This is a genomic window from Nonomuraea sp. NPDC050394 (genome assembly GCF_044459065.1).
Lineage (GTDB): Bacteria > Actinomycetota > Actinomycetes > Streptosporangiales > Streptosporangiaceae > Nonomuraea.
In genome coordinates, this window is record NZ_JBITIO010000006.1 from 563,386 (window position 1) to 621,056 (window position 57,671).

Below are 57,671 nucleotides of genomic sequence, written 5' to 3' on the forward strand. Positions count from 1 at the left end.
CCCGAGACGCTGTCGTTCCTGTCGGCCGAGCGCTACCCGACGGCTTCGGCCCGTGCCTTCGCCACGGGCGCGGGCCTGCGGACGCCGCCGGTCGACGACGTGCTGCGGGCGTGGGCCGACGACCTGGTGGGCACGCGCTTCGGCGCCGCGACGCCCGCGCTGCGCCCGTACGGGTTCCACGACGTCGCGGGCGGCCGCACCTGGATCACCGGGGAACGGCACCGGCCCGCGTACGTCCTGCTGCACGGGCTGCCGATGAACGCCGACCTTTGGGCGCCGGTGGCCGCGCACCTCGACGGCCCGGTCCTGGCGCCCGACCTGCCCGGTCTGGGCCGTTCGGCGCCCGCCCCGTCGGCGGACGCCTGGCTGGAGGCTCTGATGGGTCCGGTGGGCACCCGTCCCGTGCTGGTCGCGCACTCGCTGGCCTGCGGGCCCGCGCTGCGCTTCGCCGCCGGGCATCCGGAGCGCGTCGGCGCTGTCGTCCTCATCGCCCCGGCCTTCCTGCAGGCTCCCGCCGCCCGGATCACCCGTTCGGGGCTGGCCGTACCGACGCTGCGTCGCATGTCGGCCGCCCGGCTGGCCGGGATCCTCGGGGTTGCCGAGAGTCCTGAGGTGGCGAGCGCCGCGGCCGACCTGCGCCGTCCCGGGGTGGCGCGCCGCATGGTCGCGGCCATGCGCACCGCCTTCGCCGAGCGCGAGCAAATCCGGGCCCTGCTGGAGCGCGTGGACGTCCCGGTCCACATCGTGGCCGGCTCGGCCGACCCGCTCACCCTGACGGCCGGGCATCCGGTGACCGAGATCCCCGGCGCCGGTCACTACCCGCAGCTCACCCATCCGATCGAGGTGGCGCGGGCCGCGCGACGGCCGTCACGGCGCTGAAGCGGGAGGTCAGCGTCGCAGGTCACGCCCGGCGAAGACCAGCCACACGTACGGCAGCGGCAGCATCGCCAGCCAGAACAGGTGCGCCTGGTCCCAGTACCCGAAGCCGCAGGTCGGCGGCCAGAGCCGGACCTGCTCGGGCAGCAGGATGGTGCCCAGCACCAGCGCCATCTGCACCACCACCGCCGCCATGGCCGCCTGCCGCCCCGGCGCGAACCGCACCGCGCTCGCCGCCGCCGCCAGCGCGATGCCGAGGCAGACGCCCATCTCGATGAGCAGGTCGCCGACGGGGAACAGCGCGTCGTGCGGCAGGCGGGTCAGGACATAGGCGAAGGCGGCCAGCCAGATCGCGATGGCCGCGCCGCCCGGCAGCAGGCAGCGCAACGCCTGAGTCACCCAGCGCGGGACCGCGGTGGCCCCGAGCTCGGCGGACATGGCGTCGACCAGCCCGAACGCCGCCGCCGCGCCGAGCAGCGTGCCACAGACGCGCATGAGCACGAGCGCGTCCCCGCCGGGCAGCACCTGACCGAAGCCCACCAGGCTCACCAGCGCGGCGGTGAAGACGGCGACCACGGCCGGCGGCGCCCAGTCGATGGCGCGGGCGAGGGGACGCACCAGCAGGAGCGCCACCCGGCGGCGCGACGGTGGCGAGGCGCCCGCAGGCGGGACGGTCCCGGGCGAGACGGTCCCGGCCGGGACGGTCCCGGGCGGAGCGGCCTTCGGCGTGGTGGCCTTGGGGTGGGCGGGCGTGGTCACAAGCACGGTGTCGCTCCCATCGGCGCGGCGAATCTGCGTTCCAGCCCGAGCAGTGGCAGGGCCTGGTCGATCGTGGTGGTGGGCTTCATCAGCGTGTCCCAATGGGCCACGACCTTCTCGCGGGCACCGGGGGCGGCGAGCAGGAGCGTGGCGTAGCCGGTCTCGGCAGGCCCCCAGTCCAGGCCGGACTGCCGTCCCAGATGGCGGTCGACGTACAGCTCCCTGCGGGCCTCCGGCGGGGCGACCTGGCCGATGAGCCAGTGCGCCACCACCGTGCGGGCCTGGCCCCGCACGTCGCACAACCTCCCCAGGCGGGGGTCGTGGTGCCGGCGGGCCGAGTCGTTCAGCCCGGTGGCCCAGAACGTGGCGTCCTCGGCCAGCAGCCGGAGCTGGTCGGGGTGGCCCCAGCTCATCGGCGCCCCGATCGCGGCGGGCGGCGTGGCGAACTGCCAGGTGGGGCTCACCTGCCGGACCGCGGGCGCCTGGGCGCGGCGCGCGGCCGGCAGCGCCGCCATCACCGGGCCGATCGCCTGCTCCCACAGCGGGATCCAGGACTCGTAGCCGGGGAAGGCGCAGTAGGTCAGGCCCCTTCGGGGCACGCAGCGGTGGGCGGCGGGGCCGAAGTAGCGCTCGCGGACGCGGGAGTCGACGTGCTCCACGGTCAGGTCCACGTTCGTGGGCAACCGCGCCGGTTCCGGAGTGGACGCCGCGACGGCCCCCGCAGGCACCGCGACGGCCAGGGCCAGCACCGCGGCCGCGGCGGGCGCCGGCCGTACCCGGTGCCTGAGCAGCGCGAGCGCGGCGAACAGGGCCGCGACGGCGAGCACGTACACCAGGTGGACCAGCGACGGGCGGTCGGGCCAGTCCGGGCGGTGGACCTGCATCACCGGCAGCAGCCAGCCCGCCGGGCCGTTGGAGGGGTTGGTGAAGACGAGGAAGCCGAGCACCGCCACCACGATCGGCCCGGCGATCAACCAGCGTGCCCAGCGGCCGACCGCCACCCCCAGCGTGGCGGCCAGGACCGCGGCGGCCACCGCCGTCAGCGGCTCGGCCACGTCCAGCCGGCCCCCGGCCGGGCCGCTCAGCAGCCGGATGGCCAGGTAGGCGCCCATCGCCAGCGCGGCCGCGAGCCCGGCGACCAGCGGGACGGCCAGCAGCAGGGCGCGCGTGCGATGATCGGCCCGGCCGGGCAGCCCGGCCAGGCTCTCGGGCATGCCGTGCCGGCCCTCGCGCGAGGCGGCCAGGCTCGCCACGACCAGCACCGCCGCGCCCAGGCAGGTGAACAGCCCCGTGGCGTTGACCGGATCCATCGACAGGTCGGGCTGGCCGTCGCGGCTCAGGAACGTCTGCAGCGCCACCACCAGCACCCACGCCCCCCACACCAGCGGATGCCTGATCAGCCTGCGCGCCTCGAACAGCAGCAGCCGCCGTGTCACGCCGCCTCCCCGAGCAGCATGAGGTAGCCGTCCTCGACGCCGGGCGGCGCCGCGGCCGCGGCCGGCGGGGGCGCGCCGAGCGTGCGGTAGCGGCCATCGGCCGTCTTCCAGAACAGCCGGGCGCCGTCGGGCGGCGCCGGCGACAGCCACACCCGGCCCTCGGCGACCGCGGCGAGCTTGCCGGGCGTGCCGTCGAAGACCGCCCGGCCCTCGCGCATGACGACCACCCGCTCGCACAAGGCGGCGACGTCCTCGGTCTGGTGCGTGGACAGCACCACGGTACGGCTCTCGCCCAGCCGCGAGACCAGCGCGCGGAACGCCATCCGCTGCTCCGGGTCCAGGCCCACGGTCGGCTCGTCCAGGATGAGCAGGTCCGGCTCGCCCAGCAGTGCCTGGGCCAGCGCGAGCCGCTGCCGCATGCCGCCCGACAGCTTGCGGACCTTCGTCCTGGCCTGATCGGTGAGGTCCACCTCGGCCAGCACCCGGCGTACCTCGGCGTGGCGGTGCGCGCGGTCGGTCAGCTCCTTGAGGATCGCCACGTAGTCCACGAGGTCGAAGGCGGTGAAGTGCGGGTAGGCGCCGGGGCTTTGCGGCAGGTAGCCGAGCCTGCGCCGAAGCGCGGTGCGCTGGGCGCGCCGGGCGGGGTCCAGGCCGAAGGCGTCGACGGTGCCGGCGTCGGGGGCCAGGGTGGTGGCCAGGCAGCGCAGCAGGGTGGTCTTGCCGGCGCCGTTGGGGCCGAGCAGGCCGGTCACGCCGGTGCCGAGCGTCAGGTGCAGGTCGTCCAGCGCCCGTCGGGCGCCGTAGCTCTTGGTCAGGCCGTTGATCTGGATCATCGGGTGCTCACTCGGTAGAAGCGGTAGGTCAGCAGGAGGACGGCGGCGCCGTACCCGATCTGCGGGGCGGGACCGAAGACGGCGATCCAGCCGCCGAGCAGGCCGCCCGCGCCGACGATGGCCAGCCACACCCCGCCGACGGCGAGGGCGGCGATCGGCACGGGCAGCCGGTTGGACAGGGCCAGGCAGCCCGAGGCGGCGGCCAGCGCCGGCAGCAGCCACGCGGCGCTCAACCCGGGCGGCGCCGGCAGCAGCGGCGAGGCCAGCCCCGCCAGCACCACCGACACCGCCAGCACCGCCGTGGCCCGGGCCAGCAGCAACCGCGGCCCCCACATCGGCGTCGCCGCCACCAGCTCGTGGGCGGGATCGACGCGCGGCCCGTAGGCGAGCGCGATGCCCGCCAGCGGCAGCACCGGCGCGACGATCAGGAACACCGGCAGCAGCTCGGCCTGCTCGCGCGCCGCCAGCACCGCGAACGCCAGCACCGCCACCACCGCGACCAGCCACGCCCGGCTCATCGTCGGCGTCGCCGACAGCAGCCTGGCCAGATGGTCCGGCACCCCGCCGTGCCGCAGCGCCCTCTCCGCCGGCCGCGGCCGCGCCGTGACCAGCTTCGCCTCCAGCCGGGCCCAGGACCCCTCAAGCCAGTCCCGGTCGTACGGCACCGCCGCCCGGCAGGCAGCGCACCGCCCCAGATGCGCGTCCACGGACATGGCCAGGGCCGGATCCAGCGCCCCGCCGAGATAGCGTTCGCGCAGGTCATCGGGGATGTGCCAGCTCATGACAGCTCCTCGCGCAACCGGGCCCTGGCCCGCATCGCGCGGGTCTTGACCGTGCCTTCCGCAATGCCCAGGAGACCGGAGGCCTCCCTGGTGGTCAGTCCGTCCAGGACGGTGGCCTCGATGACGGCCCGCAGCTCGGGCGAGAGCCTGGTCAGGGCGCTGCCGAGGTCGCCGTGCTCCACGTTGAGCAGCACCACGTCCTCGGCCGAGGCGACCGGCGAGGTGTCGTCCGGCTCGATGCCCGTGCCGATCCAGCGCCCGCCGCTGCCGCGCAGCGCCGAGATGAGCCGCCGGATCGCGATCGTCCACAGCCAGCCGGCCGCGTTGTCGCCGCGGAAACGGGCCGCCGAGCGCCACACACCCAGGAACGTCTCCTGCAGCGCGTCGTCCACGGCGTCCGGGTCGGCGCAGCGGCGGGCCAGCCGGGCGCGCAGCCAGGGGGCGTGCCGCTGGTGCAACAGGCGCAGGGCGGCGGTGGCGCCCGCGGCGACGGCGGCGATGAGCTCGGCGTCGGTGCTGTCGGCGTTGACGTCGGGTGCCGCACGCCGCCGGAAGGGGAACGGTCTCACGCTGTATCTATCGCATCATGTGTGCCCGCCGGTTCCGAGGGGGGTGCGCGGCGTTCACCCGCGCCGCGCGTCCGTGGGCTGCCCACCGGAGCCCGCAGGTTAGCGGCCGGAACCGGGTGCGCTTCTGCTGAGGCGGTAGATCAGCGTGTCCGGGCCGTCCTGTGCCTGCACCCACAGGCGGCCCGTGCCGGGCTCGGGGGCGATCCGGGCGATCCCGGTCCCGCGCGGCAGAACCATCCTGCGCCACCTGCCCTTCTCCCAGCGCAGCACGTACGGCCGGCCGTACGGATTGGCCGCCAGCCACAATCCGCCGCTGGCGTCCACGGCCAGCCCCGCCACCCCGGTCCTGTCCAGGGACAGCTCGACCTGCCGCCAGGCGGCGCCGTCCCAGCGCAGCAGCACCCGCAGGTCGGCGTGGCGACCCAGGCACCAGGACGCCTCCGGCTTGGCCACCCGGGCCACCGCCCACGCCCCTCCGGGACCGGAGGTCAGGCGCTCGATCGCATAGCCCTCCCACGACCGGCATCCGAACGAGGTGACCGGCGGCGCGACCTGCCGCCGCCGCCCGTTCTCCCACCGCAGCATCTCCTCGTGGTTGACCAGCCAGGGCGGCGCCACCTTCGTGAACTGGGTGTCGAAGGCATGGTCGCCGCCGGTGGCGACGTCGTGCCACTGCGTGCCGTCCCAGGAGCGGATGCCGACGCAGACGCAGTCCTCGGGCCCGCCCTGCTCGCCCACCCAGACGCGGTCGCGGGCGAGCACCGCCTGCGGCCCGACGGCGAACTCCCCGCGCGGGAAGGGCCTGCTCACCCAACGGCCCTGCCACTGCAGCGGATGCTCCCCGCCGAACAGCCACAGGTCGTCACCGGCGGGCGAGGTGACCAGGCTCCCGTGTTCGCTCCAGAAGCGCGGTGGTTTGCCAGCCGGCGCCCAGGCCCGGCCGTCCCAGCGCTGGAGCGCGCCGTCCTTGCCGATCAGCCACGCCTGGCCGGACGCGGTCGCGGCCATCGACTGGACGGCGGCCCGCCGGGTGAGCGTCAGCTCCCACACCGGCCGCGACGGCCCGCCGCCCGGCAGGCAGGCGATCAGCAGGACGATGACGGCCGCCACCCGCATACGGCTCCCTCTCCGCTCGGGGCGGTCAGCCTATCGGGCGGCGCTGAAAGCGTGCTGTGCGCGGTCTGTGAGTGGGGGGCTGGAGGGTGGGGTCGTTCGTTCACCTATCACCCGGAGGAACCGGTCCATGTCGCAACGTGTCCTTTCTGTCGTGGCGTCCGCGCTGGTCGTGAGTCTGGCGGCGACGGTCCCGGCCGCCGCGGCCACGCCGTACACCAGTGCCGAGGCGCCGCGCGCTCAGCTGCAGCGGCTGGCGCGCGACCTGGTGGAGGCCGGGGCGCCCGGTGTGATCGTGCGCGTCGACGACGGGCGCGGCCGGCCCGTCGAGATCGCCGAGCAGGCCGCCTGGACCAGGCGGGATCACCTGCTCAAGGCGGACGACGAGTTCCGGGTGGGGTCCAACACCAAGGCCATGACGGCTACCCTCGCGCTGCAACTGGTCGCCGAGGGCAAGCTCGCCCTGACCGACCCGGTGGACAAGTGGCTGCCCGGCAAGGTGCCCAACGGCAGGGCGATCACGCTGCGCATGCTGCTGAACCACACCAGCGGCCTGTTCGACTACACCCAGGACGCCGCCCTGCGCCCGGCGATGCTCGGCAAGGACCGGCGGCGGTGGACCTCGGACAAGCTGCTCGCGGTGGGGGTGAAGCACCCTCCGCTGTTCGCGCCGGGCACGAAGTGGTCCTACAGCAACACCGGGTACGCGGCCGTCGGCGCCGTCCTGGAACGGGCCACCGGCAAGAGCCTGGCCGCCCTCATCCGCGACCGGATCGCCCGCCCGCTCGGACTCAAGCACACCTACTACCCGGCCGACGGCACCTGGCGCGGCTCCCATGCCCGCGGCTACGAGCGCGACGCCGCCCACATGCCGCCGAGCGTCCCGGCCGGGTTCAGGAACCTCGCCGGGCCCCGCCGCCACGGTCACGTGGACGTATCCGGCCACAACCCCGGGTGGGGCGCGGCGGCCGGCGCGGTGGTCTCCACCAGCCAGGACTGGGCCCGGTTCTACACGGCGCTGATGACCGGCACGCTGCTGCCCGCCGCCCAGCTGGCCCAGATGCGGGCCACGGTGCCGGTGGACCCCGCCCGGCCGGACGGGCCCGGCTACGGCCTGGGCGTCCAGACCGGCACGACGCCCTGCGGCACGTTCTGGGGTCACGACGGCGGCATCCCCGGCTACCTGACCACCACCCTCACCGACCGCACCGGTGGCCGCACGGCCAGCGTCGTCATCGCGACGGAGTTCTGGGCCGAGTTCGACGCCGACCCGAAGATCGCCAAGGCCGCCCAGGCGCTGCAGAGCGCCGTGACCTGCGCGATGTTCGGCAAGCCGCAGGCTAGCTGACCGCCGCGGGCGCGGTGATGATCGCGGACACGAGGCCCTCGGCCTCGGCCCGCGACATCGCCGCCCCCGCGGCATGGGCGGCCGCGAACCCGGCGGCCCCCAGGACCTCCGTCACCCGCCGCGTGACCGTCCGCACGTCGGCGTCGCCGGGCTCGTCCCAGCCGCGCAGCACGACGGCGGCCCCGAGCAGCCGCCCGGCCCGCTGCGGGCCTTCGCGGCGATCGGGCTGTTTCGCGAACGGCGGGGGGGACACCTCGATCGCGGCGAGCACGAGCGCGATGGCGGCGGCGACCGGGGTGTTCCACGTCAGCGTCACGTGCACCGCCGGGTGGTCGAGCCGGCGGACCGCCCGCTCGGGGTGACCCTCCGCCACGTCCACGTGCGCGAGCACGGCCAGCAGCAGCGCCGCCAGGTGCGGCGTCGAGCGGCCGGGCGTCGCCTCCGCCAGCCCCGCGCCGGCATGCTCACGGGCCGCGCCGAGCCGCCCGGCCCGCCACTCCAGCCGGGCCAGCCCCAGCCGGACCTGCGCCCGCGACTCCGCCGACCCGCTCGGCCCGACCCTCCCCAGCAGGTACGCGAGCCGCCGCCGCCCGCCCTCCACGTCACCGGCCTCGGCCAGGTGCGTCGCGGCGGCCACCTCGCTCTCCATCGTGTGCTCGGCCATGCCGAGTTCCCGGAAGTAGCGCCCCGCCCGCTCGGCCATCCCCCGCGCGGCGGCCGGGTCGCCGCCGCGGCGCAGCGCCGTGTTCAGGGTGCTCAGCGTGGTTGCCAGGCCCCACCGCTCGCCGGCCTCCTCGAACCCGGCCAGCGCCGCCGACAGCGGCCGCGCCGCCTCGGCGGGGTGCCCGCCGTTCATGGTCAGCACGCCACGGACCAGCAAGGTCAGCGACCGGCTCCAGACATCCGTCGGTTCGCCCGAGGGGTTCGGCAGGCCGGTTCGCGAGCCTATGGCCAGCACCAGCGCGGCCATCTCCAGAACGGGGTGGGTGCCGGGCGCCGCCTGCTCCAGCGCCGTCGCGATCCGGGCGAAGGCCGCCGCTCCCTCGTCCGGACCGCTGATGGTCTCGGTGGTGGCCAGGGCGTGCGCGGCGACCACCAGCGCGCGGGCCCGCGGATCGCTCGCGCCGCGGGTATCGAGCACCCGGCCGAGCAGGTCCAGCGACTCCGGCGGGTGATCGCGCAGGAACCAGAACCAGCTCAGCGCGACGCCGAGCCGTACCGCGAGATCGGCGTCGCCGGACTCGGCCGCCCACCGGATCGCGGCTGCCAGGTTGTCGCGCTCGGCGTCCAGGCGGGCCAGCCAGCGCAGCTGGCCGGCGGTGCGCAGGTGCGGGTCGGCGGTCTCGGCCAGGCGGAGGAAGAACCTGGCATGCCTGTCACGTACGGCACCGGCCCGCGCCTGCCGCCGGAGCCCGTACTCCCGGATGGTCTCCAGCATGCGGTAGCGCGGCTCCAGCGGGTCGGCGGTCTCGGCCGGGTGCAGCAGCGACTTGTCGGCCAGCGCCGTCAGCAGCTCGCCGGCCTCGTCCACCGCGCCGATCGCCGCCGCCGCGTCCTCGGTGAAGGTGCCGGGCACGACAGCCAGCCGTTCCAGCAGGTCCCGCTCGTCGTCCTCCAGCAGGTCCCAGCTCCACGCCACCGCCGCGCCCAGGGTCTGATGGCGCGGCAACGCCGTACGGCTGCCGCCGCTCAGCAGCCGGAAGCGGTCGTCGAGCCGGGCCGCGACCGCCTCGACCGGCAGGGTGCGCAGCCGGGCCGCGGCCAGCTCGATCGCCAGCGGCAGGCCGTCCAGGCGGCGGCAGATCTCGACCGCGGCCGTCAGCGCGCCGCCTTCCAGGGCGAAGCCGGGCGAGACCGCGGCGGCCCGGTCGTGAAACAGCCGGACAGCCGCGCAGGCGCGCGCCCGCGCGGCCGTCGAGCCCGGCTCCGGCAGCTCCAGCGGGAGCACCGGGTGCAGGCTCTCGCCGTCGATCCGCAGGGGTTCGCGGCTGGTGGCCACCACCCGCAGTCCCGGGCACCGGGCGAGCAGCGTCGCGGCGAGTGCGGCGGCGGCCTCGATCACGTGCTCGCAGTTGTCCAGCACCAGCACCAGGTCGTCGCCGGCGAGGTTGCCGACCAGGCGGTCCAGGATCCGCTCCGGGGCGACGGGCCGCGCCGGCCCGGCCTGTTCGCGGGCCCGCAGCCGGTCGAGCACCGCCCGGGGCACGTCGTCGGCGCCGATCGGGGCCAGGGGGACGAACCACACCCCGCCGGCCGGCGTGAGCCGCCCGCCGACGGTCGTGGCCAGCCGCGTCTTGCCCGACCCTCCCGGACCGGTCAGCGTGACCAGCCGGAACCGCTCCAGCAGTGCGCTCACGCGGCGCACGTCGGCGTCGCGGCCGACGAAGCTGGTCAGCGGGAGGTCCAGGTTGCCGGGCGGCGGGCGGCGTTCGCCACGCAACACCGCCAGGTGGGCCTCGCGCAGGTGCGGGCCGGGATCGCTGCCGAAACTCTCGGCGAGCAGGCCGCGGATGTGCTCGTAGGCGGTCAGCGCCTCGCCGCCGCGGCCGGTCAGTGCCAGGGCCCGGATCAGCTGGGCGTGCAGGCGTTCGCGCACCGGGTGCGCGGCGCTCAGCGCTTCGAGCTCGGCGATCAGGTCGGGGCCGGCGCCGAGCGTCAGGTCGGCTTCGATCCGGTCTTCCAGGACGGCCAGCCTGGCGCGCTCCAGCCGTGCGGCCTCGGCGGCGGCGAACGGCGCCGCGCGCACGTCGGCCAGGGCGGGGCCGCGCCACAGGCTCAGGGCTTCGCGCAAGGTGGTGGCTGCCTCGGCGGGTGAACGCCGTCCTTCGCGGGCCAGCCGTTCGAACCGGAGCGCGTCGACCGCGTCCGGTTCGACGGCCAGCCGGTAGCCGTCCGGGCCCGAGGTCAGCAGCCCCGGGTCGCCCAGCAGGCGCCGCAGCCGCGACACCAGCGTTTGCAGCGCGTGCAGGGGAGCCTCCGGCGCCGCCTCGTCCCACAGCTCCTCCACCAGCGCGGCCGGCCGTACGGCATGCCCGGCCTCCAGCGCCAGCCGGGCCAGCAGCACCCGCAGCCGGGGGCCCCCGACCGGCGTCGGTCCCGAAGCGGTCTCCAGCACCAGCGGACCGAGCACGCCGACCCGCACCCGCCCCACGGCGCCGTCCGCCTCAGTCCCCTTGGCCATGGCCAGAAGTCTGTCAGAGGCCGCGCGGCCCCCCTACCAGGCGGTGGGCCGCCAGCGGGAGGCCGGCCGGCCCGGCGGCGGCCGCCGTACGGGATCGCCTTCTGGCCGAAGGCCGGAACCGGCCGGTGTGAGGGTCAGTAGGAGCGGCCGAACAGCACGCGTTTGCCGTAGGCGGCGGGCTGCCGGCAGCGGACGCAGGCGCCGCTCTCGGGCGGCGCGTCGAGCGGCACGCACCGCGGCGTGGCGGCGCTCTCGGCCTTGATGTCGTCCTCGCACACGGCGCGGCCGCAGTGCAGGGCCGAGGCCCAGCCCGTGGTGACGGCGTCGGCGAACGCCTCCCAGGTGCCGACGGCGCGGGTGCGGTCCTCGCGGAAGCCGGTGGCCCGGCGCAGCAGGAAGGCCTGGAAGTCCGCGAGCACGCCGGGCATGATCGCGGCGACGGAGTCGAGCGGGATCGTCCGCTTGCCCTCCTCGCCCAGCCGCTTGGCCATGACCACGGTGCCGGACTCCAGCTCACGCGCACCGAGTTCGAGCCGGACCGGGGCGCCGCGAAGCTCCCAGTCGTTGAACCGGTAGCCGGGTGAGAGATGGTCGCGGTCGTCGACGTGCGCGCGGACACCGGCCGCCTTGAGCCTGCCCGCGAGCTCGCGGGCGGCGGCGGGGACCTCCTCGCCGCGGCCGATCGGGACGATCACGACCTGGTACGGCGCGAGCCGGGGCGGCAGGACCAGGCCCTTGTCGTCGCCGTGGGTCATGACGACGGCGCCGATCATCCGCGTGGTCATGCCCCAGGACGTGGTGTGGCACCATTCGAGCCGCCCGGCCTGCGAGGTGTACCGGATCTCGAAGGCTTTGGCGAAGTTCGTCCCCATGTAGTGGGAGGTGCCGGCCTGAAGCGCCTTGCCGTCGCGCATCATGCCCTCGACGGTGAACGTGCGTTCCGCGCCCGCGAACCGCTCCCCGGCGGTCTTCTCACCGGGCACCACCGGCAGCGCCGCGATGTCGCGGCAGACCTCGGTGTACAGGCCGAGGGCGAGCATCGTCTCGCGCATCGCGCCGGCCTCGTCGGCGTGCGCGGTGTGGCCCTCCTGCCAGAGGAACTCGGTCGTGCGCAGGAACATCCGGGTCCGCAGCTCCCAGCGCACGACGTTCGCCCACTGGTTGAGCAGCAGGGGCAGGTCGCGGTGGGAGGACACCCACTTGGCCATCATCTCGCCGATGATCGTCTCTGAGGTGGGCCGGACGACCAGCGGCTCTTCCAGGTCCTTGCCGCCGGCGTGCGTGACGACCGCGAGCTCGGGCGCGAAGCCCTCGACGTGCTGCGCCTCGCGCTGCAGGTAGCTCTCCGGGATCAGCAGCGGGAAGTACGCGTTCTCGTGGCCGGTGTCCTTGATCCGCTGGTCCAGCTCTTCCTGGAGCAGTTCCCACAAGCGGTAGCCGTACGGTCGGATGACCATGGTGCCCTTCGCGGGTCCCCGGTCGACGAGCTGGGCCTTGGCCACCAGTTCGTTGTACCAGGCGGAGAAGTCCTCGCTCTGAGGTGTCACACCGCGTTCATCACGTCCCATGCAGGGAGGTTAGGGGGGCGCAAGGCCCGGGTCATCTGGTTTTCTCGCGCGCTGCCGTACGGTGGGTAGTCACTTTTCCCCAAGGAGAGGACATCATGACCGGGTACGCGCCGGTGAACGGCTTGCAGATGTACTACGAGATCCACGGCTCCGGCGGGACACCGCTGCTCTTGCTGCACGGTGGTCTGTTCAACATCGACCTGCAGTTCGGCGCACTGCTTCCTGGCCTGGCCGCGAACCGCCAGGTCATCGCCGCCGACTTCCAGGGGCATGGACGCACCAACGACATCGACCGGCCGCTGACCGTGGCCGACCTGGCGTCCGACGTGGTCGGCTTGCTGAAGCACCTGGACGTGCCGCGGGCGGACGTGTTCGGCTTCAGCGTCGGCGGCGCCGTCGCGCTGCATCTGGCCATCCGCCATCCCGAACTGGTCCGCAAGGCGGTCCTCTCGTCGGTGTCCTTCCACCCTCGCGGGGACCGTTCGGAGAACACCGACGCCGTGGGCGAGATGAGCGTCGACATGATCGCCGGCACCCCCATGGAACAGGACTACCTCGCCAAATCGCCGCACCCGGAGCGGCTGCAGGCGCTGCTCGACAAGCTCGGCGCCTTCGACCCCGGCTTCGCCGGCTGGTCGGATGACGAGATCCGCGCCATCGCCGCACCCACCCTGATCACCGTGGGCGACTGCGACGCCGTCAAGCTCGATCACGCCGTGGAGTTCCTACGGCTGCGCGGCGGTGACGTCAACGGCGACTTCGCCGGTGTGCCCGCTTCACAGCTGGCGGTCTTCCCCGGCACGACCCACTTCAACGGACTCGGCCACACCGACGTGGTCCGTGACGTGGTGCTGACCTACCTGGACGCCCCGATGCCCGAGTAGGGGGCGCGGTCCTCTCAGGCGCAGAAGTCGGTGATGACGCGGGCGAGGACGTCGGTGAGGTGGTCCAGGGAGGCGAGGTCCACCCACTCGACGTCCGCGTGCGCGCCCCCGCCGTCGACGCCGAACAGCAGGCAGGGGATCCCGGCCCGGTCCAGGAGGGAGGCGTCGGTCCAGAAGGGTTCGGCGCGGGTCCTCGCCGGGGACGGTGCGGCGCTCCACCGTGACGCGGCACTCGGCACGGCCCTCGATCACCACGTCGAACCAGGCGAACCCCTTGTGGGCCAGGGTCACCTCCAGATGGCTCGGCTCGGTGACGATCGCCGCGTCGGCGGTAAAGGACCTCAGCACCTCCTCGGTGCCGAAGCTGGCGACGGCGCTCTCGCCCGCCCCGCCGGGCACCAGGTCCGGATTGACGGAGTCAAGGGCGATCAACCGCTCCGGGCTCCATGAACGATCAGGTTACGGACTCCGGGACCGGCTCGGCCAGCTTCCGGGCGGCGGCCATGGTGGCCCGCCCGGAGGGCAGCCGGGCGGCGAACGCGATCGCGATGACGGCCGCCACGCCCGCGGCGATCAGCAGGATCTGCACGCTGACCACGTCGGCCAGCGGCCCGAACACGACGGTGCCGACGGGCGTGGCCAGGGCCATCACGATCGTGACGTAGCTGAACACGCGCCCCTGCATGCCGGGTTCGACGGTCTCCTGGATCAAGGTCATGAACGGGGTCGAGAAGGGCGGCACCAGCAGCCCGATCAGGAACATGAACCCGTAGAAGACCCAGAGGTTGGTGCTCAGCCCGAGCGCGACGGTCGCGAGCCCGAAACCGTAGACGGCGATGAGGATCAGCCCGACCGGGCTGCGCTTGGCCAGCACCGTGGACATCAGGACGCCGCCGAGCAGCATGCCCACGCTGAAGGCGACCTCCAGGACGGCCAGCATCCACTCGTCGCGGCCGAAGGTACGCGCGACCATCAGCGGCGTCATGAACGTGGGCGCCACGGTGAGCAGGAAGATCGTCGCGTACACGACGAGCAGCCAGCGCACGACCGGCTGCGTCTTGATGTAGCGCATGCCCTCGACCAGGTCCTGCCGGTAGGAGGCGGTCGACTCGGCCACCCGCTCCAGCGTCGGGACGGCGACCAGCGCGAGCAGCCCGATGCCGATGACCGCCGTGACCACGTCCAGGAAGAAGACCGGAACGACGCCGAAGGCGGCGAAGATCGCTCCGGCGGCCGCGGGCGCGAGCAGCGCCATCGCCGAATGGATCGTCTGGAAGATCCCGTTGACGCGCATCAGGTGCTCGCCGGGCACGATCTGCGGGATCATCGCCTGTACCGCGGGGGTCTGTACTCCGGCCCCCACCGAGCGCACCGCGACGGCCAGCAGGACGATCCACAGGTCGGTCACGCCGTTGGCCATCAGTATCGCCAGCACCAGCGTCGCCGCGGCGATGCCGCCGTCGGCGATCATCACGAGCACGCGGCGGTTCATCCGGTCGGCGAGGACCCCGCCGAAGATCGACACCACGCCCTGGGGCAGGAACGCGGCGACCGCGTAGAGGGCGACCGCCAGCCCGGACTGAGTCTGCAGTGTCACCCACCACATGACCACGTACTGCACGATCATCGAGCCGAACAGCGAAACCGTCTGTCCGGTCAGGAAAAGGGCGACGTTGCGCCGCCAGCCGGTGGTCGTGGTCATATCGTCTTCCTCTGTGCGCTTGGATCAGTGCGCGGGCGGCCCTGCCAAGCGGGGATCACCAGCAATCTTCGAACGGTTGAGCGACCTGAGAGATTCCCGCGGGCCGTTATCGGGAGATATGGACCAGGAACTCGTTGCCGTCGGGGTCGGTCATCTCCACCCGGTCGCCCTCGCCCTGGGCGGTCACCGTGGCGCCGAGAGAGACGAGGCGGTCGATCTCCTGCCGGCCGGAGGCGACGAGGTCGTAGTACAGCCTGTTCTTCCCGAGCTTGGGCGCCACGGGCGGTCCGCCCCACGTGATCTTCGAGCCGCCGTGCGGCGACTGGATCGCGGTCTCCTCGTCCTGGTCCCAGACCAGCGGCCAGCCGAGCGCCCGGCTCCAGAAGTACCCGACCGCCTGCGTCCCGTCGGAGGACAGCGCGCCGATGAACCCGGTGCCGGCCAGGAACTTGTTGCCCGACTCGATGACGCAGAACTCGTTGCCCTCGGGGTCGGCCAGCACCACATGCCCCTCTTCCGGCAGTTGCCCGACGTCGATGTGCTCGGCGCCCAGTTCGAGCGCCCGCGCCACCGTCCGCTCCTGGCCCTCGGGGGACTCGCTCGTCAGGTCGAAGTGAGCCTGGTTCGGGCCCAGCTTCTCGGCCTGGCTCGGGAGAAACCGGATGGGGAACTCGGTGCCGGCACCCGGTAGCAGCACCACGCCGTCGCGGGGGTCCTCGGCCACCTCCCGGCCCGTGAGCTCGCCCCAGAAGCGGGCAAGGCGGAGTGGATCTTTCGCGTCGAAGCAGAGCGCGGCGAACCGAGAGGTCATCCTGGTCTCCCATCAGGTGAATTACCGGCAAGGCGTATGAACGACGCAACGCTAGTCGGCTGCCCGACGGCGCCGCCAACGCTTTATCCGGCGGCCTTGCGCGTCCCGCAGCCCACACGCCCATCGTCTTGCGGATCCGGCAAGACCTCGTGCCGCATACGCATACCCGCTCTAACGTGGGGATATGCACCCACACGACGCCTCTCATCACGGCCAGGCGGAGATCCTCGACCTGGACGCCGAAGTCCTCGCCGGTCACCTCGCGGCCATCACCGAATGGCTGCCGATCGACACGCCCCCTCGCCGGATCGTGGACCTCGGCAGCGGAACGGGCGCCGGCACCTTCGCCCTCCTCGCCCGCTTCCCCGAGGCGCACGTCATCGCCGTCGACTCCTCGCCCGAGCACCTGCACCGCCTGCGCGAGAAGGCGGGCACGCGCGAGGTGGTCACCATCCAGGCCGACCTCGACACGGGCTGGCCCGATCTGGGCACACCCGATCTCGTGTGGGCCTCCGCCTCCCTCCACCACCTGGCCGATCCCGACCGCGCGCTGCGCGAGGTCCGCGACATCCTCGCCCCCGGCGGGCTGTTCGCCGTCGTCGAGCTGGCCGGCTTCCCCAGATTCCTGCCCGAGTACGCCCCGGCCGACCGCCCCGGCCTGGAAGAACGCTGCCACGCGGCCGGCGCCCGCTTCCACACCGAGCACGTGCCGCACCGCGGCGCCGACTGGGGGCCGAAACTGACCGCCGCGGGATTCGTCATCGAGGGCGAACGCACGCTCACCGTGAACATCGGCGGCTCCGGCAACGAGGCGGTCGGCCGCTACGCCCTCGGCAGCCTGCGCCGCATCCGCGGGGGTGTCGCCGACGTCCTCGCGCCGGACGATCTCGCCGCGCTCGACCGGCTGCTCGACACCGGCGGCCCGCACAGCATCCTGCGCCGCGACGACCTCATGGTCCGCACCGAACGCACCGTCTGGGCGGCCCGCCCGAAGGGATGATCATGGCCAAGGGCCCGGCGGGAGCCTGCGCTCGGGCCTGATCGCCGGCGTGCGGGCGCTCAGGCCGGATCGCCGGCATGCGCGAGGGCCGAGGGGGTCAGCCGGCCGACGATGGCCGGGGCCTCGTGGACGAGGTCGTCGTCCTCCACCGCCTCGACCATGAACCGGGCGTAGTCCACGCGACGGGTCAGGTTACTCGCGAGGATCGGATCGCCCACGTGCCGGCTCCACACCGGCAGGCCCTGGCTCTCGCCCTCCTCCAGGTCGCTGCCGCGCACGACCGTCCAGCGGGTGTCGCTGGCGAAGATCCTCCGGCACGCCTCCACCTGGTCGTCCACGTCGACCACCCCGGCGATCTTCGCCAGCCGGCCGAACACGGCGGCGTACAGCTTGAAGGCGCGGGGATAGACGTCCTTTCCGTCGCGGGTGATGTGCCAGCCGCAGGAGAACACCAGGCGGGCGTCCTCGCGCGCGTGGTCGAGGACGGCCTGGGCCGTACCGGAGGCATAGCGTTTCCTGCCCCAGGGCACCAGCACCGTGAGGACGGCGTCGCAGCCCCGCACCGCCCGCGCGATGATCGCGGGGGTGTTCGTGTCTCCGGGGATCACCGTGATGAGCCCCTCGAAGCCGGCGAGCTTGGTCACGCTCCGCTCCCGGCAGACGCCCACGACCTCGTAGCCCCGGTCCAGTGCGTGCCGCACCATGTAGCGCCCGAGCTTGCCCGACGCGCCGACGACGCACACCTTCTTGCCTGAACCGATCGGTTCCACGGCTCGCTCCTCTGCTTCACCACACCTGCACTTACGGTGTAAGGGTAGAACCTTGCAGTGTAAGGTTGTCAAGCCGTCCCAGCAGAACAGGCAGGAGAACGTCGTGGACACCGAGACAGCCGGCACGCCGGCGCCCCGGCGCAACACGCTCACCAAGGAGGTGGTGATCCGTACGGCGGTCGCGCTGGCCGACGAGGCGGGCACCGGCGTGCCGAGCATGCGCAGGCTCGGTGACCGCCTCGGCATCGAGGCCATGTCGCTGTACCACCACTTCCGCAACAAGGACCTGATCCTCGACGGCATGATCGACCTGGTCTTCGGCGAGATCGAACTGCCGCCCGCCGGCATCGGCTGGCAGGCGGCGATGCGCCGCCGGTCGGCCTCGATGCGCGAGGCCCTCACCCGCCACCCGTGGGCGATCCGCCTGATGGATTCACGCACCAACCCCGGCAACGCCACCCTGCGCCATCACGACGCGGTCATCGGCTGCCTGCGCTCGGGCGGCTTCTCGATCGCCGGCGCCTCGCACGCGATCTCGGTGCTGGACAGCTACATCTACGGATTCACGCTCCAGGAGCTCAGCCTGCCGTTCACCTCGCCGGAGGGGCTTGAGGACGTGGCGGGCTCGATCATGGAGCAGCTGCCGCGCGAGGAGTTCCCGCACCTCGGCGAGATGCTCGCCGAGCGCGGCCTCAAGGGTGACTACGCCTACGAGGAGGAGTTCGACGTCGGCCTCGGCCTGATCCTCGACGGGCTGGAGCGCGGGCGGGAGGGCTGGCGGTAGCCGGTGCTCAGGCGAGGAAGCGCAGCAGTTCCCGGGTGACGAACCGGGGGTTCTCCTCGATGAGCCAGTGCCCGGCCTTCGGCACGTCCACCGCCCGCACGATGTTGGTCAGGCGCGGGGCCACCGTGGCCCTGATCGCCTTGATCTGGCCCTGGGCACTCATGACCAGGGCCGGGACGCGTACCGGCTTCGCCGCCTTGGCGTCGCTGACGTCCTTGTCGAGGCTGCGGTAGAGCTCGAAGCCGCCGGACAGGACCGAGGGGCGGCTGTAGGTCCTGGCGTACTCGTTGATCTCGGCGTCGGTGAACGGGGAGCGGGTCGAGGTGCCGCCGAACGCGGTGCCGCCGAAGGAGACCTGGGGGTAGAACAGGGCCAGGTAGTCGCGGACGTCGTCGCCCACCACGGTCTCGGGGACCTTGGGCTGGGAGTGGAAGGCGATGTGCCAGCTCAGCGAGCGGTAGGTGCGCGCGTCGATGCCGGGGCCGGGCAGCGGCAGGTCAAGGTAGCCGAGGCGGGCGGTGTCGGCCGGGAACTGGGCGGCGTACTGGAACGCCACGGCGGCGCCGAGGTCGTGCCCGATCACGCGGGCGTCACGCACACCCAGGCGCCCGGCCATCAGGGTGTGGACGTAGCGCGCGAGGGTGGCCTTGTCGTAGCCGGTCGGGGAGCCGGTGCTGTCACCCAGTCCGGGCAGGTCCACGGCGTAGACGGTGTGGTGCCTGGCGAGCTCGGGCATGATCGGCCACCAGCCGTACCAGGTCTGCGGCCAGCCGTGTAGCAGGACGACCGGCGGGCCGCTGCCGCCGGCCACGTAGTGCATCCGGACGCCGTCCACGTCGGCGAACTCGTGCCGGAAGGTGCTCGTGAACCGGGGGTCGTTCCGCGTCGCCGCGGTGTGGGCGGGACCAGAGGCGGGACCAGAGGCGGGACCAGAGGTCTGAGCGGAGGTGGGAGCGGCAGCGGGACCGGCCGCCGGTGCGGCGCAGGCGCCCGCGCCGATGGTGAGCAGTACGGCGAGCGTGACGGAGGCCATCGCGCGCGAGAGACGGCGTGGCCGTGGTGCGGAGATCATGTGTTCCTGTCCTGGGCGAAGGGGTGGAGTCAGCGGCCGGTCGCGCCGTCGATCAGTTCGCGGAGGATGTCCGCGTGGCCGGCATGGCGGCCGGTCTCCTCGATCATGTGGACGAGCGCCCAGCGGACGCTGCCCGGGTCGGTGTTCCGGTCGAGGACCTCGTTCGCGCGCTTGACCGTCTCCCGGTAGCGGGTGACGACGTCGGCGACGCTGTCGGCCGGCGCGGCCCGGAAGGTCGAGGGCCAGTTGGTGACCTTGTCCCCGAGGAACGTCGCGCGTTCGACGAACGTGAGGTGGTTGAGCAGGCCGAGCAGGTTCGTGCCCGACGGCACTCCCGCCGTTCTGACCTGGGGTTCCGGGGCGCCGTCGACCTTCGCGGCGATCGAGTTCCTGAGGTAGTCGAGGAAGCCGCGCAGAACCTCGGTCTCGCTGCCCCCGGTGCGGGGCGGCGGAGTGTCTCTACGGGTCATCGTGATCTCCTTACGGTGCCGTGCGGCGGATGAGCAGGACGTGGTCGGTCACCTCGGCGGTACGCCCGCCAGGCCCGGTGGCGATCCGGCGGGGCGCGTCGGCCCGCTCGACCGTCCACGTCGCCGGGTCCAGATCGATCCCCGCGGCGACCTCCAGCGGGGCCGGAAAGCGGGCGTCGGGATCCTGGTTCCAGGACCACGGCGTGGCCGAGCCGTGGTCGACGACCAGCAGGCGCCCCTCCACGCGCAGCGCGTGCGCGGCCACCCGCAGCACGCTCGCCCTGTCCAGGTCGAACGGGGTGTGCAGGTAATGGGCGCAAATCAGGTCGTACCCGCCCCGGGGGAAGGATTCACGCAGGTCATGCCGTTCGGCGACGATCCGGTCGCCGAGGCCGCGTGAACGGGCGAGGCGGGCGAGCCGTTCGACCGCCACGGCCGAGATGTCGGCGGCGGTGACGTGCCAGCCGCGGCGGGCCAGCCACAGCGCGTCGCCGCCGGCGCCGCAGCCGAGGTCCAGCGCGGCGCCGGGCGGCAGGTCCGCGGCCGTCTCGGCGAGGCGGTCGTTCGGCCGGGGGTCGGTGGCGGCCGGGCGGGCGGTGTAGACGCCGTCCCAGAACGTGGCCGCATCGGTGATGCTCATCGAGGTTCCTTCCGTCGTGACGCGCCCAGGTTCGCCAGTCCTGCCATGGTTCGGCAAGGAAACTTGCGGTTCTGGCAAGATGGACCCGTGGACCAGGAAACAGATGACGTGCTCGACGGAGTGGGGGCCCGGCTGCGTACGCTGCGGCGCGAACGCGGCCTCACCCTCGCCGACCTCGCGGCGACCACCGGGGTGTCGGAGAGCACCCTGTCCCGGCTGGAAGGCGGGCAGCGCCGGGCGACGCTGGAGTTGTTGCTGCCGCTGGCGCGTACCTACGACGTGCCGCTGGACGACCTGGTCGGCGCCCCGCGCACGGGCGACCCCCGCATCCATCTGAAGCCGGTGAAACGCTTCGGGATGATCTTCATCCCGTTGTCCAGGCGGCCGGGCGGGGTGCACGCGTTCAAGATGATCATCCCCGCCGTGCCGGAACCGCTCGAACCGACCCCGCAGACCCACGACGGCTTCGAATGGCTGTACGTGCTCAGCGGCCGGCTGCGGCTGGTGCTCGGGGAGCGCGACCTGACGCTGCCGGCGGGTGAGGCGGCCGAGTTCGACACGTCCCTGCCGCACTGGCTGGGCAGCGCCGACGGGGGAGCGGTCGAGCTGCTCATCCTGTTCGGCCTGCAAGGCGAGCGCGCGCACGTACGCGCGCACCCTCACGAACGCCGCTGACCCGGTACGGCGCTTGCCAACCCGCTCGATCGGCCTTGGCCGCGCGACCGCATGACCCGGGCCTCTGACCTGGTATTTCCATATGGAGTTATACCAGTGTTTACGAATTCCCTTCCCACCAGATCAGGAATATGGTCAAACGCTTTTCCTATACGGAAAGCGTTCGGGCAATTTCATCCCTTCCTTAATTGCCAATCGGTGATTATCATCACGTCGATGACGACGCATCTGGCTCGTTACCTCACGCCGATGGAGGACAGCTCCCGGTGGGAGGGGTTCGAATTCCGGCCCGGCGACATTGTCATCAATTCGCCGGCGAAGTGCGGCACCACCTGGACGCAGATGATCTGCGCGCTCCTGATCTTCCAGACGCCCCGGCTGCCCGCGCCCCTGTCCAGCCTCTCCCCGTGGATCGACATGCTCGTGCGTCCGAAGCAGGAGGTCTGGGACCGCCTCGCCGCGCAGCAGCACCGCCGTTTCATCAAGACCCACATCCCGCTCGACGGAATCCCGACCGATCCGCAGGTCACCTACATCACGGTGGGGCGCGACCCCCGCGATGTCGCCATATCCCTGCGCAGCCACGGCAAGAACCTCAAGCGCGACGTGATCCGCCGCCTGATCAACCAGGCCGCCCACCCCGGTCCCGGCGGGTCGGAGGCGCCGGTGGACGCATATGACGAGCGGGACCTGCTCGACGAGCGGTCGTACACCTTGCGCTGGGTGGACAACGACGACTCGCCGTTCGTCAACCTCGACTCGCTGCGCGCGCTGATCTGGACGCAGAGCCGCGCGTGGGTTCGCCGCGAGGAGGCGAACGTCATCCTGCTGCACTACGCCGACCTCTCCGCCGACCTCGCCGGGCAGATGCGACGGCTCGCGGAACGGCTCGGCATCGACATCCCCGAGAGCCGGTGGCCCGAACTGGTGGAGGCGGCCACGTTCCGGCAGATGCGCGATCGCGCGGCCGAACTGGCACCCGACGAGCAACTGGGCTACATCCGCGATAGCGAACGCTTTTTCCGCAGCGGTAAGTCGGGTGAATGGGAGCAGTTCCTCACCGCCGAGGATCGGGCGCGCTATGACCGCCGGATGGCCGAACTCGCGGAGCCCGGCTTGCTGGAATGGCTCCATCACAGACCAGATAACCGATGATAAATCAGGAAATTCCGGATAAACCGCCCGACGCGCTTGAGTTTGTGACGGTCGAGCGCGTCGCCTCGTTGGACGAGCTTTCCGATCGGGTGTGGAATGACGTCGCCGACCCGCGGGACCTGTTCCAGAGCCACCAGTGGCTGAGGGCCCTGGAGCAGACCGGTGACGCACCCGTCACGTACCTGATCGCCCGGCGGCCCGGGGACCCGCGCGTTCTCGGCGCCCTGCCCCTCTACGACTCGCTGCCCAGCCGCGGCGACTACCTGAGCTGGCCGGAACTGCACTTTCGTGACCTCCTCGCCGCGGGTTCGCGCGGTGGCCGGCTGGGATTGGTGGCCGGCTCCTGCGCGGGGTTCAGCACGCGGCTCATCGTGGACCGCGCCCTGCCGGGCCCGGCAAGGACCGCCGTCCTGCGCGCACTCCGGGACGCCGCCCGCGCCGTCGCGGTCGAGCGCGGGCTCCCGTACACGTTCTTCCTGTTTCTCGACGCCGCCGCGTGGAGAGACCTCGCTCCGGTGATCGGCGGCGGAGATCACCACCGATTGGCGGGCGTCGCGCAGACCGAGCTGGAGCTCCCCGGAGCGAGCTTCGACGACTACCTGGCGACGCTGCCGCGCAACACCCGCACCAGCGCGCGCAGGGAAGCGGGGGTCTTCGCCAAGGAGTGTTCGACCGAGACCGTGCCGCTTCGCGAAGCCATCCCCGTCGTGGCTCCGCTGATCGTGAACGTGCGGGCCAGGCACGGGATGGCGTACGGCGTGGACGTGGTCACGCGGCGCCTGTCGGCCTATGCCCGCGCGCTGGGGGACGGCGCGGCGACGGCACTGCTGTGCCGGGTGGGGGGCCGGGTCGTCGGCGCCGGGGTCATGTGCCGCTGGCATGACCGGCTGTACGTGACCGACTTCGGGCGCCCCGACGACGGGGCGCCCGACCCGTTCGTGTACTTCAACGCGGCGATCTACGAACCCGTCAGGCACGCCTACGCGGCCGGGTTGTCGAGGGTCGTCACCGGCGCGGGGGCGGAGCTGGGCAAGGCCCGGCGCGGTTCGGCCGTGCTCCCGCTGGTGCACCTGGCATGGGCGGCGGACGGCCGGGACCGGTGGATCGGCACCACACCGGCGGAGGAACACAAGACGCACTGGCGCAAGTTACGCAGCGCTCACCCCACGTACTTTCCCGCGGTGTGGGATGAGCTGTTGTGACGTGACAACGAGGGAGATCAGCGTGAGCCGAGGCCACGAACGGGGGCTTCTCGGACGGCCTCGTGACCCGGGCACTGTCGCCCTGGTCCACGAGGGCCGTGCCTTCACCTTCGGCGACGTCGCCGCACTCGGCGAGGACGTCGCCAACCATGTCCGGAGCCATCTTCCGAAGCGCCGCGTGGTGGGCGTACCGGCGGAGCGGAGCCCGGAGTTCGTCGCGCGGCTGGCGGGGCTCTGGGGCGCGGGAGCCGTACCGGCGATCCTGGGGGACTGGGGTCCCGAGCGGGTACGCGGCGCGCTGACGGCCACCCGCGCCGCGGCGACCTTCGGACCGTCGGGCGCCCTGAACCTTCTGGACACCACCGCGGACGAGCAGCCGGAAGAGACCAGTCACATCCTCTTCACCTCCGGCACGACGGGCAGCCCCAAAGGGATCGTGGTCGGGCGGACCGCCTTCGAGGCCGCCAGCACGGCGTTCTTCAAGGAACTGCCCATGGACGGATCCGATCGGATCGCCTTCCTCGGCAGGCCGGGCCACGACCCGAGCCTGCGGGAGCTGATCGCGCCCTGGCTCACCGGCGCGACGCTGTACATTCCCGGCCGACGCACGGCCGCCGACCCCCGGCTGATGGCGGCCTGGCTGGCGGAGCATGCCATCACCGTGCTCCAAGGGTCACCGGTCCTCCTGCGGCTCATGGCGGGCTCGTCGCCGCCCGTCGGCAGCCTGCGGCTGGTCTGCTCTGCGGGGGCACGGCTCACGGCCGCGACGCTGCGGGCGACGGCCACGTTCGCCCCTCACGCCACCATCGCCAACTGCTACGGCGCGTCGGAGACCCCGCAGGTGCTGTGCATGCACCAGGTGCCGCCCGGCGAGGGGGCCACGAGCGAGGACCCGGTTCCCATCGGACGCCCCCTCGGCCACGCCGTCACCAGGATCGTCCCCGCCGGCGCGGCCGACGGAGAGGGCCGGCTGCACGTGGAAGCCGCCGCCTGCGCGCTCGGCTACACCGACGGAACACCTCTGCTGTCTCCCGGACAGGACGGGCGACGCTGGTACGACACCGGTGACATCGTCAGGCGGCTGCCGGACGGCTCGATGTGCTTCGTCCGGCGGGCGGACCGGCAGGTCCAGGTCAACGGCGCCCGGGTCGAACTGGACGAGATCGAGGGCGCGGCGGCCAAGGTGACCGGTGTCGTCGAGTCGGTGGCGACGTTCGTCGAGGACGGCGGGGGAGTCGGGTCCGTGCGCCTGACCGTCATCGGCGCCACCACGACGGCGGACGAGGTTCGCGCGGTGCTGCGCGAATACCTGGACCCCGCGGTCATGCCGTCGAGCATCGAGGTACGCGACGCGTGGCCCGACGACGACCAAGGGGACGACGACCCGGCGGCCGGCCTGATGGAGGTTCTGCGCGACAGCGCGCGGTCGGCTCTCGGCGGCGGCGAGATCGACCCTGACGGCGGCTTCTTCGAGGCCGGGTTCACCTCGATGTCGCTCATGGCCTTCGTGTCGGAGGTCTCGGTCCGGCTCGGGACGGAGATCTCTCCCCTGCTGGTCTTCCAGTATCCGAGCCTGAACAGCTTCGCCGGCTATCTTCGGAGGGCGGATGATGATGGGCAACCTCGTTGAGCCGATCGCGATCATCGGGATGGCCGGCCGGTTCCCGGCGGCGCCGGACACCCGGCAGCTCTGGGAGAACCTCGTGGCCGGCGAGGAGGCGGTGCGTTTCCCCGCCGAGGCCGAGCTCCGGTCGAGCGGCGTGTCGGGTGAGGCGCTGGAGGACGCGGCCTACGTCAGGGCCGTGGCGGAGCCGGCGGGCGTCGACCTGTTCGACGCCGGGTTCTTCGGCCTGACCCGGCGCGAGGCCGAGACCTGCGACCCCCAGCTACGGCTGTATCTGGAGACGGCGCACGCCGCAGTCGAGAACGCGGGCTACGACGCCGCGAAGCTGGGCAGAACGGGCGTGTTCTCGTCGGTCGCCGCGAACCGCTACGCCGTCGGCCGGGTGCTCGGGAGCCTGGAGGCCCTGCGCAGCGCCACCGGCATGGCGGCCGGCATGTGGAACAACCCCGACAGCGCCTCGACGCTGGTCTCGTACAAGCTGAACCTGCACGGGCCGAGCATGACCGTGCAGACCGCGTGTTCGAGCTCGCTCGTGGCCGTGCATCTCGCCGTGAACGCGCTGCGCCTCCAGGAGTGCGACGTCGCGCTGGCCGGTGGCGCGGACGTCGAGTTCCCGGTCGGTCACGGGTACTGGTGGGCCCAGGACGGCCCGCTGAGCCGCGACGGCCACTGCCGCCCCTTCGACGCGGCGGCCACCGGCACGATCTTCGCCAGCGGCGCCGGCGTCGTGGTGCTCAAGCGGCTCGCCGACGCCCTGGCCGACGAGGACCGGATCGTCGCGGTGATCCGCGCCGTGGCGGTCAACAACGACGGCGCGGCCAAGGTCGGCTTCACCGCGCCCAGCGCCGAGCGGCAGGCGGAGGTCGTGCTGAGCGCCATGGAGGCCGCCGACGTGGCCCCCGAGGACATCGGGTACCTGGAGGCGCACGCCACCGCGACCCGCCTGGGTGATGCCATCGAGATCTCGGCGCTGAAGAAGGCGTTCCGCGGCCGGGCCCCGTCGGGACCCGCCTGCCCGATCGGATCGATCAAGGGAAACGTGGGCCACCTGGGCCACGCGTCGGGCGTCACCTCGCTGATCAAGGCGGCGCTGTCGCTGAGCCACGAGCAGATTCCGGCGAGCATCAACGTCGAGAACGTGAACCCGCTGCTCGACCTCGAGAACTCGCCGTTCGTCGTCAACGACAAGCTGCGGCCGTGGCCGCGATCGGAGGGACACCGGCGCCTGGCCGGGGTCAGTTCCTTCGGCATCGGCGGCACGAACGCGCACGCGATCCTCGAAGAGGCACCGGCCCGCGTGAGCGAACCTGCTCCGGAGCCGGTGCAGCTGATCGTCTGGTCGGGACGGACCCCGGCCGCGGCCGAGGCGTATCCGGAGCGGCTCGCCCGGTTCTTCAAGGACAGCGCGGAGCCGCTCTCGGATGTCGCGTTCACCCTGCAGAAGGGACGCACGCCGTACCCGGTCCGGGGGGCTGTGGTGGTGGAGAGCGTGTCCGACGCGGCCGCCGCCGTCCTGGATCCCGCGCGGCGGATCGTGACGCCGGAGGAGCAGGTCGAGCGCGGCACCGTGTTCCTGTTCCCGGGGGAAGAGGCGCGGCACGAACGCATGGCGGCGGAGCTCCATCGCACCGAGCCGGTGTTCCGCGCGGCGTTCGACGAGTGCTCCGCCCTTTTCGCGGCCGACGGGCAGCAGGACGCGTCGCCGTTCAGCGTCGAGTACGCGCTGGGACGGCTGTGGCTGGCGCTGGGCGTCGAGCCCGGCGCGCTGCTCGGCCAGGGCGTCGGGGAACTCGCGGCGGCCGCGCTCGCCGAGGTGTTCACACTCGCGGAAGCGGTACGGCTGGCCGGCGCCCGCGCGAGCGGCTCCGCCGAACGCCTGCGCCTGGCCTTCGACGGCATCGCGCCGCGCAGACCTCGCTGGAAGCTGTACTCCGCCTCCACCGGCGGCCCGGCCGAGGCGCGGAGCGTGGACTTCTGGATCCGGCAGCTCACCGGACCGGCCCTGTTCCGGCAGGCGCTGGAGGCCGTGCTGTCGGACGGTGACCGGGTGCTGCTGGAGGTGGGCCCGGGGCGGACGCTCACCACCCTGGCCCGGGCGCATCCGCAGGTGCGCGCCAAGCGGCACCTGGCGATCCCGACGCTGCCGAGCGGGCCGTCGAAGGGCGCCACGGAACGCAGCTCATTCCTGCACGCCTTGGCCCGGATGTGGACCCTGGGCGCGCAGGTGACCTGGTCGACGGGGCCGCGTGCGCGCGTCCCGCTGCCGGGTTACCCGTACCAGCGCGAGCGGTTCTGGATCGAGCGGCGGGCGTCCGCGAACGACGCCCCCGTCATCGAGGCAGCGGAACGGCAAGCGGTCTTCCGGCTGCCCACGTGGGTGGAGGCCACGCCTGCCGGGCCTGCCGGCGCCGACCTCCCTGATGCCTCGCTGGTGTTCCTGCCCGCCGACGCGCGCCGAGCCGGCGAACTGCTCGCCCTGCTGGGCGACGTGCCGCGGGTGCCGTACGGCACCGCGCCCGAGGACGTCGCCCGGCTGCTGGACGAGCTGCGGGAAGGGCACCGGTATCCGGAGCTCATCATCGACGCGACACAGCTCGGCGACCTGGCAGAACCCGATCTGAGCGGGATCGACGACCAGCTCGACACCGGATTCCACCGCCTCGTCGAGCTTCTGCGGGAGGCGGCGCGACGGGCGCCCGACAGGCGCGCCCGCGACGTCCTGGTCCTCGCCGAGCGGTCGGCGGACGTGACGGGCGGCGAGAGCGTGCATCCGGTGCGGGCCATGCTGCTCGGGCTCCTGCGGAGCTACATGCTCGAGAACCCGCGCGCCACGTGCAAGCTCATCGACGTCGGGGACGGCGTGGCCGGCGATCGGCTGCTCGCGGAGCTGCGCGGCCCGCGGCGATCGGAGATCGTCGCCCTGCGCGGGGACCGGCGCTGGGTCCCCGGCGAGCGCGAACTCGTCCCCGGCGGCCCCGGCCCGGTCGACCTGCGGCACGGGGGCGCCTATGTCATCACCGGCGGGCTCGGCGGCCTCGGACTGGCCGTGGCGCGCGGCCTGGCCGACACCGGGACGCGGCCGCGGTTGCTGCTGCTCGGCCGCACCGTGACGGGCGGGCACGACGCCGCGCTCGCCGAGATCCGGGCCCTGGGCGCCGAGTGCCGCGTCGAGGCCTGTGACGTGACCGACGTGGCCGCGCTGCGGCGCGTGCTCGGCTCCTTCGGGACCGTCAACGGGGTGTTCCACCTCGCGGGCGTGGCGGGGGACGGCATGATCCAGTTCCGGACGCGGGCGCAGATGGCGGCGACGCTCGCGCCCAAGGTCCACGGAACGCTGGCACTGGTCGAGGTCCTGCGGGGGCGGGCCGGCCTGGACTTCTTCGTGGCCTTCTCCAGCCGCGCGGCGCTGCGGGGCCTGGTGGGCAGCGCCGACTACGCCGCGGCGAACGCCTTCCTCGACGCGGTGGTACGCCGCCAGCCCTTGGCCGGGGTCGCCTCGACCACCATCAACTGGCCGTCGTGGTCCGAAGTCGGCATGGCCGCCCGCCAGACCGCGCGTCAGGCGCCGGAGACGGAGGTGCGGTGGTCGGCCCCGCTGTCGGCCGAGGACTATCCGATCCTGGACGAACACCGCATGGACGGCGTCCCGGTGCTGCCCGGCACCGCCCAGGTCGACTTCGTGCTGCGCGCCTTCCGCGAGGCGATCGGCCACCCGGACGGGCGGCCCGCGCGGCTGCGCCACATGGTCTTCCGGCAGCCGATCACCACCCCGGAGCCGGTCTCCCTGGAGATCGGCTTCGAGGCGCAGGAGGGCTCCTGGCGGTTCACCGTCCGCACCGCGCCGCCGTCCTCCGGCGACTACCGCGTCCACACGACTGGTGAGATCGGGCTGGTGGACGGTGGTGCCGCTGAGGTGGACCTGGACGGCCTGCGCGCGTCGCTGCCCGACCGGCGGGTCCCCGTCAACGACGCCGGGAACCGGCTGTTCACCATCGGACCGCACTGGCCGCGGGAGGAGATCTGGACCTCAGGGGCCGACGCCGGCACGAAGCTGGCCGCCCTCACCTTCCCCGAGGCGTTCGCCCATGAGCTCGGCCGGCACGTCCTGCACCCCACCCTCCTGGACGCGGCGGTGTCGCTGGCCCGCGATCCCGACCATGAGCCGCCGCACGCGCCGTTCGCCTACCAGTCGATCGTGGTGCACCGGTCGATCCCGGCTCGTGCGTACAGCCACATCCGCCGCCGCCCGAGCGGTTCCGACACGATCGTGGCCGACATCGACGTGCTGACGGCCGCCGGTGAGGTCGCGGTCGAGGTCAGGGGCTTCACCATGCGCCGCGTCGACGAGTCCATGGTGGCCCCGCGTGGGCAGCGAGGCGCCCACGACGACGGGATCACGCCCGCGACCGGGGTCGGCATGTTGCTGCGCATCCTGCGGGGACCCGGCCACCGGCAGGTGGCGATCACCATGTCGGGGGAGGACGCGGTCCTGAGGAACGCCGTGGCCAGGCCGGAGGCCCGGGACGCCGAACGGCGGAGTTCACCCGGGCGCGACCCGGGCCGGGCGCCGTCGGACGAGGCGTCCCTGGAGGCCCGGCTGACGGAGATGTGGCGCGCCGCGTTCGGCGTGGACGCGGTCGGCCCCGACGACGACTTCTTCGAGCTGGGCGGCGACTCCTTCACCGCGGTGGAACTGGTGGAGGAGATCCGCCGGGCGTTCAGCGTGGACGTCGGCATCGCGGCGATCTTCGACCACCCGACGGTGGGCGAACTGGCAGCCGAGCTGCGGAGGCTGACCGGGTGAGTTCAGCGCACCTTTCCGACCCATGCGCGAAGCGTCTCGGGATCCAGCCGTTCGACCACCTGGTGGCCGCCCTCGACCATCTGGACCGACACCTCCTCCGTCGTGTACTGGTTCCAGTCGTTGAGGCACTCGGTGTCCCAGGAGCTCGCGTCGCCGGTGGCGCCGACCGCGATGATCGGCGTGTGGAGCGTCGGGCGCGGATCCGCCTCCAGATACCGGTTGAGCAGGTGGTATTCGGATCGCCACAGACGTGCGTACTCCGGCAGGGCCGCCGTGTCCATGATGTGCCGCGGCGCCTCGATCTCCTCGGCCAGCGCCCGGTCGGGCAGTTCGGCCAGCGGGGAGAGAGGCGTGCGGTGCGGCGGGTACTGGCACATGACGACGATGCCGCGAAGCTGCCGTTCCAGGTGCTTGGCCGCCTCCAGGCAGACCAGCCCGCCCATGCTGTGGCCCACCAGCACCACGTCCGTCGCGCCGGCGGTCGTGATGAGGGACGCCAGCGCCGCGCCCCGCTCGTCGACGGAGGGCACGCTCATCGGCTCGCTCCAGTTGGCCCGGCGGATGACGGGTAACCGCCCCGGTTCGTTCCACTGGTCCACGAACTTCGTCCGGCCACCCAGGCCGGGGACGAAGATGACGGCCGGTCCGCCGTCGAGTGCCGGGCTGACGATGTAGTTCGCAGACTCCTGACCACCCACGTCATTCGCTCCTATTGCCACCAATTGACGAAGTGTGAGGACACGCCTTACCAGCTATTTGCCAAAGCTTAGCGCCGATCCCGGGCGGTCTCCATTTATCGCAACAGAGGCTGATTTTCCTCCACCACTGGTTCATTAACGTAGATCTGTGGCAAAGTGTGACAGGTGTCGACGCTGATTGCCGCCGCCGTGATCATCCTTATCGCTTCTACGGTGCACGCGGTGACCGGTTTCGGTTACGCGCTCGTCGCCACCCCGTTGCTGGCCCTCACGGTCGACCCCCATACCGCGGTGGTCGCCACGACGGCGTCCGCCTTGGCCATGACCGTCACGGTCGCCGTGCGCCAGCGCGAGCACGCCGAGTGGCGGGTGGCCCTGATCGCCATGGCCGGCATCGTGCTCGGCATGCCGCTCGGCCTCTGGGTGTACGGGATCACCTCTGAGCAGGTCCTCACCGTGCTGATCGGGATCGGTGTCCTGGGCTGCACCCTGATGGTGTGGCGGCGGGTGAAGGTGAAGGGGAACATCCCCATCCTGGTGGGAGTCGGGCTCATATCCGGCGCCCTGTCCACCTCGACCGGCACCAACGGCCCGCCGATGGTCGCCGCCTTCCAGGGCATGGGCTACGACCCCGCCAAGTTCCGCGCCACCCTCGCGGTGGTGTTCGCGGGAACCAGCGTGCTCAGCCTGGTCGGGTTCGCCGTGGCCGGGCAGGTGAACCAGCAGTCGATCTGGATCGGTCTGGTGGGCCTGCCGGTTGTTCAATTGGGGTATTTCATAGGAAATGCGATCTTTAGTCGCATTGACCCGGATCGCTTCCGCAAGGTGGTGCTGCTGGCTCTCCTCGTCAGCGCCGTGGTGACCCTCTCCGCCGCGCTCAACGGCTGACCTGCACCGCTGTCAAACTCCCGGAAAACAGCGGATTTCATGGAAGACCCAACCGTTCACCCCCTCCCAGCCGTCTTTTCTATATGACGGATTCCGAGGCGTTCGAGGCCTTCGTCGCCGCCTGGTACCCGCGGCTGCTGCGTGCGGCCATCCTCATCAGCGGTGACCGGCACCTGGCCGAGGACGTGCTCCAGGATGCCCTCATCAAGCTGGCGCGCCGCTGGCCGAAAGTGCATACCGACCCGGTCAGCTATGTGCGTACCACCTTGTACAGGGACGTGGCCTCCAGGTGGCGCAGGCGGCGGGAGTTCGCCTACGGGGAGCCGCCCGAGCACGCCGACCCCGACCCCTCGGGAGCGTCGGATCTGAAGGTGGTGTTCGCCCGCGCACTGGCCAGGCTGCCGGTGAGGCAGCGGGCGGTGCTGGTGCTGCGCTTCTACGAGGACCTGCCCGTCGGCGAGGTCGCCGCGGTCCTCGGGGTCTCGTCCGGAACGGTGAAGAGCCAGACGCACGCGGCGCTGAAACGGCTGCGCGAGGTCGCTCCCGAACTGGAAGAGGTGCTGATATGACGGACCAGAGACTGCGGGAGCTCTTCCAGGACCTCGCCGAGACCCTGCCGGAGGGGTCGTCGCACGCGGACGAACTCTGGCGCCGGCGCACCGACGGCCGTGGCCGCCGCCGGTGGACGGTGGCCGCCCTGCTCGCGGTGGCCGCGCTCGTCGCGGTGGGGATCACCGCGTTCCCGCAGCGGGTCGAGCGCGGCACCACCCAGACCCCCGCCGTCACGGCCGCGCCCCCGGCGCCGTCGTCGGTCCCGATGGACCGGGCGCCCGCCGCCCGCGAGCAGGCGGGACTGCCCGCGGCACCGGCCGGGCTGCCGGAGAGGTGGGCCGACATCCCCGTCGTGGACTCGGCTCCCGGGCCCGTCCTGGCGCTGGCCGAGTTCGGCGACGGGCGGATCTACCTGATGAAGGCCGGTGGCCGGATCCCGCTCGACGACTCCACGGACCTGGCCGGCGAAGGCGCGACGCGGCTGAACCCCAACGCGCTCGCCCCCGAGGGGACGCGGGCCGCCTTCCCGCAGAAGGACGCGGTGGTGGTGGTCGACCTGGTGATCGGCCAGACCTTCCGCTACCCGGTGCCGGGGTTCAACGAGGTCGTGCTCTGGCGCGGCGAGCAGCTCCTCGTCGAGCAGGAAAAGGCCAACTACCTGCTCGACCTGGCCACCGGGAAGGTCCGGCGGCAGCCGTACAAGGGATTCACGGGTGTGGCGGGCTACCGCGACCTCAGGATCGTCTCGCCCGAGGAGGGGGGCTGGACGGTCCTTGAGGAGCGCGGCTCGGGCGAGGTGCAGCTGGATGTCCGGAACCTCACCGACGGGGGCGGCATGCCGGTGGGCGTTCTGGGCAGTCACGGCTGGCAGCGTGACGACCTCGTCGCCAGGTCCGCGCCCGCGCGGCCCGGCCTGGCGCAGGGAGCCGACGTGGTCGTGGTGGCCGACATCGCGTCCGGACGGGTGGTCAGGACACTGCTGCTCCCCTCCTGCGGGAAGGGCGGCTGTCCCGTGCGCGGCTGGGTCGGCCACGAAACGGTGATCGTCGAGAGCGGCGACCTGCTGCTGGGCTGGAACATCAGCACGGGCGCGCTGTCGCGCGTTGCCGAACTGCCCGAGGCGGTGACCGCCTACTCCCTGCGTCCGGGCTGATCTGCTCACCAGGTCACGCGGAGCGAGTTCAGGCCGTAGACGATGCTGAAGGCACGGAAATCCCCTTCCTCGTACGGCTCCGCCGGCGCCAGGCCCGGAAAGCGCCGCAGCAGGGCCGGGAGGGCGATGCGCATCTCCATCCGTGCCAGCGGCGCTCCGAGGCAGTGGTGCACGCCATGGCCGAAGGCGACGTGGCCGGCGGCCCCTCGGGTGAGGTCGAGAGCGTCGGGATCGCCGACGAAGGCCGGGTCGCGGTTGGCGGCGGGAAGCGAGCAGATCACCAGCGAACCCGCCGGAATGGTCTGTCCGGCGATCTCCACCTCCGTCGTGGTCGTGCGCGGCGGCAGTGCCTGCACGATGGACAGCCAGCGCAGCAGCTCCTCGACGGCGGGTTCGGCGCGGGCCGGGTCCTCGCGCAGCAGCGCGAGCTGGTCCGGGTCGCGCAGCAGGGCCAGGGTGCCCAGGCCGAGCATGTTCGAGGTCGTCTCGTGCCCGGCCAGCAGCAGCAGTCCCGCGATGCCGACCAGCTCGTCGGTGCTGAGCTCGTCGCCGTGCTCGCGTACCAGCATGCCGAGCATGTCCTCGCCCGGGTCGGCCTGCGCGCGCACGACCAGCTCGGCCATGTAGGCGCGGTCCTCCCGCTGCGCCGCGACACGCTGGTCCATCGGCAGCGACAGATCCAGCAGGCGTACGGAACGCTCCTGGAAGGCGGCCCGGTCGGCGTACGGCACGCCCAGCAGCTCGCAGATCACCAGCGACGGCACCGGCAACGCGAAGTGCGCCACCAGATCGGCGGGTTTGCCGGCCCGCTCCACGTCGTCCAGCGCCGCCTGGACGATCTCGGTGATGCGTGGCTCCAGCCTGCGCATCCGCCGTACCGTGAACTCCGGGGTGAGCATCCGGCGCAACCGCGTGTGCTCCGGTGGGTCGAACCCGATCAGCTGCCCGGCCCGCATCTTGGTCCGTTCCTCGGCGTCCACCTGCTCGGCACCCGGGAACGGCGTCAGGGCGCTGCTGAACCGGGCCGGATCCGACAGCACCTGCCTGACGTCCTCGTGACGGCAGACCAGATAGGCCGCGGGCCCGCCGAACGGCAGGTTGACCCGGATCACCCCCTGTTCGTCGCGCGCCCGGGACAGCTCCTTGACCGGGTCGAACCCGTTCCGTCGCATGTGCGGCGGCAACTGCGTCGCATGGGTCATCTGTATGAGACCTTCCTAAAGCCAGGGGCGGAGTTTGTCGGGGTTGCGTACCGCCCAGATGTGGGTGATCCGGTCGTTGGCCACCTCGAACGCGACCACCGACACAGTGACCCCGTTCTGCTGGGCGATCAGGCCGGGCCGGCCGTTGACCGTACGCTCCACGATCGTCAGGTGGCTGGACCTGCTTTCGAGATGGACCACCCAGCGCACGATCCGCTCGGCGCCCTCAAGCGGGCGCCGCATGGTCGAGACCAGGCCGCCGCCGTCGCCGGTCGCCGTCGCGCCGGGATCGAGGAGGCCGACCAGGGCGTCGATGTTCTTGTCTTCCCAAGCCCGCTTGAAGTCCCTGACGATGCGGGCCTGGTCGGTCGCCGAGGTCGCGGGGGCCCGCCCGGCGCGGACGCGGCGGCGGGCCGAGGTGGCCAGCTGACGGCAGGCCGCCGGGGTACGGCCGACGATCTCGGCCACCTCCGCGAAGGGGTAGCGGAAGACGTCGTGCAGGATGAACGCGACCCGCTCGGCCGGGGTCATCGCGTCGAGCACGACCAAGAAGGCCATGTTGACCGACTCGTCGAGGGTGACCCGGTCGGCCGGGTCGACGGCGATGCCGCTGACCTGCTCCGAAGGCTCGGGCAGCGGCTCCGGGATCCATTCGCCCACGTAGGTCTCGCGCCGGGCCCGCGCCGAGGAGAGCACGTTGAGGCACAGGCGGCTGACGACCTTGGTCAGCCACGCGCCGGGGACGACGATGGCCTCCCGCTCCTGGCCGGACATGGCGTACCAGCGGGCGAAAGCCTCCTGGACGACGTCCTCGGCGTCGGCCAGGGAACCGAGGAGCCGGTAGGCGAGATTGATCAGCTGGCGCCGCTCGGCCATGATCGGCTCGGGCTGGAGGGTCATCGTCTCGTCGGCTCCTTTGATCGCGTCTTTCCCTGTCCGACAGGACAGCGCGATCAAATGTGAGGTCAACGATGTTTGTGCTTGCGTGGCGGAGGTGTCCAGAGCACGCCGATGGTGATGATCGTTGACACCACCAGCAGGATGCCGAACAGAACCTCCAGCAACGTGGTGATCGACATAAGGATCACCCCCTCCGTGCACCTTCCACTATCTGCCTGGGAGTATCGCCAGGTCAACGGCTTGATAGCCTGGCAGTCCCGAGGGGAGTACTTCTCAAGCGCCGACCCGGTCAAGACGGACCTTGGCAGCGTCCCCGGGCAGCCGCCCGCTCCGGCGGGTGAAGGAGACCTCGAACGCCGAGCACGTTCGAGGAGGCCGCGTGTCCACATCGATCGCCTCGCTGCCCCTGTGGTCGGCCACCGTCGCCGGCCTGGCGCTGCTGCTGTCGATCGACCTCATCCTGACCAGGCGGCCGCACGAGGTGCGCATGCGCGAGGCGCTCGCCTGGTCGGCCTTCTATCTGGCGTTGCCCCTGGCCTTCTGCGCCGGTCTGTGGGCCGCCTTCGGCACCACCGTGGCGGTGGAGTTCCTCACCGGTTACGTCGTGGAGAAGTCGCTGTCGGTCGACAACCTGTTCGTGTTCATGCTGGTGCTGGCGGCGTTCGCGGTCCCGGCGGAGCTGACCAGGCGGGTCCTGCTCTACGGCATCATCGGCGCGCTGCTGCTGCGCGTGGTGTTCATCATGCTCGGCGCCGCGGCACTGCGCAGCGGCACCTGGGCGTTCCTGCTGTTCGGCGCGATCCTCCTGGTCACCGCCGCGAAGGTCATGAAGGACGCGCTGACCGGACACGAGCGGGAGATCGACGTCTGCTCCCTGCCCGCCATCCGGCTGGTGCGCCGTTTCGTCCCGGTCGCGCGCGACTACCGTGGCTCGAAGCTGGTCGTCCGCGAGGACGGCGCGCGGGCCCTCACGCCGCTGGCGCTGGCCGCCGTCGCCATCTTCGCCGTCGACATCGTCTTCGCCGTCGACTCCGTCCCCGCGGTGTACGGCGTGACCCAGGACCCGTTCCTCGTCTTCGCCACCAACGCCTTCGCCCTGCTGGGGCTGCGCGCCCTCTACTTCGTGCTGGAAGGCGCGCTCACGAAACTGTGCCACCTCAACCACGGGCTCAGCCTCATCCTGGCCTTCATCGGGATCAAACTCATCCTGCACTGGGCCCACGGCATCTGGCCGGGGGTGCCGGAGATCCCCACGCTCGCCTCGCTCGGCGTCATCGTCGCCGTGCTCGCCGTCGTCACCCTCACCAGCCTGTACGCCAACCGCCGCTGACCGGTGGCACGAATGTTCACCAACCGTTGACGGCCTTTCGCCCTTATGGACTTATTCGAGTGGTGACGATGGGAGTGTCCGTCGCATCCCCCGCAAGGAGGCTTCGTGCCCACTCAGCCCCGCCCCGGACCCTTCTGGCCGGTGAGGCTCACCGTCATCCTCGCCACCCTCGCCTCCCTCATCGGCGTGGCCGGCATCGCGCCCGCCCACGCCGCGGTCTACAACTCCTGCACCATGTCGCGGTGCGCCGACGCGCGCACGGCGAAGTCGATCTGGGCCTCCAAGGGCTACCCCACCGCCAGGACCTGGTACTCCTGGCCGGATGGCCGTCACAACTTCGCCGGCGGACGCTTCTACAACCGCGAAGGCCAGCTCCCCGGCGGCGCCACCTACCATGAGTACGACGTGTACTCCCGGACACGGGGCGCGCCCCGGGACGCGTACCGGATCGTCGTCAACCGCGGCACCGGCGTGACGTGGTTCTCGCCGAACCACTACACCGACTTCTACCGGCTCTAGGGACTTCCATGACCGCACCACCGCTGCCGCGCTGGCTGACCGTGTGTGCCGATCCGGCGCCGGCCGTACTGGATGGGCGGCTCTGCCGTACCCGCGCCGCCTTCTTCGAGGAGGTGGCGCGGGTGCTGCGCTTTCCCGGCTACTTCGGCCACAACTGGGACGCGCTGTCGGACTGCCTGCGTGACGCCGGGGCGCTCGCGCTGGTCGTGGAGCACGCCGAGGGTCTGCTCAGCGCCGAAGCTCCCGGGCAGTTCGCGACCCTGCTGGGCGTGTTCTCCGACGCCGCCGAGTCCGGCCTGACCGTGACGCTGCGTACCGGCCGGGACCAGGAACCCGCGCTGCGTCAGCGGGTCACCGCCGCACTGCCCTGACCCCCGTCGAGGGAACGCCGGGCCAGCGGTGTCACGGCCGCCAGGAGAACGAGCAGCGGGGCGAGCACGAGCGCGTGCACGTGGATGCCATGGGTGAAGGCGTCCCTGGCGCTCTCCGCCAGCGCGCCGCCGAGCGGCTGGGGGAGCGTGGCCGCGTGGTGCAGGGTCTCGGCCAGGGTGTCGCCGTGGCCCGGTACGCCGGGAGGCAGCCCGGCCGGCAGGGTGTCGCCGAGTCGCCGGCCGTAGACGGCCGCGGCGAGGCTGCCGAGCAGGGCGATGCCGAGCGCCCCGCCCAGCTCCGCGCCGGTCTCGGAGATCGCCGAGGCGGCCCCGGCGCGTTCGGGCGGCGCCGCGCCGAGCACCAGGCCGGTGCCCAAGGCCATGAACGGCGTGAGGCCGGCGAACAGCATCACGGATCCGCCGACGAGGAACCACGGCTCCCGGTCCACCTGCGTGAGCAGTACCGGACCCGCCAGGGCCAGGACCGCGCCCGCGCTCATCAGCAGGGCCGGACGCACGCGGGCGGCGAGACCCGACACCCACAGCGCCACGACCGTGCCCGACACGGCGGTGGGGAGCTGCCACAGGCCCGCCGTCAACGGCGAGTAGCCCAGCACCATCTGCAGGTACTGCGAGGTCTGGAGGCTGGTCCCGAACAGCACGATCCCGACCAGGACCATGCCCCCGACCGACACGGCGAACGCCGGCACCCGAAACAGCGAGAGGTCGAACAGCGGCGCGGCCGCCCGATGCTGCCTGCGGACGAACACCACGCCCAGCACCACCCCGGCCGCGAGGCTTGCGGCCGCGGTGGCCGTGAAGCCGTCGGCCGCGAACCGCTTGACGCCGTACACGACCGACAGCGGAGTGAGGAACGACAGCACCACGCCGGCCGCGTCGATCCGCCGGGCGTCGCTCGCGCGGTGCTCGGGCAGCAGGTACGGCGCCGCCGCCACCAGCACCACCATGGCGGGAACCGCGACCAGGAAGACCGATCCCCAGGAGAAGAAGTGCAGGAGCGTCCCGCCCACCAGCGGCCCGAGGGCGCCGCCGGCCATGAAGGCGAGCATCCACACCGTGATGGCGAACCGCCGCTGCCCGGGGTCGGCGAACAACCGGCGGATCACCGCCAGCGAACTCGGCGCGAGCGCGGCGGCCCCCACGCCCTGGATCGCGCGAGCGGCGATCAGCACGCCGGTGTCACCGGCCCAGGCCGCCATGATCGAACCGGCGGTGAACACGGCGGCGCCGGCGAGCAGGAGGCGGCGGTGGCCGTACCGGTCGCCGAGGCCGCCCATGGTGATGAGGAAGCCCGCGACCATGAATCCATAGATGTCCATGATCCACAGCTGCGCGGCCGCGTCGGGCGCCAGGTCGGCGCTGAGCGTCGGCAGCGCCAGGTAGAGCACGGACATGTTCATCATGACCAGGACCGCGGGAACGCCGAGCACGGTCAGAGCGATCCACTCGCGCGTCCCGGCCCGCGCCGGGGGAGTGCGGACCGTCACGCGCCGACCTCCAGGAGCGTCTTGCCGAGGGTGGCTCGCGACTCGATCGCGGCGTGCGCCGCCGCCGCCTCGGCCAGCGGGTACGCCTGCCCGACCACGGGCCGCCATCGGCCGTCGGCGGCCAGTTCGAGCGCGCGGCGGATGAGGGCCCGGTTCTCGGCGGGGCTGGGCGCGCCGGTCAGGCCGTGTACCTGGATGGCGCGGGCGGCGACCGCGTCGTCGGGCAGGTCGGTGGGGGTTCCGGCGGCCATGCCGTACACGCTGATGCGACCGCCGGTGCGCAGGACGCCCGCAGCCGCCGCCCCGATCGCCCCGCCGACGCCGTCGAAGACGGTGTCGACCCGGCCCAGTTCGCCGGCCCAGCCGGGGCGGGTGTAGTCCACGAACTCCGCGCCCAGGGCGGTGACCAGCTCGCCCTTGCGCGCGCCGCCCGCGGCGCCGATCACGCGGGCCCCGGCGGCGACGGCCAGCTGCACGAGCAGGCTGCCCACGCCACCCGCGGCGGCCTCCACCAGTACGGTCTCGCCCGCCCGCGGCGGCACGTCCCGGGTCAGCAGCAACGCGGTACGGCCATCGGCCAGCAGCGCCACCGCGTCACGTAGATCGACCCCCGCAGGCACCGGAACGACGTCCGCGGCGCGGGCGAGCGCCGACTCGGCGTAGCCGCCCGTGCCGCCGGTCGTGGTGACCACGGTGGCGCCGAGCAGCGCGGGGTCGACGCCGTGGCCGATCGCGGTGACGCGCCCGCCGACGCCGTTGCCCGGTGTGCGGGGCAGCGGCGGCCTGCCGAACGGACCGGATCCTGAGCGGACCTGCGTCTCGACAAAGGTCACGCTCGCGAACGAGACCCCCACCACGACCTCGCCGGGGCCGGGCACCGGCTCGGCCGTCTCCTCCGCCCGCAGCACGTCCGGGCCGCCGAACTCGCGCATGATGATCGCCAGCATGAAGACTCCTATGAAACGGATAGCATCTGTCCGTTAAGCTATAACGGAGAGGTCCTATCCGCAAACGGTAGGGTGGGGGCATGGCTCGCAAGGCACCTCGGCACGCGGAGGCCGAACGCAACGACCAGGCGCTCCTGATCGCCGCCAAACAGGTGCTCAAAGCCGAGGGATCACGTGCCTCGGTCGCGGCCATCGCCGCGCGGGCGGGGGTCGGGATGGCCACCGTCTACCGCCGCTACCGCACCAAGGAGGAGTTCTTCCAGCGCCTGTGCGTCCTCGCCCTGGAGCAGTGGATCGAGGCCGCGGAAGAGGGGCTGCGGATGGACGACCCGTGGGACGGGCTCGTGCACTACGTGTCCGCGGCGCTGGAGTTCGGCGGGGGCTCGCTCGGCTCACTAGCCGGCACCGTCCCGGTGTCCGAGGAGATGGCCGAGGCGTTCACGCGTTCGGAGCGCCTGTGGCACGCGCTGGTCGCGCGGGCGCATGAGGCGGGGGTCCTGCGGGCGGACGTGACGAGCGTCGACGTCGACCTCCTGATCGAGCAGCTCGGGCAGGCGTCGCTCGTCGAACATCTGGTCCGGCGGGGCCGTACGGAAGGGCTCGACGAGGCCCGCGCCGCCCGCCATCGCACGGTCATGATCGCCCTCGACGGACTCCGTCCGGGTCATCCGTCACTCGCCGGGCCACCCCCCGCGGCGGACCTGCTGTCCCGGCGCTGGTCCATGTAGCAGAAATATAGACGGCCTCTCTAAACTCATGAGGGGCAATTATTTGCGCGGGCGAAAAGCCGTGAATTCCGTTATCAAAAAGCTTCTTTACCAATAGCGCGGCATTATGTGACGATCTCCCTGTTTGCCATCTCGGCCTTTGAAGGGACGAAGTGAATACGTCACCCAAGGCGTCTGGTTTATCGGCCCGGACGCGCCGTAGCGCTGCTCTGATCGCAGTTTCAACGCTTTCTTTGTCGCTTTTGAGCGCACCCGCCATCGCTCAGCCCCCCACACCTGCCCCCGCCGCGGCGAAAACGCCTGCCGACCCCGCACTGGCCTCCGCCTTCGAGCAGGCCAAAAAGACGGGGCAACGAGTCGAAATCCCCTCCCGCTCCACCGAGACGATGAAGGTATGGGCGACCACTGACGGCCGGCGGCTGCAGGCCGAGCTGTTCACCCAGCCGGTCCAGCTGAGAAACGCCGCCACCCAGGCATGGGAGCCGATCGACACGAGCATCGTGGCCCGCGACGGCAAGCTGCGGGCCGCGCGGGTCAAGACGCCGCTGACCTTCGGCGCGCGCGGGACCAGGCACCTGGTGTCCGCGACGGGAAAGGACGGCGAGAGCGGCCTGCGGGTGACCCGGGCACTGCCGGATCCGAAGATCTCCCGCGACACGATCACCTACCCCGACGCCGTCGCTCCTGGGGCGGACCTGGTGGTGGTGGCCCAGGCCAACGGCTTCATCTCCCAGGTGGTCTTCCGCCACAGGCCGACCGCCCCGGTCACGGTACGGCTGCCGCTCACGCTGCCCAAGGGCACGAAGTTCGGCACGACGGCCGACGGCCTGGCCCAGCTGAAGGACGCCAAAGGCAAGCCCAAGGCCGCGCCGATCGTGCTGACCGCGATGGACGCCAAGGTCGAAGCCTCTCCCGAGGAGGGCAAGAGGTCCCCGGTCGCCGCCCGCGTGGAGTCCTCGGAGCTGGTGTTCACGCCGGACGAGAAGTTCCTGGCCGATCCCGCCGTGACCTACCCGGTGACGATCGCCGCCGCCTCGGAATGGTTCGGCGGCGGCGAGCCCGACGACGCCTGGGTCAGCAGAAACGACCCGTACACCAACAACTCGGCCGCCGGGTGGCTGCGCGCCGGCACCACCTCCACCAGCCAGGACATCGCCCGCGTGTACCTGAAGTTCAACACGGAGGCCGAAGAGCTGAAGGGCGCCACCGTCGTCCAGGCCGACCTGATCGTGTGGAACTACAAGTCCGGCGGCCCGAACGGCCAGCTGTGCGGCGACCCCCTCGGATCCGGCATCCTGGCCGCACGCGTCACCTCCCCCTGGACCCTGAACGGCGGGCCGGACAACCTGAGCTGGTCCAACCAGCCCTCGGCCACGGGCACGGAAGGGGCGAACCGCGCCGGCTACAACTACGACGCCAGCGGCACCTGGTGCGCCAAGGACGACCAGCTCTGGCACCGCGTCACCGGCATGGCCCGCGCCTGGATCGAACAGAAGGTTCCCAACCACGGCCTCGTGCTCCGGGCCGTCAGCGAGACCGCGGCCATCAACTGGCGCCAGTACTACGCCAGCGAGTACAGCGGCGACCCCTACCCGGGTTACCGGCACCCGCCGGCGCTCATGGTCGAGTACATCCCCAAGCCGAAGAGCTATCGGGGATTCATGATCCCCTACACGGACAACCCCGTCTTCAGGGACATCGCCCAGCATGACTTCAGGAGTTCTCAGCAGCAGCAGGCACCGCTCCTCTCCCTGAACGACGTGGTCAAGGCCAGGGAGACCGCCGGAGACTTCTTCATGGAGGACTCCAAGGTGGCCCTGCAGATCCCCGACGACATGACCACCGAGGAGTGGATGGAGTCGATCGAGGCCACCCCCGCGCCGGTGGACCCGCCTCCGCCCACGGATCCCGACACCACGCCGCCCACCGTCATCGGCACGCTCCCGGCCGCCAACGCGACCGGTGTCGACACCGGCACCGAGCTGAGGGTGTCGTTCAGCGAGAAGGTGTCCAGCGCGCAGGTCGAGGTCAAGGACTCACGCGGCCGGCCGATCGAGGGCAGTTCGGCCATGGAGGTCGCGGACACCGTCCTCGTGTTCCGGCCCTCCCAGGGGTGGCCCATGGCGCGGTTCACCGCCGTGGTGAGCGGCGCCAAGGATGCCGCGGGCAACGTCATGCAGCCCCATTCGTTCGGTTTCTCCACCGACGAGACCGCGCCCAAGGTGACCGCGACCACTCCGGGCAAGGACGCGACCGACGTGGCCATCTCCACGCCGATCTCGGCGACCTTCGACGAGGCGGCCTATGACGCGCAGGTCCTGGTCAAGGATCAGAACGGCGCCGCCGTACCGGGCAGCCTCGCCGCGGACGCGGCGTCCAAGATCTGGACGTTCACCCCGGCGTCGCCGCTCGCGGCCGGGGTGAGGTACGACGTGGAACTGAGCGCCGCCCGTGACGCGGCCGGCAACGAGATGGCGACCTATCCCTGGTCCTTCCGGACCGACGGGACCGCCCCCGCGGTGACGCAGACCATCCCCGCCGCCGACGCCACCGGTGTCGCGCTCGACTCGGCGGTGCGGGTCACGTTCGGCGAGTCCCTGGCCGACGCCAGGATCGGCGTCAAGGACGGCGCGGGCGTGGCCGTACCGGGAAGCGTCACGAGCGGTGACGACGGCAAGGTGTGGACCTTCACTCCGGACGCTCCGCTGGCCTGGAACTCCTCCTACACCGCCACGGTGAGCGAGGCCGTGGACCTGTCCGGGAACACGCTGGCACGGCATGAGTGGTCGTTCGCCACGGTCGTCGACCGCACGGCGCCGACGGTGGCCGAGACCAGCCCCGCCAAGGACGCCACCGGTGTCCCCGTGCGGACCAAGGTCAAGGCGACCCTCTCCGAAGCGGCCGCCGACGTCCAGATCACGGTCACGGACCCGGGTGGACAGCAGGTCGCGGGCGACATCGGCGCCGATCCGGCCGGCAAGGTCTGGACGCTGACGTTCGCCGGGCCGCTGGCCGCCGAGACCGTCTACACCGTCGCCGTCGCCGGGGGAAGAGACCCGGCGGGGAACGTCATGGAGCCGCACTCCTGGGCGTTCACGACCGCCGAACCGGACGTCACGCCGCCGGCCGTCACCGAGTCGGCCCCGGCGGCCAACGCGGTCGACGTCCCGCTGAACGCCCCGATCAAGGCCACGTTCAGCGAGCCCGTGTCCGGCGGGCAGATCGTGGTCAAGGATCCCTCGGGCAACGCCGTCGCCGGAACCACGACGGCCGAATCCACCACGGTGCTGTCCTTCGCCCCCGCGCAGGCGCTGGCCGAGCTCGTCAAGTACACCGTGGAGGTGAGCGGCGCCAAGGACGAGGCGGACAACGTCCTGGCCACGCACACCTGGTCGTTCACGACCCTCGAACTTCCGCCGCCGCCGAACTCGCCGAAGGTGTTGTACGAGTATGTGGCGCCCAAGGACAGCGCCGGAGCCCTGACGAAACTCACGCCGACGTTCTACGGCGACGTGAACGACCCCGCGGGCCGGTCGTCCACGATGACGGTCGTGGTGGAGCACGATCCGGCGGTGGCGGGCCAGGGCAGTGGGCTGATCTGGTCTGGTACCTCCACGAGTGTGAGTAATGGGGGCACCGCGAGTCTTCCGATCGCGTCGGGCAAGCTGTCAGATGGGTGGAAGATCCGCTGGCGAGCCCGCGCGACGGCCGCCGGGGTCAATGGCGCGTGGACGGCCTGGCATTTAGAGACCGTCAACATCTCCAAGCCGAAGGTGTCGTATGAGTATGTGGCGCCCAAGGACAGCGCCGGAGCCCTGACGAAACTCACCCCGACGTTCTACGGCGACGTCAGCGACCCCGACGGCCGCTCCTCCACCATGACCATCGAGGTCGAGCACGATTCGGCCCAGGGCACCGGCCTGATCTGGTCCGGCACCACCCCATCGGCCGTCGCCAGCGGCGGCACCGCGAGTGTGGCGATCCCGTCGGGCAAGCTGTCAGACGGGTGGAAGGTCCGCTGGCGAGCCCGCGCCACGGCCGCCGGCGTCAACGGCGCCTGGACCGCCTGGCATTCGGAGACCGTCAACATCTCCAAACCCAAGGTGTCCTACGAGTACGCCGCGCCCACCAACAGCAGCAGAGAGATCACCAAGCTCACACCCACCTTCTACGGCGACCTGAGCGACCCCGACGGCCGCTCCTCCACCATGACCATCGAAGTCGAGCACGATTCGGCCCAGGGCACCGGCCTGATCTGGACCGGCACCACCCCATCGGCCGTCGCCAGCGGCGGCACCGCCAGCCTCACCATCGCCTCCGGCAAACTCTCCGACGGATGGAAGATCCGCTGGCGAGCCCGCGCCACCGCCGCCGGCGTCAACGGCGCCTGGACCGCCTGGCATTCGGAGAGCATCAACATCTCCAAGCCGAAGGTGTCGTATGAGTACGTGGCACCCAAGGACAGCGCCGGAGCCCTGACGAAACTCACCCCGACGTTCTACGGCGACGTCAGCGACCCCGACGGCCGCTCCTCCACCATGACCATCGAAGTCGAGCACGATTCGGCCCAGGGCACCGGCCTGATCTGGACCGGCACCACCCCATCGGCCGTCGCCAGCGGCGGCACCGCCAGCCTCACCATCGCCTCCGGCAAACTCTCCGACGGATGGAAGATCCGCTGGCGAGCCCGCGCCACCGCCGCCGGCGTCAACGGCGCCTGGACCGCCTGGCATTCGGAGAGCATCAACATCTCCAAACCCAAGGTGTCCTACGAATACGCCGCGCCCACCAACAGCAGCAGAGAGATCACCAAGCTCACACCCACCTTCTACGGCGACCTGAGCGACCCCGACGGCCGCTCCTCCACCATGACCATCGAAGTCGAGCACGACCCCACCGCGACGGCCCAGGGCACCGGGCTCATCTGGACCGGCACCACCGCGGCCGTGAACAACGGCGGCACCGCGAGCGTGACGATCCCGTCGGGCAAGCTATCGGACGGGTGGAAGATCCGCTGGCGAGCCCGCGCCACCGCCGCCGGCGTCAACGGCGCCTGGACCGCCTGGCACAACGACAGCATCAAGGTCGCAGCTCCGGAGCCACCCTCCGCGCGTCAATCCGACGGCGGCACGAGTGCCCAGGCGGCCGCCCGCAAGCCGTTCCCCTACGACCGTCTCGAACACGAACAGTGCCAGAGAACGATCGCCGACAAGAGCAGGGCGCCGTGGGAATCGGGATGGGGGATCGTCGACCGCAGAGGCTTCCAGCCCAAGAACTCCTACAACCTGTGCTACGCCATGTGGATCGGCGAGTACGACGGCGACGACTATCTCGACACCGACCTGCCCATCGACGGCAACGCGCTGTGGGCGGCCCGGCTGACCGTCGTCTTCCACAGCTATGTCGGCAAGTCGCACAAGGTGGCCAACCCGACCGGCCCGCGAAATCCCGGCAACTACACCAGGGCGACGAACAGCCGCCACGTCAGCGCCTGGATCAGGGTCGACAGGGTGTTCCACCGGCCGGGCGACACCTTCGCGAAGGGCCGCGAGTTCGCCGTCTTCCTGGGTGAGAACGGCAGCTGCACGTCCAACTACAAGGACAAGGACGGTCAGATCAAGTCCGCCTACTCCGGCATCAGGGACAGGCTCGACAACTGGGGATCGGGAGGAGACAGGGAGATCCTCCTGGACATCTCCGGGAACCACCCGAACTCCGACACCGGCAGCTGCACCGTCGAACCCAAGATCCGTTACGAGTTCCTTCCACACGACGGAAACAACTACCAGCAGCTGAATCCCTACTTCCGCGACAAGCGCTACGTGCAGTCGTTCATCTGTGACAACGCCTCCTGGAATTTCAACTACAGCGGCGGCTGCATCGTCGGCAACATTCGCCCCGTCTTCATCCTCGACGGAAACGAGGAAAAGAAGGGGAAGAAGGTGGTCGTCGAGAGCGTCGCGCACTGGTACAAGGCTCTCTACCTTCCCCACTTCACCTATCCACCGGTCCCGGGCGGGAAGAAGAACATTCCCGGCTTCTTCGACTGGAAGTATCCCGGGTGCACGCGCGGCACCATAGAAATGAGTTGCCTGCACCGGACGACCGACGCGGCACTGCAAAAGAAGAACCGCGAAGACCACGCGATTCCCGCCTGCAGGAAGCTCAAGCCGGGTTACGGCTCGCCTGACAGTTGCGACGAGTTCCCGTTCGCCTCGACCCTGGAAGGAGCGTCAAGCCCGGCCCACGACTTCTCCGTGGACATCATCAAGGGCAGCGACAACTGCTCGTCCGGCGCACGGACGCTGGTCTTCTACCAACGCCATCGCATCGGAAACGGGCACGCCTACTGGGTGGACGTCATCCTGCCCGGCGAAGCGAGGCCCAGAAGCCTCGCCCCGGGCGCGGTGTTCGGTGACTTCCTTCCGGAGGAACAGCCGGAGGTCTGCACCGTGGACGGCGACAGCTGATCAGTGATCAAGGCGGGCAGGGTCTCGTTGACCTGCCCGCCCTTTCACGGCCAAAGTGAGGGACCATGAGCGAACTGCGCCGGCACTACACCGACGCCCACACCTACTTGCCCGAGCAGGCGTCCGTCGCGTGGATCAGGACCACCGACTTCGACGGCATGGTGCGCACTCTCGGGGGAGACCCCGCCTGGGTCTACCCCGCGACCTGGGAGGACGTCGAGAGCGCGGCGTGGGAGGCGGTCGATGACGAGGACCGGGCGGTGATCCTGACGGCCCGCCACGGTCCGTGGACGGTCGTCCTCGACGCGATGTGCGGTCGCCTGACGGGACTCGTGAAGCGCCTGTCCGCCTCCGGAGAAGCCCTCGCGCTCCAGTGGACCGTCAACCATGTCGCCACCGTCGCCTACGCCAGGGACGGACAGGTGATCGGCACCTTCGACCCCGCCGACCTGGACACCATCAATCCCGCGTCGGGACGCGAATGGCTGTCCGGCCTGCCGGTCACGCCGGACGAATGGCGTCAAGGCTGGCAGCCGGCCGCGCTCGCCCTGGGCGAAGAGTGGTCCGGGGTCAGGCTCGATCGGGATTGGCTGGCGCGGGAACACCTATGCGTCCCGCTGGGCTCCGCTCGGCCCCAGGTCCGTCCCCCGAGCGCCTTCCGCGTCAGGGACTGGCTGCGCCCGACGCTGGAGGGTGACCCGCGGCTGCTGGCGATCGCCGCCGATCCGGCGCCGGAACGGCAGCACGAGATCATCCAGATCGCGATCGAACTGGCCCGGCACACCTGGCCGATGTCAGGAGATGTGGAACGGCAGGCGTTACGGGCGATCGCCGATCGGGTGAGAGACGACCATTCCGCGAGCATCCGCACCCAGCTCGACGCCGCGGCCGCGGACATACGCGCCCGGATCGACACCACCGCCGCACAGATCGAAAGGCAGGTGAACGAAGAGCGCGGGCCGGTCCAGGTACCCGTCGTCCCCGACATCGACCTGATGATGAGACTGTCCGCCGACCCGGAATTGGACCGCCTGCACAGGGAACTGCGTCCCCTTGAGATCCTGGCGCAGGCGCTCGACCCCGATCTGAACGCGGCCGCGACCCGGACGAGCGGACTCCTGACGGGAAAGGGGATCCCGCCGGAGGTGTCACCCGTTCAAGCGGTGTTGCAGCAGCTCGCCTGGTATGTCGCGACGGGCGAGGTGGACGACGAATGAGCGTGGCGGGCAGGTTCGGTCAGTCATCGATCGCCTGGTAGAGCGTGGCCCAGAAGTCGTGGATGGCGCGCGCCGAGTCCGGGGTGGACATCCCGACCTGGGTGAGCAGAACTCCGGTGACCTGGTGTTCGGGGTCGGCGTAGGCGGTGGTGCCGCTTCCGCCGTCCCAGCCGAACTGGCCGACGGGGGCGTGGCCGCCGCGGTGGGTGCGGACGGCCATGCCGTACCCCCAACCGCCGTGCAGCCCCTGGCCGGACGACAGGTGGGCGATGGTCGCGTACATGGCGTCGCGGGCGGCCTGTTGCCCGGGCGCGAGGCGATTGGTGGTCATCAGTTGTACGGCGGGCCGCGACAGGATCCGTTCGCCGCCGTGCGTCCCGTGGTTCAGCAGCATGCGGAAGTAGGCGTGGTAGTCGTCGACGGTGGAGACCAGCCCACCGCCGCCGCCCTGGAACGCCGGAGGCCGGCTGATCCTTCCGCCTGCCGCCTCGTCCCACACGTGGAATTCCCCGGTCGCCGGGTCTGGCCCGTAGAGGGGCGGCAGCCGGTCGATCTTGTCGGCGGGGACGTGGAAGCCGGTGTCCTTCATGCCGAGCGGGTCGAGGACGCGTTCACGGAGAAACGTCTCCAACGGCTTGCCCGTGACTCTGGCGACCAGGACGCCGGTCACCTCGTTGCTGAGGTCGTACTGCCAGCGCTCGCCGGGCTGGTACGACAGCGGCAGTTCGCCAAGGCGGCGCATCCACTCATCCGGGTCGGGCGCGGGCCCGGATGCCACGCTGTAGTCGAGGCGCTCGAAGGTGGCGGCCCTGATCGGGGAGTTCAGCAGCTCGAAATCCATGCCGAGCCCGAACGTGGAGGTCAGCAGGTCCCGTACGGTGATCGGCCGCCGGGCCGGCACGGTCTCGTCCAGTGGGCCGTCCGGCCGCCTGAGCACCTGGCGGCCGGCGAGTTCGGGCAGCCACGGGTCCACCGGCTCGTCCAGCCGCAGCCTGCACTCGTCGAGCAGGATCATCGCCGCCGCCATCGTGACCGGCTTGGACGTGGAGGCCATCCGGAAGATCGTGTCCCGGCGCATCGGCGCGCCGCCGTCATGGCGCATCGTCCCGATCGTCTCCACGTGCGTCTCTTCGCCGCGGCTGACCAGGGCGACCAGCCCGGGAATCTTCCCCGACTCGACATGCCGGGCCAGCACCTCACGCAGTCTGCGCAGTCCCGCTTCGGTGAAGCCGCCGTCGTTCTTACCCATCATGAACGTCATCCCTTGTCTCACGATCGTTGATGTCTGGCTGCCGCCCCTGCCGGAGCCGCCATGCGAGGAGCCTGGACCTTGACCTAAGGTCAAGGTCAAGCCTCATCGCGATCGTGGGGTGACCGGCGCCGAGCGTCCGATCCCGTAGGTTCGGCGGGCGGTACGAGCGAAGAGGGCCTCACGCTCGGCGCTCGAGTAGGGTGCGGCGATCAGTTTGAACGAGTTCCAGAGGGTGACGTAGTCACACAGCCTTCTGTCCACCGGGAAGTTGCTTTCGAACATGCATCGTTCTGGCCCCAGGGTGTCGATGCAGTGGCGAATGTGCGGGCCCCAGAAGCCGGCGATCCTGGCGGATGTCATCGGGGTTGATGCGACGAACTCGACAGGGGCGAACGCGGGCATGCCGATCCCGCCGAGCTTCAGCACCACGTTGGGAACGCCCGCCAGCCCCGTGATGCCGGCCCGCCATTCCGCGAGCACCGCGTCCCTTCGCCGCGAGTACGGCCCTGTCGCCGCCGGCCCGCCGAGATGGTCGAGAACCACCACGAGGCTCGGGTGCGAACGCGCGAAGTCGCGCAGGTCGGGGAGTTGGTGAAAGTAGGTCCAGGTCTCAAAGACGAGCCCGCGGCGCGTCAGCTCGGACGCCCCTCTCCTGAAGGCGCCGTCGATAAGAAGCCCCGGTTGCGGCCTGCTGCGACTGGCGAACACACCCGGATTCGCATCCCAGGCCACCGTGTGGCGTACCCCTTTGAACCTGCCGTCCCCGGCTTCGACATGCGCATCAAGGACTTCGGCGAGTTCAGACGGTTGCGACCTCAGGTCTGCGTGTCCGACGATGCCGCTGACCAGCCCGTCGGAGACGGGCTGGCGCGCCACCCAGTCCGTCTCTCCCACGGGCCGTAGATGTCGTGGTCCCTCGGTGTAGTAGCCGCTGAGGCACTCCACGAAAACGGTGGCGACGACGTTGTGCCCGGACCGGGCGTCGGCGCGCAGGTCCCGCACCGAGTACGGAATGTCGCCGGAATCGCTCTCCGCCCGCGGTCCGTACGGCCACAGGTGATGGTGCGGGTCCACGATCGCTAGATCCGGATCCCGAATCGGCTCCGTCATGTCATGGACTGGGGAAATCGGGCATCCAGAACCGTTGGTACGTGGACGGTATCGCAAGTGCCGGAGTTTCGTCGTGGTGTACGTAGAGGGAGTCGCGCATGAAATTGACGTCGCCTCTTGAGTCGATCCAGTAAACAGGGATGCCGGCTTCCTCCATGATCCGTCGCGACAGCACGGCACGCGGCGAATAATAGATCTCTTCCTCGAAGACACACTTGTCGCCAGGGAACGGCACGTAGAAGGCCACCGCGTCGTACACGGACACGATGTCGTCAGGCTCAAGTGCCGGCACCGACACGAAGCATTCCTGGCCGGCGGCGGCCATGACTTCCGCCAGCGCCGGGTTCCCGGAGATGTCAACGCGCGCTCGTGGATTGTCGTTCACGATGTGAAGGAGGAGCTCGTGCCTGCTCACCGGTAGTTCGCCAGGCACGACCAGGAGTCTCGTTCGCGGCAGCTTCCGGATGTTCCACACATAGGGAATGAGGGTCTGCCCGGCAAGTGCGTTCGTCTTGTCGGCGAAGAGCTGATCGCCGATGACGATGGCGTCCAGGCCGGAATTCACGTAGAGACGAAGTGCCTGCTCGCAGGTCTGGACGAGCGGTTCGCCCCGGCCGTTGAGCGAGGTGTTCAAGAGCAGTCCGATTCCGGTCCGGCTCTTGAACTCCTGTATCAGCCGGTAGAAGAGGGGATTGCTCTGCGCCGTCACCGTTTGAACGCGCGCCGTGCCGTCGACGTGACCGATCGAGCTCAGAGGCTCGCGCCACTCATCTCTGATGCGGGCGACGGCGGTCATGTACGGCAGGTCGCCGTCGATGTCGAAGTAGGTGTTCACGTCCTCCCGAAGGACCGACGGCGCGAAGGGCCGCCACCACTCCCGGCGCTTGACGCCATTGACCTTGTCTTTGATACCGGGCACGAGAGGATTGGCCAGGATCGAGCGATTCCCCAGCGCTCTCGGTCCGATTTCGGACCTGCCTTGTACCCACCCGATGACGCTGCCGGAGGCCAGCGTTTCGGCCGCGAGCGCGGCGATGTCATCTGATTGCCGGCCACTCACCTGGTAGCTCTTCCCGGCCGTGTCCAGATTCTCCAGATCGATGCTCTGTCCCCAGTACGCATGCGTCATGTGCCATCGGCGGGGCCGATCGGGTGCGCCGATGTTGTGATATGCGTAGAGCGCTCCGCCGAGCGCGGTCCCCGCATCGCTGGCCTGCGGATAAGCGATGACCTGGTCGAATCCGCTTTCGGCCGACAGCATTCCGTTGGTGATCGAGTTCAGGCCCACCCCGCCCGCGAGAAGCAGCGTCTTCGAGCCCGTCTCCTGCTTCAGGAATCTTGCCTGCTTCAGCATGATCTCTTCGCATATCGCCTGGACGGTCGCGGCGACGTCCTTGTGCGTCTGAGATATTTCCTCGCCGTCGCGCCGGCCCGGCCCGACCAGTTGGGGCAGGACGACGCGCCCGATGTCCGTCGAGGCGAACCGGCACGCTCCACGGCGTAGGGCGGGGAGGTAGCAGAACCGGCCCTGGTCATCAATCTGAATGAACGTGTCCAGCTGTCGTCTGAAACGTTGAGGGTCGCCGTAGGCCGCGAGTGCCATCGTCTTCCCCTCCTCGCCGTACCCCCACCCGAGCCAGATCGTGACCCCCTGGTAAAGGTGTCCGAGCGAGTGCGGGTGTGGAGTGGTCCCGAGGATGGAGATACGGCCATTGCGACCGTGCGCGAGCATGGAGGTCTCCGCCTCACCGCCACCGTCGACACTGAGGATGGCCGCGTCGTCATGTGGACTCGAGTAATAGACGCCGGACACATGACAGAGATGGTGGCGAATGTTGACGATCCGGCTGGCCGGAAAGCCTCCCTCGCGCAGAAGCAGGTACCACGAGGGAAGATGCCAGTTGAGAAAGCGATGGATGTCGCCGACCTTGTCGGGGGTGATGTAGCCCGAGATGAGCGCCTTGCGTTTTGCCAGTTCGCCGGGGTGCATGCAGTTCGTGACCAGGTCGACGTCGGAGGGGGAGATCGAGTACTCCGCGAGCCCCTGGAACAGCACCGAGAGATCCGTGGACGTCGCGCGTTTGACCCGGTTGAAACGTTCTACCTCATAAACAAAGAGGGGCTCTCCATCCCGTATCAGCGCGAAGCATGCGTCATGTTGGCCGGGCTTGCTTCCCAGAACAATCACTTGGCACCCATCTTGTGTCTCGTGTGAACGACTGCGTGCTTGCCGGGGAGAACGAGCTTGGCCGTCAGGCGGGCGTGCCGACAGAGGTGAAGGCCTGCGGGATGTCGCCGGCAGTGGTGGTGCGGTGCATGACCCGGGGCAGCTCGGCGGCGAAATCCGCTCGATGGAGAGCTCTGGCGTTGTCCCAGACCACCACGTCACCGGCCGCCCACTGGTGGCGGTACACGAACCGGTCCTGGGTGGCGTGGGCGATCAGCTCCGCCACGGTCAGTTCAACGGGGACTCCGTCGCCGGACTCGATTCGAGAAAGGCAGAGGTCGTTGACGAAGAGTACGGGGGCTCCGGTATCGGGGTGCGCTCTGATGATCGGGTGGCGTGACGGTGTGTAGGTTGACGTACCCGCCAGCGCCGCGGGGTTGTTGTGAGCGTCGGCCCGCGTGGCCGCGATCCGATCGTAGGCGTGCAGGCCGATCGCACCGGCGAGCACGTCCCGCCACCGCGGGGGCATATTGTCGTACGCGGTCTGCAGGTCGGCGTACAAGGTGTCGCCGCCTGACGTCGGCAGCGCGACCGCCTTCAGCATGGTGTAGCGAATGGGACGGCGCAGGAACGAACCGTCGGTGTGCCAGATGTTGTTTCCGACCACCGGCGTGTCACCGCTGTTGTCCACGACAAGGAGCTCGGGGGTGTCGGGGTGCCTGTTGTCCATGTCCGGGTCGAGCGTGGGTTCGCCAAGGCCGCGGGTCAATTCGACCTGCCGGCCGGGAGTCAGCTCCATCCCTCGCAGAACAACCACGGCGAACGTCCGCAACAACGTCAGCAGCGCCCCGGGATCGTATCGTCTGTCATCGTCGGCCTGAAGCTCCGCCACGAAGACCGGGGCGCCTGATGGGGCCGTCATTCGACATCCTCTCGCTTGAACGTACGGATCGAGCAAGCGACGCGGCATCGCTCGTGGGCATGCGCGCGGGCCTCACCGAGAGGCGTCCGGCCGGCCCTCACGGCCTGCAAGGGTGATCAGCCGGTTCCGTCCGGCGCGTACGGGGCGGCCGGGCGAGGCGGCGGGCTGGCCGTGGTGGTGCGGTGCAGGACGCGCGGCAGCTTCCAGTGGAGCATGTCGGCCCGGTGCATCACCCTGGCGTTGTCCCAGATCACGACGTCCCCCACCCGCCAGCGATGACGGTAGACGAACCTGTCCTCGGTGGCATGCGCGTGGAGCTTGTCCAGCTGGATGAGCGCGGAGACGTCGGTCTCCGATTCGATGCCGACAAGGCACAGGTCACTCAGGTAGAGCGCGGGCGTATCGGTTTCTGGATGGGCGCGCACCACGGGATGGCGTACCGGAGGGTACAACTTCTCATAACCCTCTTCGATGGGCATGCGATGCACCTCGGAGCGCAGGTGGGCGATCTTGTCGTAGGTGTGCACGCCTACCGCGCCTGAGAGCGCTTCCTTCCAGGATGCCGGGGTCTGCGCATATGCCTCCACCATGTCGGCGAACAGGGTGTCCCCGCCTCGCGGTGGAACAACTTCCGCTCGTAACATCGTGTAGCGCGTCGGTTCTGGAAGGAAGGAACGATCCGAGTGCCAGCACCGGTTTCCGACCACGGGGGTGGCGCTCGAATTGTTGACGACCAGGATGTCCTTGCTTTCGGGGTGATGGTTGCGCAGGTCCGTAACAACCTCGGGTTTCCCCAGCAACCGGGTTAGCGACACCTGCTCCGCCGGGACCAGTTCCAGACCTCTGATCACCACGACCGAGTAAGTAGTGAGGGCCTGTTTGATTGCGTATCCGTCGCGCCCGGCAAGCAATGTACCGGTCCGCCCGGTAACCTCCACGACAAATTTTCCATGGAGATCTGAGAAGTCCAGCGACACGTTCTCTCCTTACGCCGTTGGTCGAACCAATGTCGTAGCGAGACCAGTTAACGTGGCACACTGGCAAAAATAAGAGAAGCCTATTGTGGGATCCATGTCAACGGTCACCGGAAGGCACGGGAGTCCTGGGCGTCGCCGAGATCATGGGCTGGGTCTTCGGCGCGCCGTTGGCCCCGGACAGGTCGCTTCCCGGGCCATCCGGGCGGCGGGGAACCCGGGCGAGTTTCACCGGGCGGATGCGCGGATCGCCGGTTTCGGCGAGCCCGGATTTAGGGTCGAGCGCACGCTACGCTGTGCTCGCCGAGCGCCACGCGCTGTTCACGCGGATTCGCCCGGCTGTCCGTCAGGCGGCTCTGATGCCGTTCGGTGACAATGCCGGAGAGCGGGAAATCCGCCGTGCAGGGTGCGGAGAAGAGCTCCCGCGCGGCCGGCGACCGTGAAGAAGGCGTGGGGCTGACCCGAATTCAATCGCAAGCGCCGATCGGCGGGGGTGGAGTGGGTTCTGCGGCATGCCCCCGGTCAGCGCGAATACACCTGCCGCGCCGGCTCGATCAGGTCGCCGACCTGGCAATCCAAGATGTCGCACAGCGCCACCAGGAGGTTGGGGTTAAGCCGTTCGGGAACACCGGTGAAAAGCCGATGGACCTGCTCACGGGACAACATGACCCCCCGTTCGGCCAGCATCGGCCCCAACTCGGTGGTCGTGAACATCTCCCGCTTGGCCATCACGCTACGCAAATGCCACCGATATCCGAGGGAGGCGGCCATCGTGGTTCTCTCGGCGAGCACATCATTGAGTTTAGCGGTGCTCTGCGCTCCAACCCACAGGTCGTCGCCGATGAACCGGGAGGCCGGGTATCGGTCCAGCGCGCAATGATAGTGCGGGTGCCGGGCATCGTGAAGTATGACGACGGTGCTGGGTTCCATGAAATCTGCCGCCGCCAGGAGACAGCGGCGTCGCTTGCGCCCGTCCACAATGACCGCGTCGAAACCATGGCCGGTAGTGGCGGGATAGTTCACGTAGTGGTCGAGATCGGCCTCGCGATCCGCCGAACGCTCTGATGGGCGCAGTGCGGTTCGATTCCAGCACACCGCTTCGATATGAGCGCTTCCGTCTCCGGCTGGTCCGTGCAGACTCCTGTCGTCGTCGGCATATCGCAGGACCGTGTCGGCCCGATAAACCAGCGCGGGCGCCAGGAAGGTGTCGAAGTACTCACGGTCGTATTCGAGGGCGAGCCACTGAAAGGGCAGGCCATGCGCGGCCAGAATTTGGGTGTAAGACAACGTGCTTTGCCCTGAACCCCATTCTAGAACGCGTATCCGCGATACTGAGCGTTCGGCGGAATTGAGGAGGATCGTCTTGATCAGGTCACCGTCGCGCGGACTCATCCAAGCGTACGGGCTTTCTATTTCCCTGACCACCTGGTTGCCTCTCTGAGGGACGGTCGGAAATCGTCGAGCCGGCCTTTCAGTGCACTCTCAACAGAAGAACATGACCATCGTTCGGGAGTCCATAGGATTCGCCCGATCGGGCGCTACGCTGCTCCGTCCTGGACCAGGTCGGCGCTCGTTGCCAGTGTTCCGTGGACGACCGCGCCGTGCGCGATGACCGTGCGAACCCGCAGGTCGTCCGTGAGAACGACGAGGTCGGCGTCCTTGCCGGGCTCGATGCTTCCGGTCTGTCCTCCCAGTCCGAGCATGCGCGCCGGCGTGGTGGCGGCGGCGATCGCGGCTTGGGTGATGGGGATTCCGACGCACCGCACGGCGTGCCGTACCGCGCGGTCCATGGTGAGGGTGCTGCCCGCGTTGGTGATCCCGTCGAGCAGGGTGACCTTGCCGTCGCGGGCGAGTACGGGCAACGGGCCCAGGTTGAACCGCCCGTCGTTCACCCCGGCCGCCGGGGTGGCGTCGGTGACCAGCGCGATACGTTCGGCACCGGCGGCGGCGAACGCGAGGCGTGTGGTCGCGCTGTGCAGGTGGACGCCGTCGTTGATGAGCTCGCACGTGACGTTGTCGTGGGTGAGTGCGGCGCCGGCCGGACCCGGCTCTCGATGGTGGAACGGCCGCATGGCGTTGAACAGGTGGGTGGCCATGCCGGCGCCGGCCTCGAACGCCTGGTGCGCTTCGTCGTAGCTGGCGTCGGTGTGCCCTACCGCCACGACCGCGCCGGAGGCGACGACCTCGCGGACGAGGTCCATTCCGCCGTCCAGTTCTGGGGCGAGGGTAACGGTGCGGACGGCGCCGTCGCCGCTGGCGAGCAGGTGCCGCAACGCGTTGACGTCCGGCGCGAGGACGTAGTCATTGTGATGGGCGCCCCGGTGGTTCGGGTTGAGGAACGGCCCTTCGAGGTGGATTCCGGCGATCGACCGGTGCAGCGGGCCGGGTGAGCGCATGAGGGCGGCCACCGTGCGGGCCGCGGCCGCCATCTCCTCGACCGGTGAGGTGACGAGGCTGGCCAGTGTCCGTGTGGTTCCGTGACGGCGGTGAAACGCGATCGCGCGCAGGATCTCCTGTGGATCCTCCGTGGTGACCTGAGCGCCGTCGCCGCCGTGCATGTGCAGATCCACGAATCCGGGCAGCACGTGGTCCGACCCGAGATCATGAATCTCGGCGTCGGCCGACCGGGGCGGCTCCCCAGCTCCCACGGCCGAGATCCGGTGACCGTCCAGGGCGACCCAGCCGGGATCCAGCAGCCGGTCGGG

46 protein-coding genes (2 of these 46 only partly in view) are annotated in these 57,671 nt (G+C 70.8%); 19 read left to right on the forward strand and 27 right to left on the reverse strand.

All coding sequences use genetic code 11. The features are described from left to right. A protein-coding gene (locus ACIBKY_RS26350) for an alpha/beta fold hydrolase (protein WP_397100389.1) crosses the window boundary here: on the forward strand, positions 1-879 show its 3' portion. 795 nt of this gene lie to the left of the window's left edge; 879 of the gene's 1,674 nt are visible here — the last part of the coding sequence; its start codon lies beyond the left edge, outside the window; it ends in the stop codon at positions 877-879. Between the two features lie 9 nt (positions 880-888). Here the strand turns inward: ACIBKY_RS26350 and ACIBKY_RS26355 are convergent, their stop codons facing one another. The 6 genes from ACIBKY_RS26355 to ACIBKY_RS26380 all read right to left on the reverse strand — a co-directional run bounded on the left by ACIBKY_RS26355 (position 889) and on the right by ACIBKY_RS26380 (position 6,371). Beyond that, entirely contained in the window at positions 889-1,641 is a 753-nt protein-coding gene (locus ACIBKY_RS26355; RefSeq protein WP_397100391.1) for a hypothetical protein, read from the reverse strand. Then, positions 1,632-3,071 (reverse strand): hypothetical protein, encoded by a 1,440-nt coding sequence (locus ACIBKY_RS26360; protein ID WP_397100393.1) that lies wholly within the window; start codon positions 3,069-3,071, stop codon positions 1,632-1,634. The genes ACIBKY_RS26355 and ACIBKY_RS26360 overlap by 10 nt, the downstream gene beginning before the upstream one ends. Further along, positions 3,068-3,904, reverse strand: coding sequence for an ABC transporter ATP-binding protein (locus tag ACIBKY_RS26365; RefSeq protein WP_397100395.1), 837 nt, complete (start codon positions 3,902-3,904; stop codon positions 3,068-3,070). The genes ACIBKY_RS26360 and ACIBKY_RS26365 overlap by 4 nt, the downstream gene beginning before the upstream one ends. Further along, positions 3,901-4,686 carry a zf-HC2 domain-containing protein gene (locus tag ACIBKY_RS26370; RefSeq protein WP_397100397.1) on the reverse strand — a complete coding sequence of 262 codons (786 nt, stop codon included), beginning with the start codon at positions 4,684-4,686 and terminating at the stop codon, positions 3,901-3,903. Before ACIBKY_RS26370 ends, ACIBKY_RS26365 begins: the two co-directional genes overlap by 4 nt. After that, on the reverse strand, positions 4,683-5,255 hold the full coding sequence (locus ACIBKY_RS26375) for an RNA polymerase sigma factor (protein WP_397100399.1): 573 nt from the start codon (positions 5,253-5,255) through the stop codon (positions 4,683-4,685). The genes ACIBKY_RS26370 and ACIBKY_RS26375 overlap by 4 nt, the downstream gene beginning before the upstream one ends. 99 nt (positions 5,256-5,354) lie before the next feature. Further along, the gene (locus ACIBKY_RS26380; protein WP_397100401.1) at positions 5,355-6,371 is read right to left on the reverse strand and encodes a hypothetical protein; all 1,017 of its coding nucleotides are present in this window, start codon (positions 6,369-6,371) and stop codon (positions 5,355-5,357) included. 127 nt (positions 6,372-6,498) lie between these two features. Here ACIBKY_RS26380 and ACIBKY_RS26385 point away from each other — a divergent pair, with 127 nt between their 5' ends. Then, on the forward strand, positions 6,499-7,716 hold the full coding sequence (locus ACIBKY_RS26385) for a serine hydrolase domain-containing protein (RefSeq protein WP_397100403.1): 1,218 nt from the start codon (positions 6,499-6,501) through the stop codon (positions 7,714-7,716). Here the strand turns inward: ACIBKY_RS26385 and ACIBKY_RS26390 are convergent. After that, complete coding sequence (locus tag ACIBKY_RS26390) at positions 7,709-10,897, reverse strand: BTAD domain-containing putative transcriptional regulator (protein WP_397100405.1); 3,189 nt, start codon at positions 10,895-10,897, stop codon at positions 7,709-7,711. The two genes, ACIBKY_RS26385 and ACIBKY_RS26390, sit on opposite strands and share 8 nt — an antisense overlap. A gap of 134 nt (positions 10,898-11,031) precedes the next feature. Then, on the reverse strand, positions 11,032-12,465 hold the full coding sequence (gene proS / locus ACIBKY_RS26395; RefSeq protein WP_397100407.1) for a proline--tRNA ligase: 1,434 nt from the start codon (positions 12,463-12,465) through the stop codon (positions 11,032-11,034). A 95-nt stretch (positions 12,466-12,560) separates the two neighbouring features. Here proS and ACIBKY_RS26400 point away from each other — a divergent pair, with 95 nt between their 5' ends. Then, a complete protein-coding gene (locus tag ACIBKY_RS26400; RefSeq protein ID WP_397100409.1) occupies positions 12,561-13,349 on the forward strand; it encodes an alpha/beta fold hydrolase in 789 nt (262 codons plus the stop codon). A gap of 14 nt (positions 13,350-13,363) precedes the next feature. Here ACIBKY_RS26400 and ACIBKY_RS26405 read toward each other — a convergent pair whose 3' ends face one another. The 3 genes from ACIBKY_RS26405 to ACIBKY_RS26415 all read right to left on the reverse strand — a co-directional run bounded on the left by ACIBKY_RS26405 (position 13,364) and on the right by ACIBKY_RS26415 (position 15,862). Continuing rightward, positions 13,364-13,588 (reverse strand): M20/M25/M40 family metallo-hydrolase, encoded by a 225-nt coding sequence (locus ACIBKY_RS26405; protein ID WP_397100411.1) that lies wholly within the window; start codon positions 13,586-13,588, stop codon positions 13,364-13,366. 215 nt (positions 13,589-13,803) lie between these two features. Next, positions 13,804-15,051: an MFS transporter gene (locus tag ACIBKY_RS26410; protein ID WP_397100413.1), complete on the reverse strand. Its 1,248-nt coding sequence runs from the start codon at positions 15,049-15,051 to the stop codon at positions 13,804-13,806. 106 nt (positions 15,052-15,157) lie between these two features. Further along, the gene (locus tag ACIBKY_RS26415; protein ID WP_397100415.1) at positions 15,158-15,862 is read right to left on the reverse strand and encodes a VOC family protein; all 705 of its coding nucleotides are present in this window, start codon (positions 15,860-15,862) and stop codon (positions 15,158-15,160) included. Between the two features lie 184 nt (positions 15,863-16,046). Between ACIBKY_RS26415 and ACIBKY_RS26420 the strand changes: the two genes are divergently transcribed. Then, positions 16,047-16,862, forward strand: a complete 816-nt coding sequence (locus ACIBKY_RS26420) for a class I SAM-dependent methyltransferase (RefSeq protein ID WP_397100417.1) — start codon at positions 16,047-16,049, stop codon at positions 16,860-16,862. Between the two features lie 59 nt (positions 16,863-16,921). On the opposite strand, the gene ACIBKY_RS26425 is transcribed toward ACIBKY_RS26420, so the two are convergent. Next, on the reverse strand, positions 16,922-17,632 hold the full coding sequence (locus ACIBKY_RS26425; RefSeq protein ID WP_397100419.1) for an NAD(P)-dependent oxidoreductase: 711 nt from the start codon (positions 17,630-17,632) through the stop codon (positions 16,922-16,924). A gap of 103 nt (positions 17,633-17,735) precedes the next feature. On the opposite strand from ACIBKY_RS26425, the gene ACIBKY_RS26430 reads away from it, so the two are divergent. Next, the gene (locus ACIBKY_RS26430; protein ID WP_397100421.1) at positions 17,736-18,416 is read left to right on the forward strand and encodes a TetR/AcrR family transcriptional regulator; all 681 of its coding nucleotides are present in this window, start codon (positions 17,736-17,738) and stop codon (positions 18,414-18,416) included. Between the two features lie 7 nt (positions 18,417-18,423). On the opposite strand, the gene ACIBKY_RS26435 is transcribed toward ACIBKY_RS26430, so the two are convergent. Genes ACIBKY_RS26435 through ACIBKY_RS26445 form a run of 3 tightly spaced genes read right to left on the reverse strand, consistent with a single transcriptional unit; the run spans position 18,424 to position 20,598 of the window. Continuing rightward, a complete protein-coding gene (locus ACIBKY_RS26435; RefSeq protein WP_397100423.1) occupies positions 18,424-19,488 on the reverse strand; it encodes an alpha/beta fold hydrolase in 1,065 nt (354 codons plus the stop codon). Between the two features lie 29 nt (positions 19,489-19,517). Continuing rightward, entirely contained in the window at positions 19,518-19,958 is a 441-nt protein-coding gene (locus ACIBKY_RS26440; protein ID WP_397100425.1) for a DinB family protein, read from the reverse strand. A 10-nt stretch (positions 19,959-19,968) separates the two neighbouring features. Further along, the gene (locus ACIBKY_RS26445; RefSeq protein WP_397100426.1) at positions 19,969-20,598 is read right to left on the reverse strand and encodes an SAM-dependent methyltransferase; all 630 of its coding nucleotides are present in this window, start codon (positions 20,596-20,598) and stop codon (positions 19,969-19,971) included. Positions 20,599-20,685: 87 nt separating this feature from the next. Between ACIBKY_RS26445 and ACIBKY_RS26450 the strand changes: the two genes are divergently transcribed. The 5 genes from ACIBKY_RS26450 (at position 20,686) to ACIBKY_RS26470 (ending at position 30,058) form a co-directional block, all read left to right on the forward strand. Beyond that, complete coding sequence (locus ACIBKY_RS26450) at positions 20,686-21,273, forward strand: helix-turn-helix domain-containing protein (protein WP_397100428.1); 588 nt, start codon at positions 20,686-20,688, stop codon at positions 21,271-21,273. A gap of 216 nt (positions 21,274-21,489) precedes the next feature. Continuing rightward, positions 21,490-22,428 (forward strand): sulfotransferase domain-containing protein, encoded by a 939-nt coding sequence (locus ACIBKY_RS26455; RefSeq protein WP_397100430.1) that lies wholly within the window; start codon positions 21,490-21,492, stop codon positions 22,426-22,428. 44 nt (positions 22,429-22,472) lie between these two features. Next, positions 22,473-23,630 (forward strand): peptidogalycan biosysnthesis protein, encoded by a 1,158-nt coding sequence (locus ACIBKY_RS26460; protein ID WP_397100432.1) that lies wholly within the window; start codon positions 22,473-22,475, stop codon positions 23,628-23,630. Positions 23,631-23,652: 22 nt separating this feature from the next. After that, positions 23,653-25,260 (forward strand): non-ribosomal peptide synthetase, encoded by a 1,608-nt coding sequence (locus ACIBKY_RS26465; protein WP_397100434.1) that lies wholly within the window; start codon positions 23,653-23,655, stop codon positions 25,258-25,260. After that, entirely contained in the window at positions 25,238-30,058 is a 4,821-nt protein-coding gene (locus ACIBKY_RS26470) for an SDR family NAD(P)-dependent oxidoreductase (RefSeq protein WP_397100436.1), read from the forward strand. The genes ACIBKY_RS26465 and ACIBKY_RS26470 overlap by 23 nt, the downstream gene beginning before the upstream one ends. Before the next feature lie 2 nt (positions 30,059-30,060). On the opposite strand, the gene ACIBKY_RS26475 is transcribed toward ACIBKY_RS26470, so the two are convergent. Then, positions 30,061-30,756 carry a thioesterase II family protein gene (locus tag ACIBKY_RS26475; RefSeq protein WP_397100438.1) on the reverse strand — a complete coding sequence of 232 codons (696 nt, stop codon included), beginning with the start codon at positions 30,754-30,756 and terminating at the stop codon, positions 30,061-30,063. A gap of 165 nt (positions 30,757-30,921) precedes the next feature. On the opposite strand from ACIBKY_RS26475, the gene ACIBKY_RS26480 reads away from it, so the two are divergent. From ACIBKY_RS26480 to ACIBKY_RS26490, 3 genes are all read left to right on the forward strand, one after another. Beyond that, positions 30,922-31,644, forward strand: a complete 723-nt coding sequence (locus ACIBKY_RS26480) for a sulfite exporter TauE/SafE family protein (protein WP_397100440.1) — start codon at positions 30,922-30,924, stop codon at positions 31,642-31,644. Between the two features lie 83 nt (positions 31,645-31,727). Continuing rightward, positions 31,728-32,213, forward strand: coding sequence for a SigE family RNA polymerase sigma factor (locus ACIBKY_RS26485; protein ID WP_397100442.1), 486 nt, complete (start codon positions 31,728-31,730; stop codon positions 32,211-32,213). Beyond that, positions 32,210-33,349 (forward strand): hypothetical protein, encoded by a 1,140-nt coding sequence (locus tag ACIBKY_RS26490; protein WP_397100444.1) that lies wholly within the window; start codon positions 32,210-32,212, stop codon positions 33,347-33,349. Before ACIBKY_RS26485 ends, ACIBKY_RS26490 begins: the two co-directional genes overlap by 4 nt. A 5-nt stretch (positions 33,350-33,354) precedes the next feature. Here ACIBKY_RS26490 and ACIBKY_RS26495 read toward each other — a convergent pair whose 3' ends face one another. Next, positions 33,355-34,551 (reverse strand): cytochrome P450, encoded by a 1,197-nt coding sequence (locus ACIBKY_RS26495; RefSeq protein ID WP_397100446.1) that lies wholly within the window; start codon positions 34,549-34,551, stop codon positions 33,355-33,357. A 15-nt stretch (positions 34,552-34,566) separates the two neighbouring features. Further along, complete coding sequence (sigJ, locus tag ACIBKY_RS26500) at positions 34,567-35,451, reverse strand: RNA polymerase sigma factor SigJ (protein ID WP_397100448.1); 885 nt, start codon at positions 35,449-35,451, stop codon at positions 34,567-34,569. 379 nt (positions 35,452-35,830) lie between these two features. Here sigJ and ACIBKY_RS26505 point away from each other — a divergent pair, with 379 nt between their 5' ends. The 3 genes from ACIBKY_RS26505 (at position 35,831) to ACIBKY_RS26515 (ending at position 37,671) form a co-directional block, all read left to right on the forward strand. After that, on the forward strand, positions 35,831-36,781 hold the full coding sequence (locus ACIBKY_RS26505; protein WP_397100450.1) for a TerC/Alx family metal homeostasis membrane protein: 951 nt from the start codon (positions 35,831-35,833) through the stop codon (positions 36,779-36,781). A gap of 105 nt (positions 36,782-36,886) precedes the next feature. Continuing rightward, positions 36,887-37,300, forward strand: coding sequence for a ribonuclease domain-containing protein (locus ACIBKY_RS26510; RefSeq protein WP_397100452.1), 414 nt, complete (start codon positions 36,887-36,889; stop codon positions 37,298-37,300). 8 nt (positions 37,301-37,308) lie between these two features. Continuing rightward, complete coding sequence (locus tag ACIBKY_RS26515) at positions 37,309-37,671, forward strand: barstar family protein (protein ID WP_397100454.1); 363 nt, start codon at positions 37,309-37,311, stop codon at positions 37,669-37,671. Here ACIBKY_RS26515 and ACIBKY_RS26520 read toward each other — a convergent pair. Beyond that, positions 37,644-39,179, reverse strand: coding sequence for an MFS transporter (locus ACIBKY_RS26520; protein ID WP_397100456.1), 1,536 nt, complete (start codon positions 39,177-39,179; stop codon positions 37,644-37,646). The two genes, ACIBKY_RS26515 and ACIBKY_RS26520, sit on opposite strands and share 28 nt — an antisense overlap. Next, positions 39,176-40,126, reverse strand: a complete 951-nt coding sequence (locus ACIBKY_RS26525) for a zinc-binding dehydrogenase (protein WP_397100458.1) — start codon at positions 40,124-40,126, stop codon at positions 39,176-39,178. Before ACIBKY_RS26525 ends, ACIBKY_RS26520 begins: the two co-directional genes overlap by 4 nt. An 80-nt stretch (positions 40,127-40,206) precedes the next feature. Here ACIBKY_RS26525 and ACIBKY_RS26530 point away from each other — a divergent pair, with 80 nt between their 5' ends. The 3 genes from ACIBKY_RS26530 (at position 40,207) to ACIBKY_RS26540 (ending at position 48,541) form a co-directional block, all read left to right on the forward strand. Further along, on the forward strand, positions 40,207-40,854 hold the full coding sequence (locus ACIBKY_RS26530; protein WP_397100460.1) for a TetR/AcrR family transcriptional regulator: 648 nt from the start codon (positions 40,207-40,209) through the stop codon (positions 40,852-40,854). 386 nt (positions 40,855-41,240) lie between these two features. Further along, a complete protein-coding gene (locus ACIBKY_RS26535; RefSeq protein WP_397100462.1) occupies positions 41,241-47,324 on the forward strand; it encodes an Ig-like domain-containing protein in 6,084 nt (2,027 codons plus the stop codon). A 65-nt stretch (positions 47,325-47,389) separates the two neighbouring features. Continuing rightward, on the forward strand, positions 47,390-48,541 hold the full coding sequence (locus ACIBKY_RS26540; protein WP_397100464.1) for a DUF6461 domain-containing protein: 1,152 nt from the start codon (positions 47,390-47,392) through the stop codon (positions 48,539-48,541). Positions 48,542-48,560: 19 nt separating this feature from the next. Here the strand turns inward: ACIBKY_RS26540 and ACIBKY_RS26545 are convergent, their stop codons facing one another. The 7 genes from ACIBKY_RS26545 to nagA form a co-directional block, all read right to left on the reverse strand. After that, entirely contained in the window at positions 48,561-49,793 is a 1,233-nt protein-coding gene (locus ACIBKY_RS26545) for a serine hydrolase domain-containing protein (protein WP_397100466.1), read from the reverse strand. A 102-nt stretch (positions 49,794-49,895) separates the two neighbouring features. After that, positions 49,896-50,903, reverse strand: coding sequence for an amidohydrolase family protein (locus tag ACIBKY_RS26550; protein ID WP_397100468.1), 1,008 nt, complete (start codon positions 50,901-50,903; stop codon positions 49,896-49,898). A 1-nt stretch (position 50,904) separates the two neighbouring features. After that, positions 50,905-53,091 (reverse strand): carbamoyltransferase, encoded by a 2,187-nt coding sequence (locus ACIBKY_RS26555; RefSeq protein ID WP_397100469.1) that lies wholly within the window; start codon positions 53,089-53,091, stop codon positions 50,905-50,907. A gap of 64 nt (positions 53,092-53,155) precedes the next feature. Beyond that, positions 53,156-53,962 (reverse strand): TauD/TfdA dioxygenase family protein, encoded by an 807-nt coding sequence (locus ACIBKY_RS26560; RefSeq protein ID WP_397100471.1) that lies wholly within the window; start codon positions 53,960-53,962, stop codon positions 53,156-53,158. Positions 53,963-54,108: 146 nt separating this feature from the next. Then, positions 54,109-54,969: a TauD/TfdA dioxygenase family protein gene (locus tag ACIBKY_RS26565; protein ID WP_397100473.1), complete on the reverse strand. Its 861-nt coding sequence runs from the start codon at positions 54,967-54,969 to the stop codon at positions 54,109-54,111. A gap of 519 nt (positions 54,970-55,488) precedes the next feature. After that, positions 55,489-56,358, reverse strand: a complete 870-nt coding sequence (locus ACIBKY_RS26570; RefSeq protein ID WP_397100474.1) for a helix-turn-helix domain-containing protein — start codon at positions 56,356-56,358, stop codon at positions 55,489-55,491. A gap of 146 nt (positions 56,359-56,504) precedes the next feature. Further along, positions 56,505-57,671 carry the 3' portion of an N-acetylglucosamine-6-phosphate deacetylase gene (nagA, locus tag ACIBKY_RS26575; protein ID WP_397100476.1) on the reverse strand. 30 nt of this gene lie beyond the right edge of the window, so the window shows 1,167 of its 1,197 coding nt (coding positions 31-1,197); the start codon falls outside the window, past its right edge; it ends in the stop codon at positions 56,505-56,507.

Coding starts and splice junctions, on each gene's coding strand:
- sigJ (WP_397100448.1), bottom strand. CDS start 35,451: ATGACCCTCCAGCCCGAGCCGATCATGGCCGAGCGGCGCCAGCTGATC.
- ACIBKY_RS26440 (WP_397100425.1), bottom strand. CDS start 19,958: ATGACCCGTAGAGACACTCCGCCGCCCCGCACCGGGGGCAGCGAGACC.
- ACIBKY_RS26540 (WP_397100464.1), top strand. CDS start 47,390: ATGAGCGAACTGCGCCGGCACTACACCGACGCCCACACCTACTTGCCC.
- ACIBKY_RS26445 (WP_397100426.1), bottom strand. CDS start 20,598: ATGAGCATCACCGATGCGGCCACGTTCTGGGACGGCGTCTACACCGCC.
- ACIBKY_RS26390 (WP_397100405.1), bottom strand. CDS start 10,897: ATGGCCAAGGGGACTGAGGCGGACGGCGCCGTGGGGCGGGTGCGGGTC.
- ACIBKY_RS26535 (WP_397100462.1), top strand. CDS start 41,241: ATGAAGGTATGGGCGACCACTGACGGCCGGCGGCTGCAGGCCGAGCTG.
- ACIBKY_RS26415 (WP_397100415.1), bottom strand. CDS start 15,862: ATGACCTCTCGGTTCGCCGCGCTCTGCTTCGACGCGAAAGATCCACTC.
- ACIBKY_RS26550 (WP_397100468.1), bottom strand. CDS start 50,903: ATGACGGAGCCGATTCGGGATCCGGATCTAGCGATCGTGGACCCGCAC.
- proS (WP_397100407.1), bottom strand. CDS start 12,465: ATGGGACGTGATGAACGCGGTGTGACACCTCAGAGCGAGGACTTCTCC.
- ACIBKY_RS26530 (WP_397100460.1), top strand. CDS start 40,207: ATGGCTCGCAAGGCACCTCGGCACGCGGAGGCCGAACGCAACGACCAG.
- ACIBKY_RS26365 (WP_397100395.1), bottom strand. CDS start 3,904: ATGATCCAGATCAACGGCCTGACCAAGAGCTACGGCGCCCGACGGGCG.
- ACIBKY_RS26385 (WP_397100403.1), top strand. CDS start 6,499: ATGTCGCAACGTGTCCTTTCTGTCGTGGCGTCCGCGCTGGTCGTGAGT.
- ACIBKY_RS26400 (WP_397100409.1), top strand. CDS start 12,561: ATGACCGGGTACGCGCCGGTGAACGGCTTGCAGATGTACTACGAGATC.
- ACIBKY_RS26570 (WP_397100474.1), bottom strand. CDS start 56,358: ATGAGTCCGCGCGACGGTGACCTGATCAAGACGATCCTCCTCAATTCC.
- ACIBKY_RS26490 (WP_397100444.1), top strand. CDS start 32,210: ATGACGGACCAGAGACTGCGGGAGCTCTTCCAGGACCTCGCCGAGACC.
- ACIBKY_RS26420 (WP_397100417.1), top strand. CDS start 16,047: ATGCACCCACACGACGCCTCTCATCACGGCCAGGCGGAGATCCTCGAC.
- ACIBKY_RS26515 (WP_397100454.1), top strand. CDS start 37,309: ATGACCGCACCACCGCTGCCGCGCTGGCTGACCGTGTGTGCCGATCCG.
- ACIBKY_RS26470 (WP_397100436.1), top strand. CDS start 25,238: ATGATGATGGGCAACCTCGTTGAGCCGATCGCGATCATCGGGATGGCC.
- ACIBKY_RS26495 (WP_397100446.1), bottom strand. CDS start 34,551: ATGACCCATGCGACGCAGTTGCCGCCGCACATGCGACGGAACGGGTTC.
- ACIBKY_RS26545 (WP_397100466.1), bottom strand. CDS start 49,793: ATGATGGGTAAGAACGACGGCGGCTTCACCGAAGCGGGACTGCGCAGA.
- ACIBKY_RS26525 (WP_397100458.1), bottom strand. CDS start 40,126: ATGCTGGCGATCATCATGCGCGAGTTCGGCGGCCCGGACGTGCTGCGG.
- ACIBKY_RS26485 (WP_397100442.1), top strand. CDS start 31,728: ATGACGGATTCCGAGGCGTTCGAGGCCTTCGTCGCCGCCTGGTACCCG.
- ACIBKY_RS26435 (WP_397100423.1), bottom strand. CDS start 19,488: ATGATCTCCGCACCACGGCCACGCCGTCTCTCGCGCGCGATGGCCTCC.
- ACIBKY_RS26380 (WP_397100401.1), bottom strand. CDS start 6,371: ATGCGGGTGGCGGCCGTCATCGTCCTGCTGATCGCCTGCCTGCCGGGC.
- ACIBKY_RS26455 (WP_397100430.1), top strand. CDS start 21,490: ATGACGACGCATCTGGCTCGTTACCTCACGCCGATGGAGGACAGCTCC.
- ACIBKY_RS26410 (WP_397100413.1), bottom strand. CDS start 15,051: ATGACCACGACCACCGGCTGGCGGCGCAACGTCGCCCTTTTCCTGACC.
- ACIBKY_RS26370 (WP_397100397.1), bottom strand. CDS start 4,686: ATGAGCTGGCACATCCCCGATGACCTGCGCGAACGCTATCTCGGCGGG.